Source organism: Brucella daejeonensis (genome assembly GCF_014199265.1).
GTDB lineage: Bacteria > Pseudomonadota > Alphaproteobacteria > Rhizobiales > Rhizobiaceae > Brucella > Brucella daejeonensis.
On the sequence record NZ_JACIJG010000011.1, the window covers coordinates 112013 to 169683 of the forward strand.

The window sequence follows — 57671 nt, forward strand, 5'->3', positions numbered from 1 at the left end:
ACCCGGAACTGGTGCCGGTATTGCCGCGCGAGATGCACCTTTTGCGCGAATACTGGATGAATTGCCATATCGATGTGATGGCGGCGCCGCGTATCCGTGTGCTGAGCGATTTCATGATGCGCGCCGTGCGCGAAGCCTCGGCGAGCTTTCTGGGCGAACCCCTTTTGCGGACTTGAGCGGCCCGCCGGTATGCAGGATCAGATGCTGACGCCGCCAAGCGCAAAAACGCAGGCCATCACGAGCGCGGTGAAGCCAAAGCCGATGATGAACAGGTTGAGCGATTTCATATTCTCCCCCTTTTTCCCCGGCGCGTTATGTTGAACTTCAGAGTGAATGTCTACCTAAAATTGTATGCACCACAACTAAAGTTGTAGATAAGGCTCTCAGAGCCTGTTCCAAAAGTCGCCATGAGTGGCTGCAAATGGCAATTTATCTGCGTTCTGGTGCTCATGTAGCTTTCTCTTGCGCATAATCTTATCCGAAAAGTCTGCAACTTTTTGGGATCATGCTCGGAAGTACACTCCGCTCCGGTGCTCGAAAATCACCATTTTCGCACACACATGCCGCTTTTTGAATCAGGCTCTCAGGCCGTCTCACGTTCGATGTCGCGGCGCAGAACGATTGCCGTCGTGAGGTCTTCCACGGTTTCGTGGGTGGCGATGAGGTCGCGTAACTGGTTGAGCCGGTCGATGGAGGGGACTTCCAGCTCGACGACGAGATCGAGCTGTCCACTCACCGACGATACGCGACGCACTTCCGCATGGCGCGCCAGCTCATCGAGAAGCCCAAGTGCGGGCGTGCGCTTGAGACTGACGAGGATCATGGCGCGGATGATATTGCTGTCGATCTGGCCGATATCGGCGCGATAGCCCCGAATGATGCCGCTTCTTTCGAGATTGACGACACGCTCGCCGGTCGCACTGCGGGAGAGGCCGATGCGTCCCGCGAGCGTTTTCAGCGGTATGCGCGCTTCCCTGGAGAGAATGGCCAGTATCTCCCGATCCTTCGCATCCAGTTCCCGCATGGTCCGTTCTTCCGTGCTGCCGTAAATGTGCCGGCCGATTCCGGCAAAGTGCCGGTCGGACCGGCGCCTTGTCTGATGCCTGAAATTCGTCGCCGTGCCAAGCTCCGTCTGTACCCCAACAGATAAAGCGCCCTTCATGACCGATATTTCGCATCCCGCTCCCGATTTCTCGCCGCAAGAAGCCGAAGTGCTCGCCCAGCTCCATTTCGGGGTAACGGCAACGGCTTCGCCGCTCGATAGCGAACGCGACCGCAATTTCCGCCTGAAAACCGGCAACGGATCGACGGACTGGATTCTGAAGATCGTCAATGCCAGCGAACCGCGTGTGGAAAGCGAGTTCCAGACCGCGCTTTTGCAGCATCTGGCGAAGGCCGACCCCGCTCTTGCCGTACCGCGCCTGAAGGCGAGCCTGTCCGGTGAAATCCTGGCCCTGGCCGAAAAGGGAGAAAGCGCGCGCCATGCGCTGCGTGTGGCGAGCTGGCTGCCGGGCACACCGCTTGCCGAGGTTACGCGCACCAAGGTTCTGATGGGAAATCTGGGCGGGGCGCTGGGCGAACTCGACCGTGCCTTGCAGGGTTTTATCCATCCCGGCGCCCTGCGCGATTTCGACTGGGACCTGCGCCATGCGGGCCGCGCCCGCGACCGGCTGCATTTTATCGACAAGCCCGAAGATCGCGCCGTCGTGGAGCGCTTCCTTACCCGTTTCGAGCGCGATGTGGCGCCGAGACTGCCGCTCCTGCGCGCGCAGGTGATTCACAACGACGCCAACGACTGGAACGTGCTGGTCGAGGGCCAGGACAATGAGCGCATTGCCGGGCTGATCGATTTCGGCGATGCCGTTCACACCGTGCTGATCGCCGAAGTGGCGATTGCCTGCGCCTATTCCATTCTCGACATGGAAGATCCGATCGGGGCGGCTGCCGCCCTTGCTGCCGGTTTCCATGCGAAATATCCGCTTCAGCCGCAGGAAATCGACCTGCTGTTCGATCTCATCGCCATGCGGCTTGTGACGAGCGTGACGCTGTCGGCCTCGCGCCGCGAAAAGACCGACGACAATCCCTATCTGGCGATCAGTGAAGCGCCCGCATGGCGGTTACTGCACAGGCTCGATGCGATGAATCCGCGTTTTGCCACCGCAATCCTGCGCAAGGCCTGCGGTTTCGACGCCGTTGAGGGCGCCGGCGCCGTGCGCCGCTGGATCGACGCCAATCGCAACAACTTTGCTCCCGTTGTTCGTCCCCACCCGGCGACCATGGCCAAGGCGCTGGTTCCCTATGGCGACCCGGCGCATGTGATGACGGTCGATTCCGCCGGGCAGCGCCCGCAGGAAGCAACGGCCTGGTGGGACGATTTCTGCGCCCGCAACCGCATCGAGCTTGGCATCGGGCCGTGGGGGGAAAAGCGTACCGTCTATACCGATGAAGCGTTCCGTTCCCGCTTCGTCGAAGGCGAGCGGCGTGTCCATCATCTGGGGCTAGACCTGTTCCTGCCCGCAGGTACGCCGGTTTACACGCCGCTCGCGGCGACCGTCAAAAGCGTGGAGATCGAGACAGCGCCGCTCGGCTATGGCGGTCTGATCGCACTGGAACATGAGCCGGAAGGCTGCCCGCCCTTCATCACGCTCTGGGGCCATATGGCGCATGAGGCCATGTCGCGCCTGAAGCCCGGCCAGAAGCTCGCCGCCGGTGAACTGGTCGGCCATATGGGCGACATACACCAGAATGGCGGCTGGACACCGCATCTCCACTTCCAGATTTCCACCGATACGGGCCTTACGGCGGCGGAAATTCTGGGCGTCGGCGAAAACGCCTATCTCGACGTGTGGGCCGATATTTTCCCCGATGCCGCCACGCTTGCCGATATTCCGGCGGAAGCCTTCCACCAGACCGGACGCACGCGGGCGGAGATCGTCAGCGCGCGCAAGGACATGCTGCTGCCCAACCTTTCGATTTCCTATTCCGAGCCGATCAAGTTCGTGCGCGGCGAGGGGGCGTGGCTGATCGACAATCGCGGCCGCGCTTATCTCGATTGTTTCAACAATGTCTGCCATCTCGGTCATGCGCACGCGGAAGTCGTCGAGGCGATTGCCCGACAGGCCGCGATCCTCAACACCAATACACGCTATCTGCACGACAATATCGTTTCCTATGCCGAGCGCCTGACCGCAACCCTGCCGGAAGGGCTGAGCGTGGCGTCGTTTGCCTGTTCGGGCAGCGAGGCCAACAGCCTCGCGCTTCGCATGGCGCGCGCCCGTTCCGGCCGGCACGATGCGCTGGTGCTCGACTGGGCCTATCACGGCACGACGCAGGAGCTGATCGATCTCAGCCCCTATAAATACAAGCGCAAGGGCGGCAAGGGCAGGCCGGACCATGTGTTCGAAGCCGCCATTCCCGACAGCTATCGCGCGCCGGAGGACTGGCCGCTGGAAGAACACGGCAAGCGCTTTGCCGAAAGCGTCGCCCAACAGATCGAGGCGATGAAAGCGCAGGGCCGCGCCCCGGCCTTCTTCATCGCCGAATCCATTCCGAGCGTCGCCGGGCAGGTCTTCCTGCCGGAAGGCTATCTCAAGGAAGTTTATGCCATGGTGCGCGCCGCAGGCGGCGTCTGCATCGCGGATGAGGTGCAGGTCGGGTTCGGCCGTGTCGGCAGCCACTGGTGGGCGTTCGAGATGCAGGGCGTGGCGCCCGATATCGTCACCATGGGCAAACCCATCGGCAACGGGCATCCCATGTCGGCGGTCGTGACGACCCGCGAAGTGGCCGACAGTTTCAACAACGGCATGGAATATTTCAACACGTTCGGCGGCAATCCGGTGTCCTGCGCGGCGGGGCTTGCGGTTCTGGACGTGATCGAGCGCGACGGGCTGCGCCGGAACGCGCTGGAGGTCGGCAATTATCTCATCGACGGGTTCCGCTCGATGCAGGAGCGCTTCGACATTATCGGCGATGTGCGCGGGCAGGGGCTGTTCCTCGGCATCGAGCTGGTCACGGATCGCAAGACGAAGGAACCGGCAACGGCAATCGCCAGGAAGATAAACGACGGCGCGCGCGAACGCGGCATTCTGATGGGAACCGAAGGTCCGTTCGACAATGTGCTGAAGATGCGCCCGCCAATGATCTTCAGCCGCGCCAATGCCGATCATCTGCTGAGCGTTCTGGAGGATAGCTTCGCGGCTGCTTTGAAGTAGTGCGAATTCGACGGGAATAACAACAAGCCCGGCGGCAGACCCCGCCGGGCAACGGATCGGCTTTGTCCAGGGTCAGGGCCGAAAACATGGGAGGAGGAACAATGAAGAATATTCTTTTGGGTTCGCTGTTGGCGGCTGGCTTTGCGCTGCCTGCTCAAAGCGGCGCATTGGCGGACACGCTTGAGACCGTCAAGGAACGCGGCAAGGTCAATTGCGGCGTCAGCCAGGGTGTCGCGGGATTTTCGTCGCCCGACGATCAGGGCAAGTGGACCGGCTTCGACATCGATTTCTGCCGCGCCGTTTCGGCAGCGGTGTTCGGCGATCCCGACAAGGTGAGCTTCATTCCGCTTTCGACCAAGGAGCGGTTCACCGCGCTGCAATCGGGCACGGTCGACCTGCTGTCGCGCCAGACCACCTGGACGCTTTCGCGTGACGCGGGCATGGGCGTCCATTTCGTCGGCACGGCCTATTATGACGGGCAGGGCTTCATGATCCGCAAGGATCTGGGCGTCGATAGCGCCCTGAAGCTCGACGGCGCATCGGTCTGCACCGAGCAGGGCACGACGACCGAGCAGAACGCCGCCGATTATTTCAGCGCCAACGACATCAAATATGAGCCGGTGGTGATCGATTCCGCCGACGGCATTCTCAAGGCTTTCGAAACGGGACGTTGCGATGTCTATACGACCGATGCGTCCGCACTTTATGCGCAGCGCCTCAAGCTGGCCGAACCGGACGCCTATGCCGTGCTGCCGGAAGTGATTTCCAAGGAGCCGCTCGGCCCCGCGGTCCGGCAAGGCGACGACAAGTGGTTCAACATCGTTCGCTGGTCTTTGTTCGCGCTGCTGGAAGCGGAGGAACTTGGCATCAGTCAGGCATCGGCGAAGGCCGATCTCGATTCGAAAAAGCCGGACGTTCGCCGCTTCCTCGGAGCGGAAGGCGATAGCGGCCAGCAACTCGGCCTTGAGCCGAAATGGGCCTATAACATCGTGACGAACATTGGCAATTACGGCGAGATGTTCGAGCGTACCATCGGCAAGGACAGCCTGCTCAAGATCGACCGGGGCATCAACGCGCTCTGGAACAAGGGCGGGCTGATGTATGCGCCGCCGGTGAAGTAAACACGAACAAGTCTTTGGTGACAGAGCCCCGGTTTGCCGGGGCTCCGTTGTTTTACTTCTGTTTGGCGAGGCCCTGTTCGCGCATCTGGCTGAGGCTCATCTTCGGCGACAGCGCCTCGGGGTCGATGCGAATTTCGATAAGGCCCGGCTTGCCGGACTTTTCGCAAGCCTCGAAGGCAGGCGCGAAGTCGGCGGTTTTCTCCACCACTTCCCCATGCAGGCCATAGGCGCGGGCAAGCGCCGCGAAATCGGGATTGGCAAGGCCGGTGCCCGAGACGCGGCCCGGATAGGTGCGCTCCTGATGCATACGGATCGTGCCGTACATGCCGTTGTTCACCACGATGAAGATCGCATTGGCACCATATTGCGCGGCGGTGGCCAGTTCCTGCCCGTTCATCATGAAGCAGCCGTCACCGGCAAAAGCCACCACCGTGCGTTCGGGCGCTGTGAGCTTGGCTGCAACCGCCGCCGGTACGCCGTAACCCATCGAACCGTTGGTGGGAGCCAACTGGCTGCGATAGGTGCGATACTGGTAGAAGCGATGCGGCCAGGCGGAATAATTGCCTGCGCCATTGGTGATGACAGCATCGGCGGGCAGATGCGCGCGCAACCATTCCATCACTTCACCCATCTGCACATTGCCGGGGATGACGGGCGACTGGATATTGTCGCGATAGTCGGCATTGGCGCTGTCCGTCCATGCCTTCCAGCGCGGATCGGCAATCGGCGCAAGCCTTGCCGCCGCCGCGCAAAAAGCGGGCATACTGGCATTGACCGGGATGTCGGCATGATAGACGCGGCCAAGCTCTTCCGCGCCGGGATGAATATGGACGAGTTTCTGCTGCGGCGCCGGGATGCCGACCAGTTCGTAACCCTGCGTCGTCATCTCGCCAAGGCGGGCGCCGACGACGATCAGGAGATCGGATTCCTTCACGCGCTGGGCAAGCGTCGGGCTGATCGAGGTCCCCATTTCGCCCGCATAAAGCGGATGGGTGTTGTCGAACATATCCTGACAGCGGAACGATGCTGCAACAGGCAGGTGCATGTTCTCGGCGAATTTTTGCAGGTCGCCGACGGCTTCCGCATTCCAGCCGCCGCCGCCGACGATGACCAGTGGGCGCTCGGCCTTTTGAAGAAGCGCCTGCATGTCCTGCAACTGGTCGGCGCCGGGATGCATCTGGACCTGCTTATAGGCCGGGGCGTCGCTGACGGCGGCATAGGAGGTCAGCATGTCTTCCGGCAATGCGATCACCACCGGGCCGGGGCGTCCGTTGACGGCGCGGTGAAAGGCCTGGCTGACGAGTTCGGGAATGCGCGCGGCATCGTCGATCTGAACGACCCATTTGGCCATCTGGCCGAACATGCGGCGGTAATCGATTTCCTGAAACGCCTCGCGCTCCACCTGATCGCTGGCGACCTGACCGATGAACAGAAGCATCGGCGTCGAATCCTGAAACGCCGTGTGCACGCCGATGGAGGCGTTTGTCGCGCCGGGGCCGCGCGTGACGAAGCAGATGCCCGGCTTGCCGGTCAGCTTGCCATAGGCTTCCGCCATATAGGCCGCGCCGCCTTCCTGCCGGCAGACGATGAGGTCGATCGCGTCGCTGGCGTCATGGAAGGCGTCGAGCGCGGCGAGATAGCTTTCGCCGGGCACGCAGAAGACCCGGTCCGCGCCATGGATGCGCAGCGTATCCACCAGAATCCGCCCCCCGGTGCGGGCATTGGGTTTGCTCGTCATTTTATGCATTTCCTCAATCTCACCATCTCTGGTCCTCCTGTGCCTACCTCCCGGTCAAGCGGGTCGATATGAACATAGCCAGCGGTCCGAATACAGATTAAACATCATGACTAAACTGTATGAACTCATGATATGCCGGTATGGAGGAAATTGTGATGGCCAGCGAAAAGACGGGCGATATCCGCATCGGTATCGGCGGCTGGGCCTATGAGCCGTGGGACGAGAGCTTTTATCCTGAAAAGCTGGCGAAGAAGCGCCAGCTCGAATATGCGTCGGGCAAGCTTACTTCGATCGAGATCAACTCGACCTATTACGGACCGCAAAAGCCTGCGACATTTGCCAGATGGCGTGACGAAACCCCGGAAGGCTTTGTGTTTTCGCTGAAGGCGCCGCGCTTTTCCACCAATCGCCGTGTTCTGGCGGAAGCCGGTGAAAGCATCGAGCGGTTCATGACCGGCGGCATGATGGAACTGAAGGACAAGCTCGGCGTGGTCAACTGGCAGTTCATGGGAACGAAGAAGTTCGATCCGGTCGATTTCGAGGCTTTCCTGAAGCTTCTGCCGAAACGTGTCGACGGGCGCGATGTCCGCCATGCGGTGGAAGTGCGCCATGACAGTTTCAATTCACCGGAATTCATCGCGCTGTTGCGCGAATACGGCGTGGCGGTGGTGATTGCAGGCGACAGCCATTTTCCGCAATTTGCCGATATGACGGCGCCGTTCACCTATCTGCGCATCATGGGCACGAAGGAAGGCGAGGCGCTCGGCTATAGCGAAAACCAGCTCGATCAATGGGCGGGCCGCGCCGGGGCGATCGCTGCGGGACAGCTTCCCGAAGGGCTGAAGACGGTTACGCCGCCTGTGGCCGACAATGTGGCGCGCGATGTCTATCTCTATGTCATCAGCGGCTATAAGGCGCATAATCCGCACGCGGCCATGGCCTTGATCGAACGGACAAAATGATGCCTCGTGGCGGCTCCTGATTTCATCTGAGTCGCCTGAGCCATCATGTCAAAATTCGATCTTTCCGCCGCCGAAGCCTTCGTTGCCACCATTCCGCACAATTATAAAGGTCCGGGCGGCGCGGTTGCCGTGCTGAAAGATGGCGAGGTCGTGCTGCGTCACGCATGGGGCTTTGCCGACCTTGCCGCCCGCAAGACCATGACGCCCGAAACGCGTATGCCGATCTGTTCGGTCAGCAAGCAATTCACCTGCGCCGTGCTTCTCGACAGTGTGGGAGAACCGGAAGTCCTGGACGATGCGCTTGCCGCCTATCTGGACAAGTTTGCGGAAAAGCGCCCCGGCGTGCGCGATCTGTGCAACAACCAGTCGGGCCTGCGCGATTACTGGGCGCTGTCCGTTCTGTGCGGGGCCGACCCGGAAGGCGTCTTTGTGTCCGAACAGGCACAAAGCCTGCTGCGACGGCTGAAGACGACGCATTTTGCGCCGGGTACGCATTATTCCTACTGCAACGGCAATTTCCGCATCCTCGCCGACCTGATCGAAAGCCATACGGGTCGTTCGCTGGTCGAGCTTCTGTCGGAGCGGATTTTCCGGCCAGCGGGCATGAAGACGGCAGAGCTTATCCCCGATACGGCGCTGTTCGACGAATGCACCGGTTATGAGGGCGATACGGTGCGCGGCTTCCTGCCTGCCGTCAACCGTATCCACTGGATGGGCGATGCGGGCATTTGCGCCTCGCTTGACGACATGATCGCCTGGGAGCAGTTCATCGATGCGACGCGTGACGACGAGAACGGTCTTTATCGTCGTCTGAGCGGCAAGCAGACATTCAGCGACGGCGCGCCCGCGCCGTACGGGCTGGGGCTGAAATTCGAGGAAGCGGGCGGCAAGCGGCTGACCGGCCATGGCGGCGCGCTGCGCGGCTGGCGCTGCCAGCGCTGGCATTGCGCCGACGAACGTGTCTCGACAATCGTCATGTTCAATTTCGAGGGCGGCGCTTCCGATGCCGCCTTCAAGCTGATGAATCTGGCGCTGGGTGTTCCGCAGCCGGCGGAACGGGCGCGTGTCGAAGCGGATGCCGGCTGGTTCGGCTCGTGGCTCGACCATGAAACGGGTCTGGTGCTCAGCCTCGAAGATGCCGGACGCGGGCGCATGAAGGCGCGCTTCGGCACCGGGCCGGAAGTGATGGATGTAGTGAGTGCAAACGAGGCGCGTTCATCCATGACCACGATCCTACGCGACGGCGACACGATCCGTCTCATGCGGGACGATGAAAACCTGCGCCTGACGATGCAGCGCCTCCGCGGCGAGGCGAAACGTGATATCGTCGGCCGTTATCGCAGCGACGAGTTGGAGGCCGACCTGCTGCTCGTTTCCGAGGGCGGGGCGATGTACGGCGCCTTCGAGGGTTTCCTTGGCAAGAGCGATATGTATCCGCTCTATGCGGCAGGCCCCGATGTCTGGCTGTTGCCGGTGCAGCGCTCGATGGATGCGCCGTCGCCGGGCGAGTGGAAACTTGTCTTCCACCGCGACGCCGACGGCGAAATCGCGGGCGTGACGGTCGGCTGCTGGCTGGCGCGGCATGTGGACTACAGGAGAATTCGGGAATGAGCGAACTGAAAGTCAGAACCCGCGAAACCGGCGCCGTTGCGAAAATGGCGGCGGGAAAATTGCCTGTCATCACCACGCCGACCGGCGGGACGGTCGAGATCGTCACCAGCGTCAGCCAGCCGGGCTTCAATCCGCTCGACCTCATCTATTCGTCGGTCGCGGCCTGCATGGCATTGAGCGCCCGCATTGCGGCAGGAAAACTCGAATTGCGCGACAGGCTCTCCGATCTTCGGGTCGAAGTGAAAGGCGAGAAGGCGCATGAAGAACCGTCCCGCATCGAGCGGTTCGATATTGCTTTTCATTTCGAAGGCGATCTGACCGACGACGAGAAACACCGCATCGCAAAAATGGCCAAGCAGATTTGCACGATCAGCAACACATTGCGCGGCGATCCGCAGTTTACTCTGACCGTACGGTAATGGTCAGATCACCTCCCGGATACGCTCGACGCCGATCTTGATGACGGCTTCCATCGCCGCGCGCGCCTTTTGCGGATCGCGCGATGCGATGGCGTGCGCAATGCGCAGATGATTGGCGGCGCATTCGGCGATGCCTTCATGCGAGGTGGCGGGCGAGGAAAGCTGGAACGAGATCGCAAGCGCGGCTTCGATCAGGCCGCTCACCGAGCGCATGAACGGGTTGCCGGACATGCGCGCCACGGCAAGATGGAATTCCAGATCGACCTTGGCAATGGATTCCGGCGTGTGGGCAGGATCGTCGAATTTGGCTGCGAGCGCATAAAGCTCCACGATTTCGTCGCTGGTGGCGCGCTCGGCCGCCGCCGCTGCGGCCGCGGGCTCCAGCGCCATGCGCATTTCCGCCAGATGATCGACGAAAACTTCATCGAACCCGGCCTCGAAACGCCATGTCAGCACGTCGGAGTCGAAGAAGTTCCAGCTTGCATGTCCCAGAACGCGGGTGCCGACCTTTGCCTTGGGTTCGATCAGGCGCTTGGCGGCGAGCGTCTTCATCGCCTCACGCAAAACGGTGCGGGAGACGCCGAAGCGCAGCGACAATTCGTGGTCGCCCGGAAGGATCGAGCCTTCGGGGATCGTTCCCGCGACGATGCCGCGTCCAAGTTCACCCACGACGACCGCGTGGCTGTTATGCCGCTTTCGCCCGGTTATGGCCGTTTCGAGCAGTCCCAATTCAGGTCTCCTTCATGCGTTGCCTGGCCAGGGGCCTGACCCTGGACATTTGTTTCAACGCCCATCTTGTCCGAAAACCGGCTCTCCGCTTTTCGGGATGCGCTTTGGATCGGAGAACCATACAAGCCCGCGCTGTAGAGCAATGAACAGGAACAGCAATATACCGATTGCAATTTTCGTCCACCACGAAGACAGCGTACCGTCAAAAACAATGTAGGTCTGGATCAGCCCCTGTATGAGAATGCCGACGAATGTTCCGGCCACAAGGCCCGCGCCGCCTGTCAGAAGCGTTCCGCCGATCACGACCGAGGCGATGGCATCCAGTTCCACCCCCACCGTCGCCAGCGAATAGCCGGACGAGGTGTAGAGCGTATAGACGATCCCGGCGAGGCCCGAAAGGAGACCGGACATCGTATAGATGCCGATGGTCGTGCGGCCGATGGGAACGCCCATCAGTTCCGCCGATTGCTGGTTGCCGCCAAGCGCATAGATATTGGCGCCGAAGCGCGTGCGGTGGGCGACGATGCCGCCGACGATGAAGACGGCCAGCATCAGCATGGCGATGAATGACAGCCTGCCGCCGCCGGGAAGCCGGAAATAAAGCCCCTGCAACGTGTCGAGAAAGGGGTGGGAGATCGGTACGGATTGCGTCGAGATGAGAAAGGCCGCGCCGCGCGCCAGAAACATGCCCGCGAGCGTGGCTACGAAGGGCGGAATGTTGAGGAAATGGATCATCATGCCCATCCATGCCCCAAACAGGGCGGCGATGGCCAGAATGAGTCCGAAAGCGACGAGCGGGTGCACTCCGAGTTGGCCGACGAGGACGGCCACGAAGACGCTGGTGAAAGCGATGACCGAACCGACCGAAAGGTCGATGCCGCCGGAGAGAATGACGAATGTCATGCCGACGGCGGCGATGCCGAGAAAGGCGTTGTCGGTCAGGAGATTGCCGATCACCCGCGTCGAAAGCATGTTCGGAAACTGGGCGACGCAGATCGCATAGGCGAGCAGGAAGATTGCGACCGTGGTCAGGAACGGGAGATTGCGAAGCGCTCTCATTGCTGTGCTCCCTGTTGCGTGCGGCCTGCTCCGGCAGTTCTCGTTTCATTGCGTTCGGAACGCAGGAAGGCAAGAAGCTGGATAATCGCGGGCGACTGGAAGGTGAGCACGATCACGATGATCACCGCCTTGATGATGAGGTTGAATTCCGGCGGAAAGCCCGCCATCAGGATGCCGGTATTGATTGCCTGGATGATGAGCGCGCCCAGCAGCGAAGCCATGATGGAAAACCGCCCGCCATTGAGCGAGGTGCCGCCGATGACGACCGCCAGAATGGCGTCGAGTTCCAGCCACAGGCCGGCATTGTTGGCATCCGCGCCGCGAATGTCGGCGGCGGCGATCAGACCGGCAAGGGCAGCGCCAACGCCCGACACGGCATAGACGCTGAAAAGCAGGAAGCGCGCCTTCACGCCCGCCAGCATCGCCGCGCGGCGGTTGATGCCGGTCGCTTCGATCAGAAAGCCAAGCGCGCTGGAGCGGACGGCAAGACCCACCGCAAGACCGGCGGCAAGCCAGATCAACACCGGAACGGGTATGCCGAAGAAGGAACCGGAGCCGAGGGCAGCAAAGGAATCGCTGTTGAAGGTGAGGATTGCGCCTTCGGTTACAAGCTGGGCGATGCCGCGTCCGGCGACCATCAGGATCAGTGTCGCGATGATCGGCTGAATGTCGAAGACGGCGACCAGAAAGCCGTTCCAGAGGCCGCAGAGAAGGCCAATGCCGAGCGCTGCCGGGATGACGATGGCAAGCGGGTATCCTGCGACGATGAGCGATGCGGCGAAAGCGCCGCTGATCGCCATGACCGCGCCGACGGAAAGGTCGATGCCGCGGGTCGCGATGACCAGCGTCATGCCAACGGCCAGAATGGCGACGGGCGCGGCCCGCACCAGAATGTCGATCAGGCTGCCATAGAGCCGTCCGTTCTGGAACGAGATGTCGAGAAAACCGGGCGAGATGACGGTATTTGCAATCAGAATGAGAGCGAGAGCGGCCAGTTGCGGCGCCAGTCTTTTGAATTTCCGTGCGATACGGGCGATCATGCTGCGGCTTCCTTTTCGCTTCCCGTCTCCGCGATTGCGCGCACGATATTGTCGGCGGTGATTTCCTCGCCCTTCAGTTCCGCCACATGGCGGCGGTCGGACAGGACGATGACGCGATTGGCAACCGCCGCCAGTTCCTCGAATTCGGACGAGATGATTACCAGCGACAAGCCTTCGGCGCAGAGTTCGCCGATCAGCTTCAGGATTTCGGCGTGGGCGCCGATATCGATGCCGCGTGTCGGCTCGTCGAGGATGAGCAGGCGCGGATCGGTGGCGAGCCAGCGCGCCAGGATCGCCTTCTGCTGATTGCCGCCGGACAGGAACTTGATCGGCCTGTCGGGATCGGGCGGGCGGATGTCGAGCGCCTTGATGTAACGTTGCGCGAGGGCCGTCTTGTCGCGCGACGAGAGCGGCCTCGACCAGCCGCGCTTGGCCTGAACGGCAAGCGCGATGTTTTCCGCCACCGAGAAATCCCCGATGATGCCATCGGTCTTGCGTTCCTCCGGGCAGAAGGCGAAGCGTTCGGTAATTGCCGCCACGGGCGAGGGCAGCCGCTTTTCCTCTCCGTCGACGGTGAGCCTGCCGCTATCGGCTTCATCGACGCCGAACATCAAAAGCGCGGTTTCGGTACGACCCGAGCCGAGCAGCCCCGCAATGCCGACGGCTTCGCCGGGCCTGATCGAAAGATCGAACGGCGCGACGCTGCCTTTTTTTCCGAAGCTGGAAAAGCTGATCGGCGCGGTCGTGTCGTCACCGACTTCCTCGGTCAGCGGGCGGCGCACGGTTTCCTGCAACTGGTGGCCGAGCATCATGGAAATGAGGTCGGCGCGCGGCAGTTGCGACAGTGTGCGGGCGCCGACCAGCCGTCCGTTGCGCAGCACGGTGGCGCTGTCGGCAATGGCGTAGACCTGATCGAGAAAATGCGTGATGACGATGATGCCGAGACCTTCGGCCTTCAACTGGCGCAGGACTTCGAACAGCATCTCCACTTCGCGCGCGTCGAGACTGGCGGTGGGTTCGTCCAGCACCAGCACCTTGCCGGAAAGATCGACGGCACGCGCAATCGCGATGATCTGGCGGATGGCGACCGAATAGGCCGACAGCGGAGCGCCGACATCGATGGCAAGGCCATAGCGGGCGAGCAGGCTTGCCGCGTCCTTTTCCATCCGGCCCCGATCGACCAGCCCGAAACGTTTCGGCTGGCGTCCCAGAAACAGGTTTTCGGCAACTGTCAGATTTTCGAGCAGGTTGACTTCCTGATAGACGGTGCCGATGCCGAGCGTCTGCGCCTCCGCCACGGAAGCGGGCGCAATCGGCTGGCCTTCGAGCAGGATCGACCCGTCGAAGCCGTGATAGGCGCCGGTCAGTATCTTGATGAGCGTGGATTTTCCCGCGCCGTTTTCGCCGAGAAGGGCGTGAATCTCTCCGCACTGGAGCGTGAAGTCGACACGGTCGAGCGCGGTTACGCCCAGAAAGGATTTGGTGATCGAACGGGCTTCAAGAAGCGGCGTCGCGGCCGCCGATGGAGCTTCATTTGCAGCCATGGCAGTCTTCCATTGCGGTGCAAGGGGCTTTCCGGGCCGCGATAAACGCGGCCCGAGGAGGAGATGATCAGTAGCCGAGGCCCTTCTTGGCTTCGTAGACGGCTTTCGGATCGTCTGCCTGTGTGTAGAGCTTCGATTCCGTCTGGATCCATTTCGGCGGAACGGTGCCCTTGTCCTTGAAGGCTTCGATGGCGTCGAAGGCCGGGCCTGCCATGTTCGGCGTCAGCTCGACGGTTGCATTGGCTTCGCCGTTCGCCATGGCCTGGAAAATATCCGGCACGGAATCAATGGAGACGATCTTGATGTCGGTGCCCGGCTTCAGTCCCGCTTCCTTGATGGCCTGAATGGCGCCGACCGCCATGTCGTCGTTATGCGCATAGACGGCGCAGATATCCTTGCCGCCGCCTTCCGCCTTGATGAAGCTTTCCATGACTTCCTTGCCCTTGGTTCGGGTGAAGTCGCCGGTCTGCGAGCGGGAAATCTTGATGCCGTCATGGCCCTCGATCGCTTCCTCGAAGCCCTTCTTGCGGTTGATCGCGGGCGAAGAACCGGTGGTGCCCTGAAGCTCGACCACATTGCAGGGCTTGTCGCCGATGTCCTTCACCAGCCACTCACCGGCCACCTTGCCCTCATGCACCTGATCGGAGGTGACGGCGGTCAGATAGAGGTCTTCCGGCGAATCGATCTGGCGGTCGAGCAGAACGACGGGAATTTCCGCCTCCTTGGCTTCCTTGAGGACCTGGTCCCAGCCGGTGGAGACGACGGGCGCGATCAGGATCGCATCGACCCCCTGCGCGATGAAGCCGCGAACGGCCTTGATCTGGTTTTCCTGCTTCTGCTGGGCGTCGGCGAATTTAAGCGTGTAGCCGCGTTTTTCGGCTTCCTGCTTGGTCAGGGCCGTTTCCGCGGCGCGCCAGCCCGATTCCGAACCGATCTGCGAAAAGCCGACCGTCAGCGATGCTGCCGATGCACTCGAAATCAGGGCAAGCGACGATACCGAGATCAGGGCGGCCGTCAGGGCCGTCATACTGCGTTTCATGATTGTTCCTCCCAAAAAGGCCCTCCCGGCCTCTCGTTTATGAAGCATATAATATTACTTTATGGCAAGCGCCTTTCATCGATTTCAGGCAAAATGGCGGTGCGACAACCGTGCATTCTTTTAAATTATATAATTAGAACAATCTGTTGTAATAGGCTTGCGGTCATTGGATCGTGGGCGCGGGCCAAGGCGCGAAGCGGTTTGCTTGACAAAGCGGGTCGCGGCAAAATAGTCATATTAATAACGCGAATAGCAGTTCAGTGGCGGGCGAGATATTCAGGCTGCCGGAGTGAGTTCCGCAAAGGATTTTGCGGAAAATGGGAGGTTTAATGTTACGTCTGGTCCAGTTCCGCGACGAACGCGGAGAAATGCGTGTGGCTGCTTGCGATGACGAAGGGCTGGCGCATGTCGTCAAGGGGGCGGCGACGACCTACGAGCTGGCCTGGAAAGCGATTGCCGCCGGTATGACGCTTGACGAACAGGTGGAGCGCAACGGAAAGGGCGAAGCCGTCGATATCGATGCGGCACTGGCTGCGGGGCGCGTCGGCCTGCCCATCACCCACGCCGATCCGGCGCATCTCATCGTTGCCGGGACCGGCCTGACGCATCTTGGCTCTGCCGATGGTCGCGACAAGATGCACAAGGCGGCGCAGGCCGCCGAAAAGCCGACCGATTCCATGCGGATGTTCCTGATGGGGGTCGAGGGCGGCAAGCCGAAGCCCGGCGAAACCGGCGTGCAGCCGGAATGGTTCTACAAGGGCGACGGTTCGGCTCTGGTCGCAACGGGCGGCGATCTCATCTCGCCGTCTTTTGCGGAAGATGGCGGTGAGGAACCGGAACTGGCAGGTATTTATCTGATCGGGCCGGACGGAACACCGTTTCGCCTCGGCTTCTGTCTCGCCAACGAGTTTTCCGACCATGTGACCGAGAAACAGAATTATCTCTGGCTTGCCCATTCCAAGCTGCGCCAGGCATCGCTTGGGCCGGAGCTTTACGTGGGTGCGCTGCCGGATCATGTGGAGGGCGTCTCGCGCATCCTCCGTGGTCATGACGTGATCTTCGAAAAGCCGTTCCTGTCGGGCGAAGCGAACATGTCGCACGCAATAGCCAATCTGGAGCATCATCATTTCAAATATGGGCTGTTCCGCCGCCCAGGCGACATTCATGTGCATTTCTTCGGCACGGCGACCCTGTCTTTCTCCGAGGGCGTGAAGACCGAGGCGGGGGACCGGTTCGAGATTTCCGCGAAGCCGTTCCGCTATCCGCTGGTCAATAGACTGGGGCAAGCGGCGGCGGAAAAGATCGCCGTAAAGGCGCTTTGAAAATGGTAGCTTCGTCAAACATCGCGCTTGCAATCATCGGCCTTGGCAAGATTGCGCGCGACCAGCATCTGCCGTCCATTGAGGCCGTCGACGGCATCGAGCTGAAAGCCATTGCAAGCCGCAATGCGGGGCTGGACGGCCTGCCGTCCTTTCACGATATCGACGAATTGCTGGCCTCCGATGTCGCCGTCGATGCCGTATCGCTGTGCACGCCGCCGCAGGGACGTTTTCAACAGGCTTACGCCGCTTTGAAAGCCCGCAAGCATGTGATGCTGGAAAAACCTCCGGGCGCCACACTTTCGGAAGTGCAGGCGCTTGAACGGCTGGCGGGAGCGGAAGGGGTGACACTTTACGCGACATGGCATTCGCGCGAGGCCGCAGCCGTCGAGCCGGCGCGGGAGTTTCTGAAGGAAGCGGAAATCCGTTCGGTTTCGGTCACCTGGAAGGAAGATGTGCGCCACTGGCATCCCGGCCAGCAATGGATATGGGAGCCGGGTGGGCTTGGCGTGTTCGATCCCGGCATCAATGCGCTGTCCATCGTGACGCATATCTTGCCGGAACGCTTTTTCCTGACGCAGTCCGATCTCTATTTTCCACGGAACCGTGCGGCCCCCATTGCCGCCGACCTCAAATTCCAGACCGAGAGCGGCAAGCCGGTCGCGTTCGAACTCGACTGGCGTCAGACCGGCCCGCAGACATGGGACATTCGTGTCGAAACCGACAAGGGCCTGCTTCTGCTCAGTCATGGCGGCAGCCGCCTGGCGATTGCAGGAACCGGGAAGATGGCCGAACCCGACCGGGAATATCAACGACTTTACAAGCGTTTCGTGCAATTGATCGGTGCGGGGCGTTCGGATGTCGATCTCGCTCCGCTGACCCATGTGGCCGATGCCTTCCTGTTCGGAAAGCGGCACGCGGTCGAAGCATTCGAAGATTGAGCATTCCGGGGAGAGGCCCGGAATGGTAAAGGCAGATCAGGAACCGGGACCGCGAGGCGGTCTCTCACCCATGCAGGACAATGAAATGAACAAGCCCGTTTCTCCCAAAATGCCAAAGCTCCGCTCGCGCGCATGGTTCGACAATCCGGACAATGTCGACATGACCGCGCTCTATCTGGAGCGTTACATGAATTACGGCCTGAGCCAGGAGGAACTGCAATCGGGCCGTCCGATCATCGGCATCGCGCAGACCGGCTCGGACCTTTCGCCCTGCAACCGTCACCATCTGGAGCTGGCAAAGCGGGTCCGCGAAGGCATTCGCGAAGCGGGCGGCATCGTGATCGAGTTTCCGGTTCATCCGATTCAGGAAACCGGCAAGCGCCCGACAGCGGGTCTCGACCGCAACCTTGCCTATCTTGGCCTTGTGGAAGTCCTCTACGGTTATCCGCTCGATGGCGTCGTGCTGACGATCGGCTGCGACAAGACCACGCCGGCCTGCCTCATGGCTGCGGCAACGGTCAATATCCCGGCGATTGCATTGTCGGTCGGTCCGATGCTCAATGGCTGGTTCCGGGGCGAGCGCACGGGTTCGGGCACGATCGTCTGGAAAGCGCGTGAATTGCTCGCCAAGGGCGAGATCGACTATCAGGGTTTTGTGAAGCTGGTGGCTTCCTCGGCTCCATCGACCGGCTATTGCAACACCATGGGCACGGCGACGACCATGAATTCGCTGGCCGAAGCGCTCGGTATGCAGCTTCCCGGTTCGGCGGCCATTCCCGCGCCTTACCGCGACCGTCAGGAAGTGGCTTATCTGACGGGCCGCCGCATCGTTGAAATGGTGCATGAAGACCTGAAGCCTTCGGACATTTTGACCAAGGATGCCTTCGTCAACGCAATCCGCGTCAATTCCGCCATCGGCGGTTCGACCAATGCGCCGATCCATCTCAACGCTTTGGCGCGCCATGTCGGCGTGGAACTGACCGTCGATGACTGGCAGAAATACGGTGAGGAAATCCCGCTTCTGGTCAATCTCCAGCCCGCCGGCGAATATCTCGGTGAAGACTACTATCATGCGGGCGGCGTGCCTGCGGTGGTCAATCAGCTGATGGGGCAGGGCCTCATCAACGAGGATGCGCTGACCGTCAATGGCAGGACGATGGGTGAAAACTGCAAGGGTGCTGCCATCGAAGACGACAAGGTCATCAAGCCGTTCGATGCGCCGCTCAAGAAACATGCGGGTTTCCGGGTGCTGCGCGGCAATCTGTTTTCATCGGCCATCATGAAGCTGAGCGTCATTTCGGAAGAATTCCGCAACCGCTATCTTGCTGATGACAAGGATCCGAACGCCTTCGAAGGCAAGGCGGTCGTTTTCGACGGACCGGAGGATTATCATCATCGCATCGACGATCCTTCGCTGGAAATCGACGAGCATACGGTGCTGTTCATGCGCGGCGCAGGCCCCATCGGCTATCCGGGTGCCGCCGAAGTCGTCAATATGCGCGCGCCGGACTATCTCCTGAAGAAGGGCATCACCTCGCTGCCATGCATCGGCGATGGTCGCCAGTCGGGCACGTCGGGTTCGCCGTCGATCCTCAACGCCTCGCCGGAAGCCGCCGCAGGCGGCGGTCTGGCGCTGCTGAAGACCGGCGACCGCGTGCGTATCGATCTGGGTCGCGGCACGGCGGATATCATGATTTCAGATGAGGAACTGGCGGAACGCCGCAAGGCGCTGGAGGCCGCAGGCGGCTACAAATATCCGGAAAGCCAGACCCCGTGGCAGGAAATCCAGCGCGCTGTCGTTGGCCAGATGGAAACCGGCGCGGTTCTGGAAAACGCGGTCAAATATCAGGATATCGCGCATACGCGCGGCCTGCCGCGAGATAACCACTAGAATTTATATTGACCCGAAAGCCATTCCGTTTTCGGGTCAATGTTTTGGCGTCAGATCGCCGTGCGGCGCGCGTGGTCGAGATAGATTTCGCGCAGGCGCTGGGCAATCGGACCGGGCTTGCCGCCGCCGATGGTTTTCTCATCGATCACCGTGATCGGGGTGATGAAGGTTCCGGCGCTGGTGAGAAAGGCTTCCTTCGCCGCATAGGCTTCATCGATGGTGAAGAGGCGCTCCTCCAGTTTCATGCCGGTTTCGGCGATCAGTTGCAGAAGCGACAGGCGTGTGCAGCCGGGTAGGATGGCGTTGCTGTTGGGGCGTGTAACGACGACATCGTCCTGCGTCACGATATAGGCGGTGGAAGAAGCGCCTTCGGTCACATAGCCGTCCTCGATCATCCATGCCTCGTCGCAACCGGCATTCTTGGCGATTTCCTTGGCGAGCGCCTGCGGCAGCAGGCAGACCGTCTTGATGTCGCGGCGCTTCCAGCGCAGATCGTCCAGAGACAGTACATGCGCACCGGTCTTGAGAACGGGCTTGTCGAGAAGCGATGTCGCCTGCGTGAACAGGACTACCGATGGTTTCACACCCTTTGCAGGCACGAAGTCGCGGTCGCGCCCGTCGCCCCGCGTGACTTGCAGGTAGACAAGTCCTTCGGTCAGTTTGTTGCGGCGTACCAGTTCGCGCTCGATCTCCACGATCTCGTCTTCATTCATCGGCATCGGAATGCCGATTTCGCCGGTCGAACGGCGCAGGCGGCGCATATGCGGCTCGCTGTCGACGAGCTTGCCTTCCAGCACGGCGGTTACTTCATAAATGCCGTCGCCGAACAGGAAACCCCGGTCGAAGATGGAAATGCGGGCATCGCGGGCGGAGACATATTCGCCGTTGACATAAACGATACGGTTTTCAAGTTCTTCGGAAGATACGGCCATGATGGATGAGTCCTGAAACGAAAGGGGCGTGACAAATGTCGCCCCTTTCATAAGCCACCGGACTGCGACGGGAAACAGCTATTTTGAAACGGTTTTCACCGGGTCGCCGCAAGGGAGATCAGAAATGCGGTTCCGTTGCCCCCGATTTCGATGGGCATTGCGTCAATGTCGGTGAGCACCGCGCAGTCGTATTTATCCAGACGGGTCGTGTCCGGGGCGACCGCAAGATCGACCTGGCCTTCCGCGCAGAAAAGGAGGGCAGGATTGCCGTCAGCGACTGCCCGCACGGCGCCGTTGACCGTCAGCCGCTGTACGCTGTGGGTGAACCGGTCGCGCCGCGTCATGACATTGAGATCGGTAATGGCCGAGCCTGTCAGGCGCGCACCGCAGCGCGCATCGGCAGGGAAAGAGAGCGGTGCACTCTGGCGGGTGAGGGTCGTTTCCTGTCCTTCGACATCGAGCACGATGCCGTCACCTTCCAGCACCGACAGCGTACGGTCGATGCCGGAGAAGATGGAGAAGGGACCGTCGCTTGCGACGGTCGCCATGGAAACGCGCCAGTCGAAATCATCGACTGACGCGCCTGCCGGATGGATGGCGATTTCGACCGTAACGCCGCCGCCGTTTTTCCACGGCATACGGCGATGGGTCTGCGCTTTCAGGACTGCGATCATCAGCCGAGCCATCCCTGCGATGCCGCCCAGAGCGCAATCGGTGCGGCGAGCAGGATGCTGAGCGCCGTGCGAATGTACCAGATCACGATCAGGTCGCGGAACTTCAACGGGATCGATGTTGCCAGCACGCAGGGAATCGAGGCCGAGAGGAACAGGACCTGACTGACCGAAACCACCGCCGCCACGAATTTCAGGACAACATCCCCGTCCTTCAACAGAATGGCGGGCAGGAACATTTCAGCAAGGCCCGAGGCGATCGATTTGGCGGCGAGCATCGGATCGGCCAGTTGCGCGATCCAGGTGAAGGGATAGAGCGCGAGGCCGAGAATGTCGAAGATCGGCGTGTATTTGGAGGCAAGCAGACCGAGAAGGCCGACGGCCATGATGCTTGGCAGGATCATTGCGGCCATGCGTAGGCCGTCGAGGAAAGTCGTCCATAACAGCGGCAGAAGCTTCGGTGCGCTCTGCGCCTGCCTGATGCCGGTATCGATTGCGGTTTCGATACGGCCCTTGCCTGCGGGCAGCGGCGTGTCGCGATCGCCCGGATGGTTCATGCGGGCGAGCGGCCAGAGACGCGCCGTGATGGCCGACACGATGAAGGTAACGAAGAAGGTGGACCAGAAATAAAGGTTCCAGCTATCCATCAGGCCAAGTGTCTTGGCGACGATGATCATGAAGGTGGCGGAAACGGTGGAGAAGCCGGTGGCGATGGTCGCCGCTTCGCGCGCGCTATATTTGCCTTCCTTGTAGACGCGATCCGTGATCAGGAGCGCGAGCGAATAGCTGCCGACGAAAGAGGCGACGGCATCGATGGCCGACCAGCCCGGCGTGCGCCAGACCGGACGCATGACCGGCTGGACGATGACACCGGTAAACTCGAGCAGGCCGTAGCCGATGAGAAAGGCGAGCGCCAGCGCGCCGATCGGAACGATCAGCCCGACCGACAGGACGAGCTTGTCGAACAGGAACGGCAGCATGTCGGGCGTGAAGAACGCGGCCGGGCCGACGCCTGCCAGATACATGCAGGCCAGCACGAAGCCGACGACGCGCAGGACCGAGAAGATCGTTTCCGTGAGATTGGTCTTCCATTTGCCGGTGATGAAGGGCGCAAATGCACCATAGGCGATCAGCAGGCAGACGAAGGCCAGCGCAAAGGGACGAAGCTGCGTCGCGATCGCGGTTGCGGCATGGTCGAGCAGGATCGTCGATTTTCCGCCGATGGTGACGGGTACGAAAAAGAAGAAGATGCCTATGAAACTGTATAGGATCAGTTTCAGCGCGGCGGAGCCGCGTGAGCTTTCCTTGCGGTCAAGAGTAGTGTCTGTCATTGATATTCCCCTGTATATATGTGTTTTTACAATGAAAAAAGGCGGCCCCGCGAAAGGGTCGCCTTTGATGTCGAGACTTAGTTGCCGAGGATGCCGGGCAGGCGCAGACCCTGCTGCTTCGCCCAGTCGAGCGCTATGTCGTAGCCCGCATCGGCATGGCGCATCACGCCGGTTGCCGGGTCGTTCCAGAGGACCCGCTCGATGCGCCGCGCCGCATCGTCGGTGCCGTCGCAGCAGATGACCATGCCCGAATGCTGGGAGAAGCCCATGCCGACGCCGCCGCCGTGATGGAGCGATACCCAGGTTGCGCCCGATGCCGTGTTGAGCAGGGCGTTGAGCAGCGGCCAGTCGGACACTGCGTCCGAGCCGTCCTTCATGGCTTCGGTTTCGCGGTTCGGCGAGGCGACGGAGCCGCTATCGAGATGGTCGCGACCGATCACGATGGGCGCTTTCAGTTCGCCATTCCTGACCATTTCGTTGAAGGCGAGGCCGAGGCGGTGACGGTCGCCGAGGCCGACCCAGCAAATGCGCGCGGGCAGGCCCTGGAACTCGATGCGTTCCTTCGCCATGTCGAGCCAGTTGTGCAGGTGCTTGTTGTCCGGCAGCAGTTCTTTCACCTTGGCATCGGTCTTTGCGATATCTTCCGGGTCGCCCGAAAGGGCAGCCCAGCGGAACGGGCCGATGCCGCGACAAAACAGCGGACGGATATAGGCAGGCACGAAGCCGGGGAAGGCGAACGCGTCTTCCAGCCCTTCTTCGAGCGCCATCTGGCGAATATTGTTGCCGTAATCGACAGTCGGTATACCGGCGTTCCAGAAATCGAGCATGGCCTGAACCTGCACCTTCATCGAGGCGCGAGCGGCTTTTGCAACGCCTTTCGGATCGCTTTCCTGTCTGGTGCGCCATTCGGCGACCGTCCAGCCGATCGGCAGATAGCCATGCACCGGATCGTGCGCGGAGGTCTGGTCGGTGACGATGTCGGGCCGCACGCCGCGCTTGACGAGTTCCGGGAAGATTTCCGCAGCATTGCCGATAAAGGCGATGGACTTGGCTTCGCCTGCCTTGGTCCATGCGTCGATCCTGGCCAGCGCTTCATCGAGGCTGTGGGTTTTCTCGTCGACATAACGGGTGCGCAGGCGAAAGTCGGCGCGGGTTTCGTCGCATTCGACGGCAAGGCAGCAGGCGCCCGCCATGACGGCCGCGAGAGGCTGTGCGCCGCCCATGCCGCCAAGGCCACCGGTCAGAATCCACTTGCCCTTGAGGTTGCCGTCATAATGCTGGCGACCGGCCTCGACAAAGGTTTCGTAGGTGCCCTGAACGATGCCCTGCGCGCCGATATAGATCCACGAACCGGCGGTCATCTGGCCGTACATGGCGAGACCCTTCTTATCCAGTTCGTTGAAATGATCCCAGGTCGCCCAGTGTGGCACGAGATTGGAATTGGCGATCAGAACACGCGGAGCGTCCTTGTGGGTGCGGAACACGCCGACCGGCTTGCCCGACTGCACCAGCAGGGTTTCGTCGTCGTTGAGCGTCTTCAGCGTCGCCACGATGCGGTCGAAATCGTCCCATGTGCGCGCCGCGCGTCCGATGCCGCCATAGACCACCAGTTCATGCGGGCGCTCGGCCACGTCCGGGTCGAGATTGTTCATCAGCATTCTGAGCGGCGCTTCGGTCAGCCAGCTTTTCGCATTCAGTTCGTCGCCGCGGGGCGCGCGGACTTCGCGTTCGTTATGACGGGGATTGGACATGGTGTTCTCCTCAGGATTCGAGTTCGGCGGCAATCGATTCCAGCCGCTGCAATAGGGTTTTGAGAGGCGCGCGAAGCTTGTCCGCTTTGGCTTCGTCATAGGCGAAGGGAACGGCTTCGGTCGCCAAATGGGTGGATTGGGCAAGCTCCATCTGGATGGCGTGGACGCCCGTTTCCGGTCTGCCGTAATGGCGCGTCGTCCAGCCGCCCTTGAAACGGCCGTTGAGGATCGACGTGAAGCCTTCGGCCTTGCCGGTGATTTCGACCGCCGCCGCTTCGAATTTCGGATCGCAGGTCCTGCCCATGTCGGTGCCGATGTTGAAATCCGGCAACCTGCCTTCGAACAGGAACGGGATATGCGAGCGGATCGAATGGCAGTCATAGAGGATCGCGACGCCGTGGATCGCCTTCACGCGCTCGATCTCGGCGGCGAGCGCCTTGTGATAGGGCGTGTGGAAGCGCGTCATGCGCTCGGCGACGTCAGCTTGCGTCGGTGCCTCGCCATCCCTCCAGATCGCCACGCCGTCGAAATCGGTTTCCGGTATCAGCGTGGTCGTATTCTGGCCGGGGTAGAGGCTGACGCCCGCCGGATCGCGATTGGCATCGATGCAATAACGATGGAAGGTGGCGCGCACAGCCGTGGCATCGTCGAGCAGGCCATCGTAAAGCCGGTGGATGTGCCAGTCGGTATCGGCAAGGATTTTGCCGTTGTCGTTGAGACGCGCAAAAATATCCTCGGGCACGTCCGTACCCGTATGCGGCAGTCCCAGAATGACGGGTGAGGTTCCCTGACGAATTTCGAAAGCGCTCATGATCATGCCTCCAGCGATGGCAGAATGCCGTCCGAAACGACGCCCGCGAGCGTACCGTCGACGACCAGTTCGGCGGCGGCCTTCAGGTCGTCGGCCATGTAACGGTCTTCTTCCAGCGTCTGCACCTTCGCACGCAGGGCTGCGATGGCCCCGGCAAGTTCGGGGCTGGTGGTCAGCGGCTCGCGCAGTTCGACGCCAAGCGCTCCGGTTAGCGCCTCGATGCCGATAATGGCGTTGAGATTGGCGGTCATCTGCAAAAGACGGCGTGCGCCATGGCAAGCCATGGAGACATGGTCTTCCTGATTGGCGGAGGTGGGCGTGGAATCGACCGAGGCCGGATGTGCCATCTGCTTGTTTTCGCTCATCAGAGCGGCGGACGTGACTTCCGCGATCATCAGGCCGGAATTGAGGCCCGGTTTACGGGCGAGAAACGCCGGTAGGCCGAAGGAGAGCGCGGGATCGACCAGAAGCGCGATGCGGCGCTGGGCGATGGCCCCGATTTCGCAGATCGCAAGCGCAATCTGGTCTGCGGCGAAGGCAACCGGTTCGGCATGGAAATTACCGCCCGAAACGGCCCGCCCGTCGGAGAGAACCAGCGGATTGTCGGTGACGGCATTGGCCTCGATTTCCAGAGTGCGCGCGGCCTGTCGCAGAATGTCGAGGCAGGCACCGTCGACCTGCGGCTGGCAGCGGATGCAGTAGGGGTCCTGTACGCGCTGGTCGCCTTCGAGGTGGCTCCGGCGGATGACGGAACCTTCGAGCAAACAGCGCAATGCCCGGCCAGCGTCGATCTGGCCCTTATGGCCGCGCAGCGTATGGATTTCCTCATGGAACGGTGCATCCGAGCCCATGGCGGCGTCGGTGGACAATGCGCCGGTAATCAGAGCCGTCTGCGCAGCGCGGTGCGCGCGGAAAAGACCGGCCAGCGCCAGCGCTGTCGAGGTCTGTGTGCCGTTGATGAGTGCAAGCCCTTCCTTGGCGGCGAGCACGACCGGCTTGAGACCGGCCCTTGACAGAGCTGTTGCGCCGGGCAGGCGCTCGCCCTGATAGAAGGCTTCGCCTTCGCCGATCATGGCGGCCGCCATGTGAGCGAGCGGCGCGAGATCGCCGGATGCGCCGACCGAGCCTTTTTCCGGGATCATCGGGATCACGCCTTTGGCCAGCATATCCTCGATGAGGGTGACGACTTCAAGCCGCACGCCGGAAGCGCCGCGCCCGAGCGAGATCAGCTTGAGCGCCATGACAAGGCGCACGATGTCTTTCGACAACGGTTCGCCGACGCCGCAGCAATGCGACAGGATGAGGTTGCGTTGCAGGGTGGCCACATCGCCTGCCGCAATACGGATCGAGGCGAGTTTTCCAAAGCCGGTGTTGATGCCATAGACCGGCTCGTCGCCCGCCGCGATTTCCGCGATGCGGGCTGCGGCCTTCTCGACGCCCGCATGGAACGAAGGATCGATGCGGACCGCAAGATTGCCGCGATAAATCTGTTCCAGCGTTGCGAGCGGGACAGAACCGGGCTTGAGGATGATGGTCATGGCAGGCTCCGTTGCGGATGGTTAGATTCGGCCTTTGAAAACCCGCTTCCACAGCGGGTTGAAGCCGATGCGATAGACGAGTTCGGCGGGCCGCTCGACGTCCCAGATGGCGAGATCGGCATCCTTGCCGATGGCAAGCGTTCCGGTCTGGTCGAGAATGCCCAGTGCGCGCGCGGCTTCGCGGGTAACGCCGGCAAGGCATTCATCGACTGTCATGCGGAACAGCGTTGCGCCCATATTCATGGTGAGCAGCAGCGATGTCAGCGGCGAAGTGCCCGGATTATTGTCCGTGGCAAGCGCCATTTTGGTGCCCGCGGTGCGGAAAGCCTCGACCGGGGGCTTCTGCGTTTCGCGGATGAAATAATAGGCGCCCGGAAGAAGCACGGCGACGGTTCCGGCGCGGGCCATGGCCGCCGCGCCTTCCGCGTCCGTATATTCCAGATGATCTGCCGAAAGCGCGCCATAGGATGCGGCGAGCGCGGCGCCGTGCAGGTTGGAAAGCTGGTCGGCATGGAGCTTGACCGGCAGGCCGTGCGCCTTTGCGGCATCGAAAACGCGAGCGATTTCGTCGGGCAGGAATGCGATGCCCTCGCAGAAGCCATCTACGGCATCGGCAAGCTTTTCCTTCGCGATTGCCGGAAGCATTTCACTGACGATCTTGTCTATGAAGGCCGTCTTGTCGCCGTTCATTTCGGGCGGCAGGGCATGTGCGCCAAGGAAGGTGGCGCGGACCGCGACATCGCGCTCCTGCGCCAGACGGCGCGCGGCGCGCAGTGATTTCATCTCGCTTTCCGTATCCAGACCGTAGCCGGATTTCACCTCGACGGTGGTGACGCCCTCGGCAATCAGCGCGTCGAGGCGCGGAAGCGTCTCGCGCACCAGATCGTCCTCGCTGGCCGCGCGCAGGTTGCGGACGGAAGAGACGATGCCGCCGCCCGCCCGCGCAACCTCTTCATAGGTCGCGCCGTTCAGCCGCAGTTCGAATTCATGAGCGCGATTGCCCGCATGAACCAGATGCGTATGGCAATCGATCAGGCCCGGCGTGATTAACCTGCCTCCGCAGTCAAGTTTTTCATAGGAGGAATAACCGGCGGGAAGGTCGGCTTCAGGGCCGACATAGGCGATGCGACCATCACGGATGGCAAGTGCTGCCCCTGCGGTCGGGGTGCCGATCAGGCCGATGCCCTGTGCCTTCTCGTCCAGCGTGGCGATACGGGCATTGGTAAAAATATAGCTCGTTTTGTCCGACATGAGCGTTTTCTCGCTTCCCCTGTTTTTTTATAATGTATATACATATTACAGAAACAGCCAAGAAAAAAATGCGCGAGGGAGCGAGCTGTTGAAAGATTGCGCCGCGCATGAACGAAATTGAGGAGAGGTCCAGAATGTCGGAAGCATCGTCCAGGGCGCATTTTATCCATGCCGGTCAGGCACTTCTGGAAACTGGCTGGGCGGAGGACGTTCGCATCGGCATCGACGGCGGAAAGATCGTTTCGCTCGAAACGGGCGCTGCCGCCGGGGCAGACGATGAGCGCCATGCGGCGATCGTAAGCGGTATGCCGAACCTGCACAGCCATGCTTTCCAGTATGGGATGGCGGGGCTGACCGAGCGGCGCGGCCCGTCGGCCGATTCATTCTGGAGCTGGCGCGATGTCATGTATAAATTCGCGCTGACCATGTCGCCCGAACAGGCCGAGGCCGTGGCGCTCAGGCTTTATGTCGACATGCTGGAAGCGGGCTTTACCCGTGTGGGCGAGTTCCATTATCTTCACCACGACCGGGACGGCGCGCCCTATGCGAATATTTCGGAAATGGCGGACCGGATCGTCTCGGCTGCGGCCAGGGCCGGAATGGGGCTGACCCTGCTGCCGGTTTTCTATGCGCATTCCACCTTCGGCGGCGCGGCACCCAATGAGGGCCAGCGGCGCTTCATCAACGATCCCGAACGTTTTGCGCGGCTGGTCGAAGGTTGCCAGAAGGCGCTTGCCGGTTTCGATGGGGCTGTGCTGGGCGTTGCGCCGCACAGCCTGCGCGCCGTTACGCCGGAGGAACTTGCCGTCGTGACAAAGCTCTTGCCCGCGGCGCCGGTGCATATTCACGTTGCCGAGCAGGTGAAGGAAGTCGAGGACTGCATCGCATGGTCGGGCAAGCGCCCGGTGGAATGGCTTCTGGACAATCAGGAGCTATCCGCGCGCTGGTGCCTGATCCACGCCACCCACATGACGGATGCCGAAACGGTCGACATGGCCGGAACAGGCGCGATTGCCGGGCTTTGCCCGGTGACGGAAGCCAATCTGGGGGATGGCGCTTTCAATGCCACGGTTTTCGCTTCTGCCGGGGGCAGGTTCGGCGTCGGTTCGGATTCGAATGTCCTGATCGGCATTGGCGACGAGTTGCGCCAGCTTGAATATTCGCTGCGCCTGCGGCACCGCGCGCGCAATGTGCTGGCCGAGAACGCGGGTTCGACAGGCCGCGCCGTGTTCGGCGGCGCGCTCACCGGCGGTCATATCGCGATGGGACGCGCGGAAGATGGATTGAAGCCGGGCGCATCGGCCGATCTTGTCTCGCTCGATGTGGAACGTCTGCCCCATGCGAGGGGCGATCCCATTCTGGATGGCTGGATTTTCGCAGGCCGGGGCAAGGTCGGTGACGTCTGGGTGCGCGGGGTCAAACAGGTGGAAGGCGGGCGTCACCGCTTGCGCGATGAAGCGGAGCGTGCTTTCCAGAAGGCAATCGGCGAATTGCTCGCCTGACAGGAGACTTCATGGCTGGCGGAGAGGCTATTGCGGGAGACGAACCGGTTCTTTCGCTGCATCAGCGAATACTGGACGATATCGAATCGCGCATTCTGTCGGGCGAATGGGCGCCAGGCCATCGCATTCCGTTCGAGCATGAACTGACCGAATATTACAATTGTTCGCGCATGACCGTAAACAAGGCCCTGACGCAGCTTGCCAAGGCAGGGCTGATCGAGCGGAAGCGCAAGTCCGGCAGCTTCGTTTCGTTTCCGCAGTCGCAGGCGGCCATCCTGGAAATCCACGACATCAAGGAGGAAGTTGCCGCGCTTGGGCTGCCCTACCGTTTCGAACTCATGAAACGCTGGGACAGGCTGAGCGGTCCTGCCGATGCGAAGCTGCTCGATATTCCGCGACACACGCCGATAGTCGAGCTTCTGTGCCGTCACCATGCGGGCAAGCGCGTCTTTGCGCTGGAAGAACGCATCATTAGCCTCACTGCCGTGCCCACGGCGGCGGAGACCGATTTTGCCGAGAACTCGCCCGGCCCGTGGCTGGTCGCCTGTGTGCCGTGGAGCAATGCGCAGCATTCCATCCGCGCCGTAGCGCCCACGCCGGACAAGGCCGAGATGCTGGGCATCGCGGTCGGGGCCCCGTGTCTGGTGATCGAGCGCCAGACGTGGAATACGGGTCAGCCGGTGACGCATGTGCGCTTCACCTATCCGGGCGACAGTCATGCGCTGGTGGCGAAATTCACACCATCGCAAGGGTGAGTGGCGCAAGAGGCGAAAGAAGAAAAAAGCCGCCGCGTGGTACAGCGGCGGCCAAATACAGCATGACCCGGGTGTCGGTCAGGCTGCGCGTTTGATTGCATCGCCCAGAACGGAAACGATGGTGTCGATCTGTTCCTTCTCCACGATCAGCGGCGGTGACAATGCAATCACATCGCCGGTTACGCGGATCAGAAGACCCTTCTTGAAGCAATCCACGAAGACGTCATAGGCGCGGGCGCCCGGCGCATCCTTGCGGGACGAAAGTTCGATTGCGCCAACGAGCCCGAGATTGCGGATGTCAATGACATTCGGTGCGTCTTTCAGCGAATGGAGCGCTTCCTGCCAGTGATCGGCAAGGTCGGCGCCGCGCGTCAGAAGCCCTTCCTCGGCGTAGATTTCCAGCGTGGCAAGACCGGCGGCGGAAGCGACCGGATGGCCGGAATAGGTGTAGCCGTGGAACAGTTCGATGGCGTTTTCCGGCCCTGTCATCAGGCCATCATGCACCTTGCGGCTTGCAAAGACCGCGCCCATCGGGATCGCGCCATTGGTCAGGCCCTTGGCGGTGGTAACGAGATCGGGAACGACCCCGAAATAATCGACAGCAAAGGGCGTGCCGAGACGACCGAAACCGGTGATGACTTCATCGAAAATCAGGAGAATGCCGTGCTTGTCGGCGGTGGCGCGGATGCGCTCCAGATAGCCCTTGGGCGGCAGGATGACACCAGCCGAACCGGACATCGGTTCCACGATGACGGCGGCGATCTTTTCGGCGCCATGAAGCTGGACCAGACGTTCGAGATCGTCGGCCAGTTCGATGCCATGCGCGGGCAGCCCCTTGGAGAAGGCGTTGCGCTCGATATCGAGCGTATGGCGCAGATGATCGGCCGGAATTTGCGGGAAGACGCGGCGGTTATTGACCAGGCCGCCGACCGAAATGCCGCCGAAGCCGACGCCGTGATAGCCTTTCTCGCGGCCCAGAACCATGGTGCGGGTGCCCTGACCGATGGCGCGCTGATAGGCAATGGCGATTTTCAGCGCCGTATCGACCGATTCCGAACCGGAATTGGTGAAGAATACGCGGTCGAGCTTTGCGTCCGGTCCACCCGGCGCTATGGCGGCGAGCTTTTCGGCGAAGTCGAAGGCCACGTTATGGCCCATCTGGAAGGTGGGCGCGAAATCCATGGTGGAAATCTGACGTTCGACGGCCTGCGTGATCTGCTTGCGGCCATGGCCTGCATTGCAGCACCAAAGACCCGCCGTACCGTCGAGCACCTGATTGCCATCGACATCGGTGTAATACATGCCCGAAGCGCTTGCGAGCAGGCGGGGAGCCGCCTTGAACTGCCGGTTCGCCGTGAACGGCATCCAGAAATTCTCAAGGCTTGGCGCGTTGGTTTTGGTGAGCATCGTATCCTCCTGTTTGCCGCAGCAGGCCACGCTTTGCGACAGGCAACAAGTCCTTTTCTTGAAAAGTTCAAGCTATTGAAATCATATGGTTGCAAATGCATAATTGCTTTATATCGAACATCATAAACAGCAAGGGAACGTTCGATGAGCATCGATATCGGCGGGAGACTGCGCTATGTGCGCATGAGACAGAATCTGTCGCAGCGCGAGCTTGCCAAAAGGGCGGGTGTGACCAACTCCACCATATCCTTGATCGAAGCCAACCAGTCCAATCCGTCGGTGGGGGCGCTCAAGCGCATTCTCGACGGCATACCCATCGGCATGGCCGAGTTTTTCGCTTTGGAGCCGGATGCGCCGCACAAGGTATTCTATCAGGCCGAGGATCTGGTGGAAATCGGCAAGGGACCGATTTCCTATCGCCAGGTGGGCGACCATCTGTTTTCGCGTTCCCTGCAAATATTGAAGGAGCGCTACGAGCCCGGTTCCGATACGGGAAAAGTGCTTCTCATGCATGAGGGCGAGGAGGGCGGCATCGTCATTTCGGGGCGTATCGAAGTGACGGTCGGTGCCGACCGCCGTATTCTGGGGCCGGGCGACGCCTATTACTTTTCCAGCAAGCTGCCACACCGGTTCCGTTGCGTCGGACCGTTGCCCTGCGAAGTCGTCAGCGCCTGCACGCCGCCAAGCTTTTGACGGCGCGCAGGGATAGCGGTTTAGCTATAACGCGAAATGCCGAGATCGTCGGCACGGATATCCGGCTTGTTGCCGGAAATCAGGTCGGCAAGCAACTTGCCGGAGCCGCAGGACATGGTCCAACCGAGCGTGCCGTGACCGGCATTGATGAAGACATTGTCGTAGCGCGTCGCGCCGATGATCGGCGTGGAATCCGGCGTCATCGGACGCAGGCCCGACCAGAAGGTCGCAGCTTTCAGATCTCCGCCGGGGAACAGGTCGGTGACCGACAGATCGAGCGTCGCACGGCGGGCGGCGGGCAGGTTGTCGGTGAAACCGGAGACTTCGGCCATGCCGCCGACGCGAATGCGGTCACCGAGACGGGTGATGGCGATCTTGTAGCTTTCGTCCAGCACGGTCGAGACCGGAGCTCGATCTTCATCGATAATCGGCGCGGTGATCGAATAGCCCTTGACCGGATAGATCGGCGCATTGAGGCCAAGCGATTTGACGAGCGCGGGCGTGTAGCTGCCAAGTGCCACGACATAGCGGTCGGCGGTGAGAATGCCTTCGGACGTTTCCACACCAGATACCTTGCCGCCGGACATGAGCAGGGACTTGATGGTGACGCCGAAGCGGAATTTCACGCCCAACCCCTCGGCAATTTTTGCCAGCGCATTGGTGAATTTGAAGCAGTCGCCGGTTTCATCATTGGGCAGGCGCAGGCCGCCGACGAACTTGTCCTTCACATGAGCAAGCGCGGGTTCCGCTTTGGCGCAATCGTCGCGGTCGAGCACTTCGAACGGTACGCCGTCCTGACGCAGCACTTCGATATCCTTGCCGATGCCGTCGAACTGGTACTGCTCGCGAAAGAGCTGAAGCGTGCCCTGCGACCGCTGGTCGTATTCGATGCCGGTATCCTTGCGCAGATCGATGAGGCACTCACGGGCATATTCGGCAACGCGCACCATGCGGGTCTTGTTGACCTTGTAGCGGCTGTCCGTGCAATTGGCGAGCATTTGCAGGAGCCAGATATACTGAGCCGGATCGCGGGTCAGGCGCAGGACGAGCGGCGCATGTTTCTGGAACAGCCATTTTGCCGCCTTGAACGGAATGCCGGGCGCAGCCCAAGGCGAAGCGTAGCCGGGCGAAACCTGACCGGCATTGGCGAAGCTGGTTTCCAGCGCCGGACCTTCTTCGCGATCGACGACAGTTACCTCGTGGCCGAGCTTGGCCAGATAATAGGCCGTCGTGACGCCGATGACGCCGCTGCCGAGGATGATGATCTGCATGTTCGCCTCTTGTCTTATGCTTTTGCGCCGCCCGTACCGCGTTCCACGTAAACACGTGCATAACGGTTGCCGAGCGCGGTCAGGATTTCATAGGGGATCGTGTCGCAGTCGCGGGCTACATCTTCCAGACGCTGATGCGGGCCAATCAGTTCAACGAGGCTACCAAGCCTGAGCGTGTCCGCAGGCAATGCGCTGACGTCGAGCGTGATGGAATCCATCGACACCCGACCGATGACCGGCAGGCGCGTTTCGCCGTAAAAGGCCGAACCCTTGTTGCTGAGAGAGCGGAACCAGCCATCGGCATAACCGACCGCGATGGTGGCAACCCGCATCGGTCCCCGGGCGATATAGGTGCCGCCATAGCCGATGGCTGCGCCCTTATCGACGTCGCGGACCTGAATGACCCGCGCCGAAAGGGTGAGCACCGGTAGAATCGGGTTGTCGCCGGTATTGGGCCCGACGCCGTAAAGCGCGACGCCGGGGCGAGCGAGATCGAAGTGATAGGATTTATCGAGAAAACTGCCGCCCGAATTGGCGAAAGCCACGGGAAGTTTCGGCAGGCGCGCCAATGCTGCGCGCATGGCAGCAAGCTGGCGGGCATTGGCCGGATTTTCCGGTTCGTCGCCGCTCGCCAGATGGCTCATGATAAAGCGCACGTCGATGCCATCGAGCAGCGAAAGATTGTCTGCGAGTTGGTCGAGTTCCTGCACCGAGAGGCCAAGGCGCGACATGCCGGTATCGACCTGCAGAAGCGCGGGCAGCTTTTTGCCGTTGGCGGCGGCGAGCGCGGCCCAGTTTTCGACCTGTTCCAGCGAATTGAGAACCGGTACGATACTTTCACGGGCGCAGGCAGCTTCCGTGCCGGGCTGGAGGCCGTTCAGCACATAAAGCGTGGCGTCGGGCTTCAATGCTGGCTTCAGAACGATGGCCTCACCCAGATGCGCGACGAAGAAATCGCGGCAACCCGCTTCATAGAAGGCTGGAGCAACACGATTGGCGCCAAGACCATAGGCGTCGGCCTTGACCACCGCCGCCGCACGGGTTGGCGCGATGCGCCGCGCAACCGCGGTATAATTGTGCCGCAAAGCCGCAAGGTCGATGGTCAATACGCCACCGGCTGCGAGGTCGCTCTGCTCTTTGGAAAAATGCATCGACATAGTTGCCATATCCAATGCGTGACGCCTGTTGTTCTCGTCCTTCGAGGCTGGTCATCCGGGCCTCGGGGAGGAGCGCCCATGATAGTCGAAGACTATTCGAATATCTTTGCTATTTGTCGTAGATTATGCGAATTTCTGCATATCCTGCGCATGTTTTAGCTTAATCTTCGTGGAATCTGCATGGCAACGCTTGACAATATAGATCGCAATATCATTCGCTGCCTGCGCCGTGACGGTCGCATGACCAACAGCCAGCTTGCGGCCGAAGTCGGGCTTTCGCAATCGGCGTGTTTGCGTCGGGTGCAGATATTGGAAGAGAGCGGCGTCATTCGCGGCTACACGGCCATAGTCGGCTCGTCGGGCGGCGACGAAAAGCTGGTCGCCATCGTGCGTATCACGCTCGACCGGCAGACGGAGGAATATCTCAATCGCTTCGAGGAGGCGATGCGTCGCCACCCGGAAGTGCAGGAATGTTATCTGATGACGGGCGATGCCGACTATATCCTGCGCGTCGAAGCTGAAAACGCCGCGGCTTACGAGATCATCCATAAGGAAATATTGTCACGCCTGCCGGGCGTGGCACGTATCCATTCCAGCTTCGCCATCCGGACGGTGCTATTGTCCAAAGCACCGTCCACACGATAGTGTCTGACCCAAAAGCCGCCATGCCGGGCTGCAAATGGCAATTTCTGCGCTTGCCTAGGCTCACGTACCTTTAAGTAAGTTGCGCTCCGGTTCTCGAAGTCACCATTTTCGCCGCGGCCTGCCGCTTTTTGATTCAGACACTTAAAGCTCGACCGAGTGTAGCACGGAAGCGTCGATGTCCTCGATGTCGCGCTTGCCGCAGAGCGCCATGGTGATATCCAGTTCCTTGCGGATGATCTCCAGCGCCAGCGACACGCCTTCCTTGCCCATGGCGCCGAGGCCGTAGAGGAACGGACGCCCGATGAACACGCCCTGTGCGCCGAGCGCGCGGGCCTTCAATACGTCCTGCCCGGAGCGAATGCCGCCATCGACATGGACCTCGATCTTGTCGCCGACTGCATCGACAATCGGTTTCAGCATGGAGATGGACGAAGGCGCACCGTCAAGCTGGCGACCGCCATGGTTCGACACGATGATCGCGTCGGCCCCGGTTTTTGCGGCCATTTTTGCGTCTTCGACGTCAAGAATGCCCTTGAGGATCAGCTTGCCGCCCCATTGCTCCTTGATCCACTCCACATCGCTCCAGTTGAGCTGCGGGTCGAACTGTTCGGCGGTCCATGAAGACAGCGACGACAGGTCCGTCACGTTCTTGGCGTGACCGGCGATGTTGCGGAAGGTGCGGCGCTGCGTCCCCAGCATACCAAGGCACCATGCCGGGCGGGTCGCCATCTGCCAGATATGCTTCGGCGTGAATTTCGGCGGAGCGGACAGGCCGTTTCGAATATCCTTATGGCGCTGGCCGAGGATTTGCAGGTCAAGCGTCAGCACCAATGCCGAGCAGCCCGCGGCCCTGGCGCGACCGATCAGGTTCTTCACGAAGTCCCGATCCTTCATCACATAGAGCTGGAACCAGAACGGCTTTTTCGTCACCGAGGCGACATCCTCGATCGAGCAGATGCTCATCGTGGACAAGGTGAAGGGAACGCCGAAAGCCTCCGCAGCCTGCGCCGCCAGCATTTCACCGTCGGCATGTTGCATACCGGTGAGGCCGGTCGGCGCAAGCGCAACGGGCATCGCCACCTTTTCGCCGATCATCGTCGTTTCGAGCGAACGGTTCGTCATATCGACAAGAACGCGCTGGCGCAGCTTGATCTTGCCGAAATCGCTTTCATTGGCGCGATAGGTCGACTCGGTCCAGGCACCAGAATCCGCATAGTCGAAGAACATTTTCGGAACCCGGCGCCGGGCAAGCCGCTTCAGATCGGCGATTTCAACGATGTTGGACATCTGTGCTGCCTCATGTGGTAAGTTTTGTTGACCATTGGCATGATGGATCGCGGGGATGAAATCAAGAGCCAAGACAGGTTAACCAAGAGATGGTTTCGCGATGGGATCCGATGCCATTTGTGCAATCGTTAAATTAAGAGCTTCTTGGATAACAAAGCTGTGTCGCTAATTGAAGGGCGATACGGGTTTTCATATGCTATGGGCCCTGTCGATGCGCCTCAGCCGTCTCACGGACGGCGGCTTCTCGAAGAGGTGCAAGGATAATATTGTCTGCTATAAAAGATGCATGGTTATTATTTATATTACTTTATTGAAAGGTGTTTTCTGAGCATTTTTTGTAGAGGCGAAATTAACCTGAAATTTTATTTTGTCTTGTTGTGACTTGAAATTTTTCAAGTCAGTCGCGATGATTTGTACTATTCGTAAGAACGCTTTCCCTGCATTGTTTCAGTTACATTCTCAATAGAACCGAACCAGCGAGAATCGTATAGATGGCGGTAATGGCAATTAACCACGGCTTGAGAGTCTTTTCCAAAAGTCGTCAGATGTGGCTGAAAATGGCGATTTGTCTGCGTTCCGGCGCATTATTTGCAAGCGCTGCAATATTGTTCCCCTGCATGACCGCCAGTTCGGGTCATGCGGATTCCCTGAATATCGTGCCGGTGGCGGTCACTCGTGCTGTGGTGAGCGATTACCAGCCCCAACTGACGCTTTCCGGGGCGGTTGCAGCGCGGTCGTTGATCAATGTGTCGTTTCGCCTGAACGGACAGGTCGTGGAGCGCCTCGTGGATGTTGGCCAGCATGTCCCGAAAGGGCAAATCCTTGCCCGGATCGACAATGTCGAGCAGCAGGCCAATCTGCGTGTGGCGCAGGCGTCGAAGGATGCCGCGCAGGCGCAGCTTGTTCAGGCCAAGGCAAATTTCTTGCGCCAGAAGGCATTGTTGGCGCAGGGGTTCACGACGCGCAGCACTTACGATCTGGCCAATCAGAATCTTCAAACCGCCGAGAGCGCTCTGGCCAGTGCCGAAAGCCAGCTCAACGATGCGCGCGACCAGCTTTCCTATACGGAGCTGTCAGCGCCGGTTTCAGGCGTTGTGACTGCGCGCAGCGTTGAGACGGGGCAGGTGGTCCAGGCTGCGCAAACAGCATTCTCGATTGCCGAAGACGGGCCGCGCGATGCCGTTTTCGACGTGCAGGAAACGCTGGTCAACCATGCCAGCATCGGGATGGCGGTCACGATAGCGCTTCTGTCCGACGGTTCGGTGACTGCGCAAGGCAGGATTCGTGAAATATCGCCCGTCGTCGATGCGCAGACGGGAACCGTGCGGGTGAAGGTCGGCATCGCGGAGACGCCGCCCCTGATGGCTCTGGGCGCGACCGTTACCGGCACGGTTCACATGGAGAGCCGACAGGTCGTCATCCTGCCGTGGAGCGCCATGACTTCCGATGGAGGCCGTACCGCTGTCTGGCGGGTCGCCAGGGACAATCCCGTGGCGACGCTGGTTCCGGTCAAGGTCCTTTCTTACGAAAAGGAACGCCTGATCATCGAGGGCGGCATTCAGGACGGCGAGCTGATCGTGACCAGGGGCGCGCAGATGTTGCGCTCCGGCGAACCGGCGGAGATCGTGCAAGCACCGGAAGGAGCCGTGGCGCAATGAGGTCAATCGTTCAGTTTCCCGCGATCCGCTCACTCGGGTGTGTCGTCGTGCTCGGTGCAGTCGTTGCGCTCGGCGCTTGCGGCAAGAAAGACGAGCAGCAGGCTGAAGCCGAAACCGTTCGGTCGGTGCTCTACACGGTTGTCGAGCCGAAGCCGGTCACGCAGACGGGCTTTGCCGGGACAATCGAGCCGCGTTATTCGACCGATCTCGCGTTCCGTGTCCTCGGACGCGTCGTCGACCGCCCCGTTCAGGTGGGCGATCTGGTTGGCAAAGACCAGATGGTCGCGATGCTCGACCCGTCCAATCTCGATCTTGCCGTCCAGTCGGCAAGGGCCGATCTTGCAAGCGCGGAGGCGCAATATGCCAATGCCTCGGCAAGTGAAGAGCGCCAGCGCATTCTCCTCAAGGGCAATAATGTTTCGCAGGCGGATTACGACTCTGCAAAACAGGCGAACGACAGCGCTCAGGCAGAATTGCAAAAGGCGCAAGCCGGTCTGAGAAAAGCGCAGGACCAGCGCAGCTATGCCGTGCTGCGTCCTGATTTCGACGGCGTGGTTTCCGCCACCGATGTCGAAGTAGGGCAGGTGGTCGCCGCCGGGCAGACGGTGATGACCGTTGCACGGCCCGATATTCGTGAGGCCGTCGTCGATATTCCCGACAGCATGACGCAGTATTTCGATCCCGGCACGCCATTCAATGTCCAGCTACAGGCCGATCCCGACGTGGCCGGCAAGGGGACCGTGCGTGAAGTTGCGCCCCAGGCCGACGCGCAGACGCGAACGCGCCGGGTGCGGATTTCGCTCGATAATCCGCCAGAAGCCTTTCGCCTCGGTGCGACGATCCGGGCTGCCATGGTCCTGCCCGAACAGAAAGTCGTGACCCTGCCGATCCAGGCGCTTCTAGATGAGAACGGCCGGACGAGTATCTGGATCATCGATCCTCAAAAACAGACAGTTTCCCTTCATGATGTGCAGGTGACCGACAGGCGCGGCAACAGTTTCGTTGCCGGTGGCGTCGATATCGGCAGTTATGTCGCCATCGCCGGTGTGCATGAGTTGAAAGAAGGGCAGAAAGTCCGCCTGAACGAGAAAGGAACTGGCCTGTGAAGAAGGGATTCAATCTGTCTGACTGGGCGCTGAATCACCGGTCCCTGGTCTGGTATTTCATGCTCGTCTTTCTGGTGGCCGGCCTGATTTCCTATCTCGACCTCGGTCGTGAGGAAGACCCGGAGTTCACGGTCAAGACCATGGTGGTGCAGGCCAACTGGCCCGGCGCATCCGTGGAGGAAACGCTCAATCAGGTTACGGACCGGCTGGAAAAGAAGCTGGAGGAACTGGATACGCTCGACTACACCCGCAGTATCACCACGGCGGGCAAGTCGGTCGTGTTCGTATTCCTGAAGGACACGACGCGGGCCGAAAAGGTCAAGAAATCCTGGACCGAGGTGCGTCACTTCCTCAACGATATCCAGAACACGCTGCCGCAAGGCGTTCTGGGGCCTTATTTCAACGATCAGTTCGGCGATGTTTACGGGAATGTCTATGCGTTCACATCGGATGGGCTGTCGATGCGACAGTTGCGCGACTACGCCGAGAGCACGCGGTCGAAAATCCTGACCTTGCCGAATGCCGGCAAGGTGGAACTGATCGGCGCGCAGGATGAAGCGATCTATCTCGAATTCTCCACGCGACGGGTCGCGGCGCTCGGTCTTGACGAGCAGGCGATCATGAAAGCCTTGCAGGACCAGAACGCCATCACTCCGTCTGGTGTGGTCGAGGCCGGGCCGGAGCGCATCAGCGTGCGTGTCAGCGGGCAGTTCACTTCGGAAGCGGATCTGCGCGCCGTCAATCTTCGTGTCAATGACCGCTTCTTTCGCCTTTCGGACGTGGCGACGATCACACGCGGCTATGTGGACCCGCCAACGTCGATTTTCCGCGTGAACGGCCAGGACGCCATCGGGTTGGGGATCGGCATGAAACCCAATGGCAACCTGCTGGAATTCGGCAAGGCGCTCGACGCGATGATGGAGCATGTTACCGCCGAACTTCCGGTCGGGGTCAAGGTCTTCAAGGTCGCCGACCAGCCGCAGGTGGTCACCGAAGCCGTTTCCGGCTTCACCGAAGCGCTGTTCGAGGCGGTTGTCATCGTTCTGGCGGTGAGCTTTGTGAGCCTCGGTATGCGTGCGGGCTTCGTCGTTTCGCTGTCGATTCCGCTCGTGCTGGCGATAACCTTCCTGGCCATGTCGCTGATGGATATTTCGCTGCAACGCGTGTCGCTGGGCGCGCTCATCATTGCACTTGGCCTTCTGGTCGATGATGCGATGATCGCGGTGGAAATGATGGTGGCGCGGCTGGAACATGGCGATCCGATCAACAAGGCCGCGACCTATGTCTATTCGCATACGGCCTTTCCCATGCTGACCGGCACGCTTGTCACCATTGCCGGGTTCATCCCGATCGGACTCAACAGCAGTCAGGCTGGCGAATACACGTTCACGCTGTTCGTGGTGATTGCCGTCTCGCTGCTTGTATCGTGGATCGTGGCGGTTCTCTTCGCGCCTTTGCTGGGGGTGACCTTCCTGCCGAAAAAGATGAAGGCGCATGAGGAAAAGCATAGCCGCCTGTTCGATATGTTCTCGCGAACCCTGCTTGCGGCCATGCGGCACAAATGGATCACGATCATTACGACGATTGCGCTTTTCGCCGTATCCATAGTCGGCGTAGGTCTTATCGAACGGCAGTTCTTCCCCGAATCCGACCGCCCCGAACTGGTGCTCGACTGGACCTTGCCGCAGAACAGTTCCATCACCGACACAAGGGCGCAGATGGAAAAGTTCGAAGAAACGATGCTCAAGGGCAATCCCGACATCGACCATTGGAGCACCTATATCGGGCAGGGCGCGATCCGTTTTATCCTTTCCTACGATGTTCAACCGGCTAATCCATATTTCGGGCAGATGGTGGTGGTCGCGAAAGATCTTGAGGCGCGTGACAGGCTGAGGGCCAGGTTCAACGAGGTTCTGCGCAAGGACTATGTCGGCACGGATGTCTATGTGAAATATCTGGAACTGGGACCGCCGGTCGGCCGTCCGGTACAGTATCGCATTTCCGGGCCGGATATCCAGAAGCTGCGCGGCATAACGCAGGACTTCGCAGGAATCCTGAGCGCGGACAAGCGGCTTGGCGTGATCAACTATAACTGGAACGAGCCGGGGCGTGTCATCCGTGTCGATGTGATGCAGGACAAGGCGCGCAAGCTCGGCATTTCCTCGAAGGATATTGCAACGACCCTCAACGGTGTCGTCGGCGGGATCACGATCACGCAGGTGCGGGATTCGATCTATCTGATCGATGTCATTGCCCGCGCGCAAAAGCGTGAGCGCGATTCCATCGATACGCTGCAAAGCCTGCAAATCGCGACAGGCAACGGCACTTCCGTGCCGCTGGCGGCAATTGCCAACTTCCGTTACGAACTGGAACAGCCGGTCATCTACCGTCGCTCGCGCATCCCGACGATCACGGTTGCTGCGGGTATCATCGACAAGACGATGCCGGATACCATCGTCAAGGATCTCGCGCCTGCGATCAAGGCTTTCGCCGACAAGCTTCCGTCTGGATATTATATCCAGACCGCAGGCACGGTCGAGGAAAGCGGCAAGAGCCAGGGACCGATTGCAGCCGTGGTGCCGTTGATGCTGTTCGTCATGGCCACGGTGCTGATGATCCAGTTGCAAAGCTTCCAGCGCCTGTTCCTCGTGGTGGCGGTTGCGCCCCTTGGTCTGATCGGCGTCGTGGCGGCTCTGCTGCCAAGCGGCAAGCCGCTCGGTTTCGTTGCGATCCTCGGCGTGCTGGCGCTGATCGGCATCTTGATCCGTAACTCGGTCATCCTGATCGTTCAGGTCGAGGAGGACATCATCGAGGGGCTGCACCCCTGGGATGCCGTGATGAAGGCGAGCCAGCACAGAATGCGCCCGATCGCACTGACAGCCGCCGCGGCAAGTCTGGCGCTGATCCCGATCGCACGCGAAGTGTTCTGGGGGCCGATGGCCTACGCAATGATGGGCGGCATCATTGCCGGTACGGCAATCACGCTTCTGTTCCTGCCGGCGCTCTACGTCGCGTGGTTTCGGATCAAGGAGCCGGAACATGGCGGCGACGAACCGCCTGCGGAAGCGCATCCGGCGCCGCAGCCGCACTGACCGGAAAAGGCCCGCCTCGCGTGGGCCTTTTTCATGAAAACGTCACTTGCCATTGGTTCTATATAGGTTCTATTATACCAAGCATGAATAGAACCACATTGATCACAACGATAGAGGAGCGGGGGTTGCACGATCCGCAGCTTGCGGGTCCGCTATATCGCAATCTTGCCCGCATTCTGGGGGAGATGATCAGTGAAGGGCAGCTTGCGCCTGCCATGGGCCTGCCGCCCGAGCGCGACCTTGCCGAACAGTTGGGTATCGGTCGCATCACGGTGCGCAATGCCTATAAGGAACTTCTCACGCAAGGCTTTGTGGAAGCGCGACGCGGTAGCGGCACCTTTGTCGCCGAGCGCCCGGCACGCATCAGCCAGCATCTATGGCGGCTGACTTCCTTTTCCGAGGACATGATTTCGCGCGGCAAGGAACCGGGCGCACGTGTTATAGTCAACAAGGCGGACAAGCCTTCGCCGGACGAAGCGTTCCGGCTGGGCGTTGGGGTGGATACGCCGATTTTGCGCCTCGACCGTTTGCGTCTGGCCGACGGTGTGCCGATGGCTTTCGAGCGCGCCGTGGTGCCGCGCCATTTCCTCGATGCGGATCGCGTCGCGGAAAATTCTCTTTATGGCGCGCTGACGCGGCGCGGGCACAAGCCTGTACGCGCCTTGCAGCGTCTGACCGCCGTCACGCTCGATCCTGGCGTCGCCCGTCTGCTCGGCGTGCATCGCGACGCGCCTGCGCTGCTGATCGAGCGCGTTTCCCATCTCGAGGATGACAGGATCGTCGAATATACCCGCTCGCACTATCGCGCCGATACCTATGACTTCGTTGCCGAACTGAAAATTGGAGAATGATATGAGCAGCCCTTCCTCCCTGATGCTGCAGGAAACCGAACAGTCGCCTGCCGTCGTCGCTGAACTTCTCGAGAAGGAGGCAGGGACCCTTGCGGAGATTGCCCGCGTCTTCCGGAAGAACGAGCCTGCGGTCATAACCACTGCCGCACGCGGTTCGTCCGACCATGCCGCGACCTTCTTCAAATATCTCGCCGAAATCACGCTGGGCGTTCCGGTGGCTTCCATCGGTCCTTCGGTGGCATCGGTCTACGGCTCCAGACTGAAGCTGACGAACGGAATGCACTTTACCGTGTCGCAATCGGGTGCAAGCCCGGATATTGTCGCGGTACAGGATGCGGCCAAAAAGGGCGGCGCAACCACGGTTGCCGTCGTCAATGTCATCGATAGCCCGCTCGCCAGGGGCGCCGATATCGTGCTTGCGCTCAATGCGGGCGAAGAAAAAAGCGTCGCTGCGACCAAATCCTTCATAGCGGCGGTCACGGCCCTTTCAGGCGTGGTAGCGTCGGCCAGTGAGGATGCGAGCCTGCGCGCCGGTCTGGCGCGTTTGCCGGAAGCGCTGGCAGCAACAAGGCCCGAAGGTCGAGAAGCGGTTGAAAATCTCCTGTTCAACGCCCGTTCGCTTTATACGGGTGGTCGCGGCACGGCCTACGCCATTGCGCTGGAAGCAGCGCTCAAGGCCAAGGAAACCGCCAATATCCACGCTGAAGCCTTTTCGCTTGCCGAACTGATGCATGGTCCGATGCGTCTGGTGGAGGAGGGTTTCCCCATCGTCTCCTTCCTCCCGCGCGACGAAGCTTTCGACACGAATATGCAGGCGCTGAAACGTCTTCATTCCTTTGGAGCGAGCATTGTCACCCTGTCCGATGCCGAAACGCCGGGTTTCCGCCTGCCATCGGCGAGCACGGGGAATGCGCATCTCGATCCGCTGGTTTCGCTCATCAACTATTACCGCGTCATTGAAGCGGTCACGCGCCGCAAGGGCTTCGACCCCGACAAGCCGCGCAATCTCAACAAGGTCACGGTGACGATATGACAAGGAAAACGGCAATTGCGGGTGCGCGGATTTTCGATGGCGAGCGTTTTCACGATCAAAGCGCGCTGGTGTTCGGTGACGGCAAGATCGAGGCCATCGTACCGGAGGCCTCGCTGGGCGAAGGCCATGAAATCGAACGGCTGAAGGGCGGCGTGCTTGCGCCCGGCTTCATCGATGCTCAGGTGAATGGCGGCGGCGGGCAAATGCTCAATGACGAGCCGACACCCGAAACCATGTTCGTGATTGCCGGTGGGCACCGCAAATACGGAACCACGAGCCTTCTGCCGACACTTATTACCGATGCGATGCCCGTGCGTGACCGCGCCATCGAAGCGGCCATCGAGGCGGTCAGGGCTGACAAGGGCGTGGCGGGGCTGCACCTCGAAGGACCGCATCTGGCCCCGGCCCGCAAGGGCGCGCATCTGGCCGAATTGATGCGCCCGGTCGATGACGCCGATATTGCGCTTTATATCCGCACCGCCGGGCAGATCGGCACGCTTCTCGTGACGCTCGCCGCCGAGCAGGTCACCCCGGAACAAGTGCGGCGCTTAAGCGATGCCGGGGTGATCGTCAGCATCGGGCATAGCGACACGACGGCGGAAGAAGCCTTCCAACGCTTCGATGCGGGCGCGCGCAGCGTCACGCATCTTTATAATGCCATGAGCCAGATCGGTCATCGAGCACCGGGCCTTGCAGGTGCTGCACTGGATCATCCCGATATCTGGTGCGGCATCGTTGCCGATGGTCACCATGTCGATCCAATGGCGCTGCGGCTTGCGCTGCGGGCCAAGCGCGGTGACGCGCATCTGTTCTTCGTCACGGACGCCATGGCGCTGGTCGGTTCCAATTCCGAGAGCTTCGAGATCAACGGGCGTTCGGTGCGGCGTGTGCCGGGCGGTATCTGCTCCAAGCTGGTGCTGGCCGATGGTACCATTGCCGGGTCCGACCTGGACATGGCGTCGGCGGTGCGTTTCGGCGTCGCTGAACTGGAACTGACACTCGCCGAGGCGCTGCGAATGGCAAGCCTTTATCCGGCGCGCTATCTCCGGCTTGCCGATCGCGGCCTGTTCCGGCCGGGCTTGCGGATGGATGCGGTGCATCTCGACGATGGATTGTTCGCCAAAGCCACGTGGCTTTCGGGCGAAAAGCAGGACGCGGGTTGAAGGAGCGGGCGATGAGCGAGATTACGGACCGTTATTTCAATGACCTGATCGCCCGGCTTTCTGGGCTCCGGGACCGGCTGGCCGATCCGATGGCGAAAGCTGCCGACCTTATCACCGCCGCAGCCAGGGCTGACCGCCGCGTCTATGTGTTCGGGACCGGTCATTCGCACATGATGGCCGAGGAATTGCATTATCGCGCGGGTGGCCTTGCCATCACCGTGCCGATCCTGTGCGGGGCGATCATGTTGCAGGACGGGGCTGCGGCAAGTTCGCATTTCGAGCGGATCGAGGGGGCGGTGCTGCCGATCCTCGACCGCTATGGCATTCGCGAAGGCGATGTGCTGATCGTCGTGTCCAATTCCGGCGTCAATGCCGCGCCGGTCGAAGCGGCGCGTTATGCGCGGGAAAAGGGAGCGACGGTTATAGCGGTTACATCGGTTGCCTATTCCAACGCCATCGCCAATGGACGTACGCAGCTTCACGCGCTGGCCGATGTGGTGCTGGACAACGACGCGCCCGCCGGTGACGCCGTGCTGGGCATCGAAGGGACAGAACTCAAGGTCGGTCCGGTGTCGACGGCTCTCGGTGTCACGATTCTCAATGCCGTTTTTGCCGATGTATCGGCCCGGTTGGCGGGCGAGGGCGATGCGCCGATCTATCTGAGCGCCAACATGCCCGGTTCTGCGGATGTGAATCGCGGCCTGGTAAGCCGTTACCGGGATCGCAATCCGCATCTTTGAAACTTCGCAGCTTCCTCTTGATAGCGCAATCCCGTCAGTGCATACCGCATTCTGGCATGGCTGGACGCGTATTGTGAATTAGCTTCGCAATGACATGCTTGCCCGCGCCATCATAATTCGAGGAAGTTTGATGCATAATTTTGTCCTGACCGTCACCTGCAAATCCACCCGCGGCATTGTTGCCGCCATATCGGGTTATCTTGCGGGCAAGGGTTGCAACATCATCGACAGTGCCCAGTTCGACGATCTGGATACCGGTCGGTTCTTCATGCGCGTCAGCTTCATTTCGGAGGAAGGGGTAGCGCTCGACGTGCTGCGCGAAGGCTTTGCGCCGGTGGCCGCGCCGTTCGAGATGGATTTCGATTTCCACGACAGTGCACATCGCACCAAGACCCTTCTGATGGTGTCGCGCTTTGGTCATTGCCTGAACGATCTTCTTTATCGCTGGAAGATCGGCGCGCTGCCGATCGACATCGTCGGCGTGGTGTCGAACCATTTCGACTATCAGAAAGTGGTGGTGAATCACGACATTCCCTTCCACCACATCGCCGTCACCAAGGCCAACAAGCCGGAAGCCGAGCGCCGTCTCATGGATATCGTGGAAGATACCGGCACGGAACTGGTCGTGCTGGCGCGCTACATGCAGGTGCTCTCCGACGAGCTTTGCAGGAAGATGTCGGGCCGCATCATCAATATTCACCACTCCTTCCTGCCGTCCTTCAAGGGGGCGAACCCTTACAAGCAGGCCTATGAGCGCGGCGTGAAGCTGATTGGCGCGACGGCGCATTACGTCACCGCCGATCTCGACGAAGGCCCGATCGTCGAACAGGATGTGGCGCGTATCACCCATGCGCAAAGCGCCGCCGATTACGTGTCCATCGGGCGCGATGTGGAAGCGCAGGTTCTGGCGCGCGCCGTCCATGCGCATATCCACCACCGCTCGTTCCTTAACGGCAATCGCACGGTCGTCTTCCCGGCGAGTCCTAACTCGTTCGCATCGGAGCGCATGGGTTAACGGCAGACGTGGCAATAAAAAACCCCGCTTGAAGCGGGGTTTTTCTTGAGGGCTTTTGAGCGATCAGTCGATGTCGAAGGACACGCCCTGAGCGAGCGGCAGAGCCTTCGAATAGTTGACCGTGTTGGTTGCGCGGCGCATGTAACCCTTCCATGCATCCGAACCGGATTCGCGACCGCCGCCGGTTTCCTTCTCGCCGCCGAACGCGCCGCCGATTTCGGCACCCGACGTGCCGATATTGACATTGGCGATGCCGCAATCCGAACCCTCGACCGAGAGGAAACGTTCGGCTTCCTGAAGATCGAGCGTGAAGATAGAGGACGACAGGCCTGCGCCGACTGCATTATGCTGTACCAGCACGTCGTCGAAGTCGGAATATTTCATCACGTAAAGGATTGGCGCGAAGGTCTCTTCCAGAACCGGGCCTTCCTGTTTCGGCATTTCAATGATGGCCGGGCGCACATAATAGGCGTTTTCATAGCCGGTATCGACGCGTTCGCCTCCCTGCACCTTGCCGCCGTGCGTGGCCGCTTCCTTGAGCGCCTTCTGCATGTTGTCGAAGGCAGCCTTGTCGATCAGCGGGCCGACCAGGGCGCTGGTTTCGAGCGGCGAGCCGATGGAAACGCTGGCATAGGCCTTCTGGAGGCGCGGAACGAGCGCATCGTAGACGCTTTCATGCACGAACAGGCGGCGCAGTGTGGTGCAGCGCTGGCCAGCCGTGCCCATGGCGCCGAATGCGATGGCGCGCAGCGCCATGTCGAGATCGGCGGACGGGCAGACGATACCGGCATTGTTGCCGCCCAGTTCAAGGATCGAGCGGGCAAAACGCTTGGCTAGGCGCGGGCCCACTTCGCGACCCATGCGGGTGGAGCCGGTAGCGGAAACAAGCGGCACCTTCGGGCTGTCGACGAGAACTTCGCCGATTTCACGATTGCCGAGCAGAAGCTGTGAAACGCCTTCCGGCGCATCGCCGAAACGCTTGAGCGCGCGCTTGAAGATCGCATCGCAGGCAAGCGCGGTGAGAAGCGTCTTTTCGGACGGTTTCCATACGACCGCGTTGCCGCAGACGATTGCCAAAGCGGTATTCCACGACCAGACGGCGACGGGGAAGTTGAAGGCCGAAATCACGCCGACAACGCCCAGCGGATGCCAGGTTTCCATCATGCGATGGCCTGCGCGTTCGGTGGCGATGGTGAGGCCGTAAAGCTGACGCGAGAGACCGACCGCGAAATCGCAGATGTCGATCATTTCCTGCACTTCGCCAAGACCTTCCGACGGGATCTTACCCGCTTCGAGCGAAACGAGACGACCCAGATCTTCCTTGGAAGCGCGCAGTTCTTCACCGAGCAGGCGGATCAGTTCACCGCGCTTGGGAGCCGGGACGGTACGCCATGCGCGGAAAGCCTCGTCGGCCTTTGCGATGATCTTTTCGGCGTCCGCCTTGCTGTGGGTCTTGATCGCGGCGATCTGCTCGCCGGAGACCGGGCTGAAACCAGCGAGGTCGCCGCCCGTATAGGCGCTTGCGTCAACGCCGAGCCTGGAAAGCAGCTCCGAGGCTTCCTTCTTTACGTCGATCTTTCTAACAGCGGTGTTCATGGCTTTCCTCTCTGTATCAATAGTTTATTCGGCGGCCTGAAGGCCGCTCAGACCGGCCAGTACGGCTTCGATGGATTCGTGTTCGAGGCGGGCATAATGCTCGAATTCATTGAGCACCTTCGCACCCAGATCCTCCTCGAAACGCTTCTGGTTAGGGCTTTCGACGAATTCCTGTGTGTTGTCGTCACCCAGATTGGACTGGAATATACCGGCGGCGCTGACCGGCAGGAAGTCTTCATAAGTGATCGGATCGAACTGAACCGCGCCGGCTTCCACCAGAACCTCAATATCGGTGCCCGCGCTGAAGCCTGCAAGTGTTGCCGCATCCTTGACCGAACATGCGAAGTAGCCGAGGCCCTCTTCACGAATAGCTGCCCAAGTATCAGGGAAAGCGCCGAAAGCGTCGTCCAGCGCCTTCATGTAAGCCGCCGCGTTGGAGCCGTCCGGGGCGGGACGCACAATGGCGCGCGCGTCGCTCAGAAGCCTGTCATAAAGTGCGCGGCCTTTTGGCGTCAGCGCAATGCCGCGTTGTTCGATCTCGCCGAACCGGGCGGTATGCGAACCCGGCGTCCACGTTCCATCTGCGTCGATGAATGAAACCGCCTCTTCCAGCGCTTTGAACGAGGTCTGGCGCAGGAGGATCGGGCAGTTGCGCGTCGGCGGGCCTTCGACGACCGCCTTCGGATTGATGCCGCGTTCCGGCATCTGATCCTGTACGGCGTCGATATCGAGCGTGCGCGGCGTCAGGTGGTTGATATGCGGTCCCTTGAAGGAGACGACATCGGCGATCAGGCGATGCGCATCATGCAGGCGATGGTAGAGATCGGCGCTGACATTGGCGCGGTCATGCCAGCGGAAGGTTTCCAGCACTTCATCAACAAAGATCTTGGCGTCTTCCGCGCCAAGACCGCCTTCGGCTTCCGCTTTCTCGACCAATGCTATTGCGCCGGTCGTGAAAATCTGACGCTTCGACAGAACCTCTTCGGCTTCTGCGCGCAGCTTCTCATCGGCAATCAGATCGAGACGAAGCAGCGAGGTGAAGACGCGAAACGGATTGCGCTTCAGGGCGGCATCGTCTACCGGGCGGAAGGCGGTGGAATGAACCGGCACGGCTGCGGCGCTCAGGTCGTAATAGCCGACCGGGAACATGCCCATCACGGCGAATACGCGGCGCATCATGGAAAGCTCGGCGGCGGTGCCAAGCCGAATCGCGCCGTGGCGTTCTTCGGAAATGCGTTCGAGCGAATCTGTTTCGGCCAGCCTTTCGTGCAGATGGGGGTCCTCGCGGAGTACCCTGGCGTTCACGTCGGCAACCAGTTCCATCAGCGTGCCATAGGCAGGCACTTCTTCCTTGTACATGGCCGACATCGCAGCCGAAAAAGCGGAGCGGATAGCATCCGGCGAGACGAACTTCTGGTCTTTCATTGCGAAATTTCCGTCGAAAGGGGCATCTTCGGGCAAGGCATGTCCTCTTGGGGGCAGACATGCCTGGATTATGATGAAAATGTATCATATCAGCCGTTTTGCGGTTATGATCGCGACGAAAGCAACTATGTTAATGCGAGAATGGAATGAAGCTGAGCAGGAGACTGATCCCGGACATCACCACGCTGCAAGCCTTCGAATGCGCCGCGCGCCATGGCAGTTTTACACAGGCTGCAAATGAACTGAACCTTACGCAAAGCGCGGTAAGCCGCCAGATCAAGGATCTTGAAAGCCAGCTTGGCGTCCTGCTTTTCGAACGTATCCGCCAGCGCATTCTTCTCTCCGATGCAGGGCGCAAGTTTCTGCCGGAAGTGCGGCGTCTCCTCAACCAGACCGAGGACACGATGCTGCGCGCCATGGCGTCGGCGCAATCCACGTCTTCCTTCAGTGTTGCGACCCTGCCCACCTTCGGTACGCGCTGGCTGATGCCCCGTATTCCTGATTTTATTGAAAAGCATCCGGGTATTGCCATCAATGTCGCGTCGCGCTCCGGCGTGTTCGATTTCGAGGAACAGCCTTTCGACCTCGCCATCCACTATGGCCAGCCGGTCTGGGCGCACGCGACCTGCACATTCCTGTGCAGCGAGGTGATCGTTCCCGTAGCAAGCCCCAACCTGCTGAAAGCGCGCCATCCCGCAGCGCCGGAAGATCTGGAGCATGAACCGCTCCTGCATCTGGCGACGCGCCCCAAAATGTGGGCGCAATGGTTCGAAAGCTGTGGCGTCGAAGGACAATCGGCCTATCGGGGACATCGCTTCGACCAGTTCTCCATGGTGATCGGGGCTGCTCTGGCCGGGCTGGGATTCGCGCTCCTGCCGCTCTATCTGATCGAGCAGGAGTTGCGGAATGGCGAACTGGTGCTGCTTTTCGAGAAACCCATGCGTACCGAGAATGACTATTATCTCGTCGTGCCGGAAGGGAAGCTCGAAAATCCCCTGACACAGGTGTTCTGCCAGTGGATTTCGGGTCAGGTCGGAAATACAGACTATTCGTCGCTGGTTCATTCCAAACCGGAATGAATTGTTGCGTAAATATCGCTGTCGCCGGAGCTTCCGTAGCGTGAAATAGAGATAGTCGGGCAGATAGCCCGTTTTCCACGATATGAAATGGTTGCATCCGATGTTGAACGATCCCCGCTCGCATGGTCTTTGGGAAAAGACCGCTCCAGCCGCACCGAAGACGATTTCGCTGAAAGGCGATCTGACTGCGGATGTCGTGATTGTGGGTGGGGGCTTCACCGGCCTCTCCACCGCCCTGCATCTGGCTGAAAAGGGCGTCAACGCCGTGGTGCTGGAAGGCGTGGAGATCGGCTATGGCGGATCCGGCCGCAATGTCGGTCTGGTCAATGCGGGCATGTGGGTCATGCCGGACGATCTTCCCGGTGTACTCGGCCAGAAATATGGCGATCGTCTGCTGGACGTGCTCGGCAATGCGCCCAAGCTTGTTTTCGAGATCATCGAAAAACACAAGATCGCCTGCGAGGTCGAAAAGCAAGGGACGCTGCATTGTGCTGTCGGCGCAAAGGGTTTCAAGGAACTTGAAGACCGTTACGAGCAGTGGGCTCGCCGTGGCGCAGATGTGAAGCTGCTCGACGCGAGGGAGACCGAGGCCAAGGTCGGCACGAAAGCCTATGCGGGGTCGCTTCTCGACCTGCGCGCGGGCACGATCCAACCGCTTGCCTATGTGCGCGGGCTGGCTGGTGCGGCCGTTGCTGCGGGCGCGAGAATATTCACGGCAAGCCCGGTGACGGGTGCGGAAGAAAACAACGGCAAATGGGTCGTCAGGACCGCATCCGGTTCGGTGACGGCGGATTGGGTCGTGGTCGCGACAAATGCCTACACGAATACGCCATGGGCGGAAGTGCGCGCCGAACTGGTGCACCTGCCTTATTTCAACATGGCGACCAGGCCTCTGTCCGACAATCTGAGGAAGAGCATTCTGCCGGAACGTCAGGGCGTATGGGATACGAAGGAAGTCCTGTCGTCTTTCCGCTTCGACCAGCAGGGCCGTCTTGTGTTCGGTAGCGTCGGTGCGTTGCGCAATACGGGCGCAAGCGTGCACAGGGCATGGGCGAAGAAGTCGCTCAAGCGTCTTTTCCCCCAGATCGGCCCCCAGATCGACAATGTCGAATTCGAAGCCGAATGGTATGGCAAGATCGGCATGACCAATGACAACCTGCCGAAGTTCCACCGCCTTGCGCGCAATGTGGTCGGCTTTTCCGGCTATAACGGACGCGGAATCGCACCCGGTACGGTGTTCGGCAAGCATCTTGCGCAACTCGTTTCAGGCGAAATAACCGAGGATGATCTTCCGCTGCCGGTCAGCGATCCGAAGGCGCAGAATTTCCGTGGGATTCGCGAAGCCTATTACGAGGCGGGCGCGCAGATTGCCCATGTTGGCGAAATCGTTATCTGATTTTCCATTGTTATTGCCGGGCTGCTGCATCTGTCATAAAACCGCAGTGCAATTCCTCTAATGCCAACCGCGTCCTCCCTCGCCGGGAGATGCGGATGGCTGGCCGGTAAATCGTTCGATGTCTTGAAAGCCTTCCGATGGACGTAGCGCCGCCGGGAGGCTTTCCGCTTTTCGGCTTCAGATTGCAGGATATTTGACAGGTCCGCCATGAATGGAAATGATCGTGCCTATCGCCATGATACCGTCTGTGCGCTATCAGTTCGCACGCGGCGGGATTGTGCTGGCATTGCCGGCCATGCTGGCGAACATTACACCGAAATTCGAGGAGCAAACCCCATGAACAAGATGCTGAAGCGGGCGGTTGTCGTACCTGCGCTTCTCGCTCTTTCCATTGCCGTCGCGCAGGCCGATACGCTGACGCTTTATACGTCGCAGCCGGAAGCCGATGCGGCAAAGACCGTGGAAGCCTTCCGCAAGGCAAACCCGGATACGGATGTGCAGATTTTCCGTTCGGGAACAAGCGAGCTCCTCACCAAGCTTGCCGCCGAGTTTTCGGCTGGCGCGCCACAGCCGGACGTTCTTCTCATCGCCGATGCGGTGACGATGGAAGGCTTGAAGAAGGACAAGCGACTGCTTGCCTATCCGGAAGCCAAGGTCGACGGTTTTTCCGCCGACGCCTACGATGCCGACAAGACCTATTTCGGTTCCAAGCTGATCACCACCGGTATTGCCTATAATACCGGTGCGTCGCAGAAACCGCAGCACTGGGCCGATCTCGCCAAGGCCGATTACAAGGGCCAGGTCGTCATGCCGAGCCCGCTCTATTCCGGCGCCGCCGCCTATCTGCTCAGCGGTTTTGCGCTCAACAAGGACATCGGCTGGGATTATTTCAAGAATCTCAAGGCCAACGAACTGGCGAGCGTGAAGGGCAACGGCGCCGTGCTGAAGTCCGTTGCCAGCGGTGAGAAGCCTTACGGCATTCTCGTCGATTTCATGGCGCTCAATGCCAAGGCCAAGGGATCGCCGGTCGAATTCGTCTTCCCATCGGAAGGCGTGCCCGCCGTGACCGAGCCTGTCGCCATCATGGCGACCGCCAAGAATGTCGAAGGCGCGAAGAAATTCGTGGATTTCATCCTTTCCGACGACGGCCAGAAGCTGGCGCTGGAACAGGGCTATCTGCCCGCCAAGGAAGGCGTGGGCCGTCCGGCCTGGCTGCCTGAAGGCGTCAAGGTCAACATCATGTCCATCGACACCCAGAAGGTTCTCGGTCAGACTGATGCCGACAAGAAGCAGTTTTCCGAACTGTTCGGCGGATAATATATCCTGATGCGCATGTTTCGAGATTTTCAGGGCCGTGACGCGGCCCTGATCGTTGGTGTAACCCTGATCGTCGCGGTCCTTTCGCTTCTGCCGATGCTGCGCCTGTTCGTCGAGCTTGTTGTGCCTCAGGGGCAGTTCTCGACATCGGTTCTTTCCGAAACACTGACCAGCCGTTCCACATGGATCGCCACATGGCATTCCTTGCAAATCGGCATAGGCGGGACGCTGCTGGCGCTGGTCTTCGGCATTGCCGCGGCACTGCTCGTCGGTCTCACGGACATGCGCGGGCGCAATGTTTTTGTGCTGTTCTATGTGACGCCGCTTCTGATCGCGCCGCAGGTGACGGCGCTGGCCTGGCTGCAATTGTTCGGGCCGTCGAGCCAGTTTCTCAAACTCATCGGCATGGCCCCGCCGCTCGGTAGCCGTAATCCGCTCTATTCGGTCTGGGGCATCATTCTGCTTCTCGGCGTGCAATATGGGCCGCTGGTTTTCCTGATTGTGCGGGCGGGATTGCGCAAGCTGCCGCGCGAACTGGTGGAGGCCGCCTTGAGCGCCGGGGCCAGTAAATGGACCGTGCTGCGCACGATCATCCTGCCGCTGATGACGCCGTCGATCATCGGCGCTGCGGCGCTGGCCTTCGTTTCCTGCGTCGGTAATTTCGGTATTCCCGCTTTCCTCGGTATTCCGTCCAATTATCTGGTGCTGCCGACGCTGATTTATCAGCGCCTTGCGGGCGGTGGCCCCGCCATGCTGTCGAGTGTCGCCGTCCTGTCCGTCCTGATCGGTCTGATTGCTGTTGCCGGTATTGCGGCACAGGATTACGCGTCGCGCCGACGTGACTTTCGCATTGTCTCGACCTCGCTGCCTGCCGCACCCTTCGTGCTTGGCGGCTTACGTCCGGTGGCGGAAGCGGGGGCATGGCTGCTCATTGTGATCGTGCTGTTTTTGCCGCTCATCGGGCTGACTCTTTCCGCGCTCGTGCCCGCCTATGGCGTGCCGCTGACACTGAAGACCGCTACGTTTGAAAATTTCCGTTTCGTGCTCATTGAACATGGCGGTGCGGCTCGCGCCTTCGGCAACAGCATAGTGCTGTCACTTATTGCCGCTTTCTTTGCGGTGCTGATCGCCGTGCCTCTTGCCTATATGCTGGCATGGCGCAAACGGCGCTGGACGCCGATCCTCAATTTCGCAGCCGAACTGCCCTATGCGCTTCCGGGCGTGGTGCTGGCCATTGCCTGCCTGCTGATGTTCCTGAAACCGCTGCCGGTGCTGGGCGTCAGCCTCTACAACACGTTGTGGATCATCCTGTTTGCCTATCTGGCGCGTTTCTTCGTGCTGGCGCTGAGGCCAACCGTCGCCGGTCTGCACCAGATCGACCGTGCCATGGAGGAAGCGGCGCAGATTGCAGGCGCAGGGCTTTTCTATCGGCTGCGGACCATTATATTTCCCCTTGTCGCCCCGGCGACGCTTGCGGGCGGCGTGCTCATTTTCATGACCGCATTTTGCGAGCTGACCGTTTCGGCGCTGCTCTGGGCGTCGGGCTCGGAAACGCTGGGCGTGGTGATGTTTTCTTTTGAACAGGGCGGTGATTCCGCCTATGCGGCGGCCATATCCATTCTGGCGGTTGCTGTGACTTTCATGCTGATGCTTGCGACAAATCTGTTTGCGCGGCGTCTTCCAAGCGGGGTGCTGCCATGGCGCGACTGAAAATCGACCGGGTTTCCAAGACGTTCAACGGCTTTCAGGCGCTGTCTGACGTGTCGCTGGACGTGAAGGACGGCGAATTCGTTGCGATTCTGGGACCTTCCGGCTGTGGCAAGACCACGCTTTTGCGTATGATTGCGGGTTTCGAGGATATTGACGGCGGCGAAGTCCATATTGGCGATGCGCTTGTTTCTCATGCAAAGGGGCATGTGCCGCCGGAAAAGCGCCATGTCGGCATCGTCTTCCAGAATTATGCGCTCTGGCCGCATATGACGGTGGCGGAAAATGTCGGCTATAGCTTGCGCGTGGCCAAGGTCGCAAAGGCCGAGCGCGAAGCGCGTGTACGCGACGCATTGACGCTGGTCGATCTGGAAGGGTTCGGTGACCGCCGTCCGGCCAATCTGTCCGGCGGGCAGCGTCAGCGCGTGGCGCTTGCGCGCTGTCTGGTTGCCGCGCCCTCGCTGGTGCTGTTCGATGAACCGCTCGCCAATCTTGACGTGCATCTGCGCGCCTCGATGGAAGACGAGTTTGCAGCCTTTCACAAGCGCACCGGCACGACGATCATCTACATCACCCACGATCAGGCAGAAGCCATGGCGCTGGCCGACCGTATTGCAGTGCTTGATCACGGCAAGCTTCAGCAGTTCGATACGCCGCGCAAGCTCTATGAAGAACCGGCCAGCGAAATGGTCGCGTCCTTTATCGCGCATGGCATGGTTCTGCCTGCCGAGATTTTGTCTTTTGCTGAACGTGGGGCTTGCGAAGCACTGGTGCTGGGCAGTCGTGCGCCGGTGCGCTGTTCCGGCGTTGAGATGCCGCGCGCAAATGCAAAACTCTGCGTTCGGGCAGAAGATTTGCAACTGACCGAAACCGGCGGCATTCCGGTGCGCGTGATGCGCTCCGTCTATCGCGGCGGCGGTTCGCGGATTGAAGCCGTATCAATCGCCAAGCCGGATATTCACCTGCATTTCGAGCTGCGCGATCCGGTGCAACTGCAAGAAGGTGACGAAGTGCGGGTCGCCATTCGCGATGGCTGGATCATTCCGACCGATGACATGCCGGTGAGAAAGACTCCCACCGGCTTTCCGATCGGCAACAAGATTTAGCTATTTCTTCTTCATCGCCTCCAGCAGCGCGGCGCCGAAACCTCCGGTCGAGGGCTGTTCCGGTTTGCGTTGCGACGTGAAGTTTTTTGCCCCATTCTGAGCTTGTCGCTGATCGCGGGGGGCGGAACCGCGCGGGGCAGGGGCTTCGCTGGCGTCCTTGCGCATTGTGAGGCCGATGCGTTTGCGCGGCACATCCACTTCCGTCACGCGCACTTTCACCACATCGCCAGCCTTGACCACCTCATGCGGGTCTTTGACAAAGCGGTCGGCAAGCTGTGAGACATGAACCAGCCCGTCCTGATGCACGCCGATATCCACGAAAGCGCCGAAGGCGGCGACATTCGTGACGGTGCCTTCCAGCATCATGCCGGGCTTCAGGTCCTTGATGTCGTCAATGCCATCGGCAAAGGTCGCGGTCTTGAAACCCGGTCGCGGGTCCCGGCCCGGCTTGTCGAGTTCGGCGATAATGTCGCGCACGGTCGGAAGACCAAAACGCTCATCGACAAAAACACGTGGATCAAGCGCCTTGAGAGCCGCGCTATCGCCCATCAGGCTGCGCACATCGCGCCCGCAGGCGGCGACGATCTTTTTCGCCACGCCATAGGCTTCCGGGTGAACGGAAGAGGCATCAAGCGGTTCGGTGCCGTTGGCAATGCGCAAAAAGCCCGCGCATTGCTCGAAAGTGCGATTGCCGAGGCGGGCGACTTTCAACAGTTCCTTGCGGTTCTTGAAAGCGCCAGCCGCATCGCGATGCGCGACAA

General features: G+C 60.5%; 48 protein-coding genes (2 of these 48 running past the window's edge). 27 read left to right on the forward strand and 21 right to left on the reverse strand.

Features of this window, described 5'->3' with window-relative positions; all coding sequences use genetic code 11:
• Positions 1–176, forward strand: partial view of a LysR family transcriptional regulator gene (locus FHS76_RS15010; protein WP_183654293.1) — the 3' portion only. Its footprint begins 739 nt before the window's first position; the window shows 176 of its 915 coding nt (coding positions 740–915); its start codon lies beyond the left edge, outside the window; the stop codon is at positions 174–176.
• A gap of 407 nt (positions 177–583) precedes the next feature.
• Here the strand turns inward: FHS76_RS15010 and FHS76_RS15015 are convergent, their stop codons facing one another.
• Entirely contained in the window at positions 584–1024 is a 441-nt protein-coding gene (locus FHS76_RS15015; protein WP_183654295.1) for an Lrp/AsnC family transcriptional regulator, read from the reverse strand.
• A 136-nt stretch (positions 1025–1160) separates the two neighbouring features.
• Between FHS76_RS15015 and FHS76_RS15020 the strand changes: the two genes are divergently transcribed.
• On the forward strand, positions 1161–4211 hold the full coding sequence (locus FHS76_RS15020) for an aminotransferase class III-fold pyridoxal phosphate-dependent enzyme (RefSeq protein ID WP_183654298.1): 3051 nt from the start codon (positions 1161–1163) through the stop codon (positions 4209–4211).
• A gap of 101 nt (positions 4212–4312) precedes the next feature.
• Positions 4313–5332 (forward strand): amino acid ABC transporter substrate-binding protein, encoded by a 1020-nt coding sequence (locus tag FHS76_RS15025; protein WP_183654301.1) that lies wholly within the window; start codon positions 4313–4315, stop codon positions 5330–5332.
• 52 nt (positions 5333–5384) lie between these two features.
• Here the strand turns inward: FHS76_RS15025 and FHS76_RS15030 are convergent, their stop codons facing one another.
• The gene (locus tag FHS76_RS15030) at positions 5385–7070 is read right to left on the reverse strand and encodes a thiamine pyrophosphate-binding protein (protein WP_183654304.1); all 1686 of its coding nucleotides are present in this window, start codon (positions 7068–7070) and stop codon (positions 5385–5387) included.
• A gap of 155 nt (positions 7071–7225) precedes the next feature.
• Between FHS76_RS15030 and FHS76_RS15035 the strand changes: the two genes are divergently transcribed.
• Genes FHS76_RS15035 through FHS76_RS15045 form a run of 3 tightly spaced genes read left to right on the forward strand, consistent with a single transcriptional unit; the run spans position 7226 to position 10062 of the window.
• Complete coding sequence (locus tag FHS76_RS15035; RefSeq protein WP_183654307.1) at positions 7226–8032, forward strand: DUF72 domain-containing protein; 807 nt, start codon at positions 7226–7228, stop codon at positions 8030–8032.
• Between the two features lie 45 nt (positions 8033–8077).
• On the forward strand, positions 8078–9643 hold the full coding sequence (locus tag FHS76_RS15040; protein WP_183654310.1) for a D-aminopeptidase: 1566 nt from the start codon (positions 8078–8080) through the stop codon (positions 9641–9643).
• Positions 9640–10062, forward strand: a complete 423-nt coding sequence (locus tag FHS76_RS15045; protein ID WP_183654313.1) for an OsmC family protein — start codon at positions 9640–9642, stop codon at positions 10060–10062. The genes FHS76_RS15040 and FHS76_RS15045 overlap by 4 nt, the downstream gene beginning before the upstream one ends.
• Positions 10063–10065: 3 nt before the next feature.
• Here FHS76_RS15045 and FHS76_RS15050 read toward each other — a convergent pair whose 3' ends face one another.
• From FHS76_RS15050 to ytfQ, 5 genes are all read right to left on the reverse strand, one after another.
• Positions 10066–10791: a FadR/GntR family transcriptional regulator gene (locus FHS76_RS15050; protein ID WP_183654316.1), complete on the reverse strand. Its 726-nt coding sequence runs from the start codon at positions 10789–10791 to the stop codon at positions 10066–10068.
• Between the two features lie 54 nt (positions 10792–10845).
• Entirely contained in the window at positions 10846–11850 is a 1005-nt protein-coding gene (gene yjfF, locus FHS76_RS15055) for a galactofuranose ABC transporter, permease protein YjfF (protein WP_183654319.1), read from the reverse strand.
• Entirely contained in the window at positions 11847–12890 is a 1044-nt protein-coding gene (locus FHS76_RS15060) for an ABC transporter permease (RefSeq protein WP_183654322.1), read from the reverse strand. Before FHS76_RS15060 ends, yjfF begins: the two co-directional genes overlap by 4 nt.
• Positions 12887–14434: a sugar ABC transporter ATP-binding protein gene (locus FHS76_RS15065; RefSeq protein ID WP_183654324.1), complete on the reverse strand. Its 1548-nt coding sequence runs from the start codon at positions 14432–14434 to the stop codon at positions 12887–12889. Before FHS76_RS15065 ends, FHS76_RS15060 begins: the two co-directional genes overlap by 4 nt.
• 67 nt (positions 14435–14501) lie before the next feature.
• A complete protein-coding gene (gene ytfQ / locus FHS76_RS15070; RefSeq protein ID WP_183654326.1) occupies positions 14502–15473 on the reverse strand; it encodes a galactofuranose ABC transporter, galactofuranose-binding protein YtfQ in 972 nt (323 codons plus the stop codon).
• A 329-nt stretch (positions 15474–15802) separates the two neighbouring features.
• On the opposite strand from ytfQ, the gene araD1 reads away from it, so the two are divergent.
• The 3 genes from araD1 (at position 15803) to FHS76_RS15085 (ending at position 19624) form a co-directional block, all read left to right on the forward strand.
• Positions 15803–16795 (forward strand): AraD1 family protein, encoded by a 993-nt coding sequence (gene araD1, locus FHS76_RS15075; RefSeq protein WP_183654329.1) that lies wholly within the window; start codon positions 15803–15805, stop codon positions 16793–16795.
• Positions 16796–16797: 2 nt separating this feature from the next.
• Positions 16798–17733, forward strand: a complete 936-nt coding sequence (locus FHS76_RS15080) for a Gfo/Idh/MocA family protein (protein ID WP_183654332.1) — start codon at positions 16798–16800, stop codon at positions 17731–17733.
• Between the two features lie 85 nt (positions 17734–17818).
• Positions 17819–19624 (forward strand): IlvD/Edd family dehydratase, encoded by a 1806-nt coding sequence (locus tag FHS76_RS15085; RefSeq protein ID WP_183654430.1) that lies wholly within the window; start codon positions 17819–17821, stop codon positions 19622–19624.
• Positions 19625–19674: 50 nt separating this feature from the next.
• On the opposite strand, the gene FHS76_RS15090 is transcribed toward FHS76_RS15085, so the two are convergent.
• From FHS76_RS15090 to hutI, 7 genes are all read right to left on the reverse strand, one after another.
• A complete protein-coding gene (locus tag FHS76_RS15090) occupies positions 19675–20556 on the reverse strand; it encodes a D-amino-acid transaminase (protein ID WP_183654335.1) in 882 nt (293 codons plus the stop codon).
• Positions 20557–20651: 95 nt separating this feature from the next.
• Positions 20652–21233, reverse strand: coding sequence for a HutD/Ves family protein (locus FHS76_RS15095; protein ID WP_183654433.1), 582 nt, complete (start codon positions 21231–21233; stop codon positions 20652–20654).
• Positions 21230–22558, reverse strand: coding sequence for a YjiH family protein (locus FHS76_RS15100; protein ID WP_183654338.1), 1329 nt, complete (start codon positions 22556–22558; stop codon positions 21230–21232). Before FHS76_RS15100 ends, FHS76_RS15095 begins: the two co-directional genes overlap by 4 nt.
• 77 nt (positions 22559–22635) lie before the next feature.
• Entirely contained in the window at positions 22636–24309 is a 1674-nt protein-coding gene (gene hutU, locus FHS76_RS15105; RefSeq protein WP_183654341.1) for a urocanate hydratase, read from the reverse strand.
• A 10-nt stretch (positions 24310–24319) separates the two neighbouring features.
• On the reverse strand, positions 24320–25120 hold the full coding sequence (gene hutG / locus FHS76_RS15110) for an N-formylglutamate deformylase (protein ID WP_183654345.1): 801 nt from the start codon (positions 25118–25120) through the stop codon (positions 24320–24322).
• Between the two features lie 2 nt (positions 25121–25122).
• The gene (hutH, locus tag FHS76_RS15115; protein WP_183654348.1) at positions 25123–26658 is read right to left on the reverse strand and encodes a histidine ammonia-lyase; all 1536 of its coding nucleotides are present in this window, start codon (positions 26656–26658) and stop codon (positions 25123–25125) included.
• 21 nt (positions 26659–26679) lie between these two features.
• Entirely contained in the window at positions 26680–27909 is a 1230-nt protein-coding gene (gene hutI, locus FHS76_RS15120) for an imidazolonepropionase (protein ID WP_183654351.1), read from the reverse strand.
• A 134-nt stretch (positions 27910–28043) separates the two neighbouring features.
• Here hutI and FHS76_RS15125 point away from each other — a divergent pair, with 134 nt between their 5' ends.
• Both FHS76_RS15125 and hutC read left to right on the forward strand, forming a co-directional pair.
• The gene (locus tag FHS76_RS15125) at positions 28044–29411 is read left to right on the forward strand and encodes a formimidoylglutamate deiminase (RefSeq protein ID WP_183654354.1); all 1368 of its coding nucleotides are present in this window, start codon (positions 28044–28046) and stop codon (positions 29409–29411) included.
• An 11-nt stretch (positions 29412–29422) separates the two neighbouring features.
• On the forward strand, positions 29423–30166 hold the full coding sequence (gene hutC / locus FHS76_RS15130; RefSeq protein ID WP_183654356.1) for a histidine utilization repressor: 744 nt from the start codon (positions 29423–29425) through the stop codon (positions 30164–30166).
• A 78-nt stretch (positions 30167–30244) separates the two neighbouring features.
• Here hutC and FHS76_RS15135 read toward each other — a convergent pair whose 3' ends face one another.
• Complete coding sequence (locus FHS76_RS15135; RefSeq protein WP_183654359.1) at positions 30245–31573, reverse strand: aspartate aminotransferase family protein; 1329 nt, start codon at positions 31571–31573, stop codon at positions 30245–30247.
• Between the two features lie 144 nt (positions 31574–31717).
• Between FHS76_RS15135 and FHS76_RS15140 the strand changes: the two genes are divergently transcribed.
• Positions 31718–32266: a cupin domain-containing protein gene (locus FHS76_RS15140; RefSeq protein ID WP_183654362.1), complete on the forward strand. Its 549-nt coding sequence runs from the start codon at positions 31718–31720 to the stop codon at positions 32264–32266.
• 20 nt (positions 32267–32286) lie between these two features.
• Here FHS76_RS15140 and FHS76_RS15145 read toward each other — a convergent pair whose 3' ends face one another.
• Both FHS76_RS15145 and alr read right to left on the reverse strand, forming a co-directional pair.
• Complete coding sequence (locus tag FHS76_RS15145) at positions 32287–33537, reverse strand: D-amino acid dehydrogenase (RefSeq protein ID WP_183654365.1); 1251 nt, start codon at positions 33535–33537, stop codon at positions 32287–32289.
• Positions 33538–33551: 14 nt separating this feature from the next.
• The gene (alr, locus tag FHS76_RS15150) at positions 33552–34703 is read right to left on the reverse strand and encodes an alanine racemase (RefSeq protein ID WP_183654436.1); all 1152 of its coding nucleotides are present in this window, start codon (positions 34701–34703) and stop codon (positions 33552–33554) included.
• Positions 34704–34874: 171 nt separating this feature from the next.
• On the opposite strand from alr, the gene FHS76_RS15155 reads away from it, so the two are divergent.
• Positions 34875–35339 carry an Lrp/AsnC family transcriptional regulator gene (locus tag FHS76_RS15155; protein ID WP_183654367.1) on the forward strand — a complete coding sequence of 155 codons (465 nt, stop codon included), beginning with the start codon at positions 34875–34877 and terminating at the stop codon, positions 35337–35339.
• A 141-nt stretch (positions 35340–35480) separates the two neighbouring features.
• Here FHS76_RS15155 and FHS76_RS15160 read toward each other — a convergent pair whose 3' ends face one another.
• Complete coding sequence (locus FHS76_RS15160) at positions 35481–36626, reverse strand: alpha-hydroxy acid oxidase (protein WP_183654371.1); 1146 nt, start codon at positions 36624–36626, stop codon at positions 35481–35483.
• 617 nt (positions 36627–37243) lie between these two features.
• Between FHS76_RS15160 and FHS76_RS15165 the strand changes: the two genes are divergently transcribed.
• The 8 genes from FHS76_RS15165 (at position 37244) to purU (ending at position 47284) form a co-directional block, all read left to right on the forward strand.
• Positions 37244–38284, forward strand: coding sequence for an efflux RND transporter periplasmic adaptor subunit (locus tag FHS76_RS15165; protein ID WP_374828641.1), 1041 nt, complete (start codon positions 37244–37246; stop codon positions 38282–38284).
• Complete coding sequence (locus FHS76_RS15170; RefSeq protein ID WP_183654374.1) at positions 38281–39390, forward strand: efflux RND transporter periplasmic adaptor subunit; 1110 nt, start codon at positions 38281–38283, stop codon at positions 39388–39390. The genes FHS76_RS15165 and FHS76_RS15170 overlap by 4 nt, the downstream gene beginning before the upstream one ends.
• On the forward strand, positions 39387–42482 hold the full coding sequence (locus FHS76_RS15175) for an efflux RND transporter permease subunit (RefSeq protein ID WP_183654377.1): 3096 nt from the start codon (positions 39387–39389) through the stop codon (positions 42480–42482). The genes FHS76_RS15170 and FHS76_RS15175 overlap by 4 nt, the downstream gene beginning before the upstream one ends.
• Before the next feature lie 83 nt (positions 42483–42565).
• A complete protein-coding gene (locus FHS76_RS15180; protein WP_183654380.1) occupies positions 42566–43333 on the forward strand; it encodes a GntR family transcriptional regulator in 768 nt (255 codons plus the stop codon).
• A gap of 1 nt (position 43334) precedes the next feature.
• Positions 43335–44366, forward strand: a complete 1032-nt coding sequence (locus tag FHS76_RS15185) for an SIS domain-containing protein (RefSeq protein WP_183654383.1) — start codon at positions 43335–43337, stop codon at positions 44364–44366.
• Positions 44363–45529 carry an N-acetylglucosamine-6-phosphate deacetylase gene (nagA, locus tag FHS76_RS15190; protein WP_183654386.1) on the forward strand — a complete coding sequence of 389 codons (1167 nt, stop codon included), beginning with the start codon at positions 44363–44365 and terminating at the stop codon, positions 45527–45529. Before FHS76_RS15185 ends, nagA begins: the two co-directional genes overlap by 4 nt.
• A gap of 11 nt (positions 45530–45540) precedes the next feature.
• The gene (locus FHS76_RS15195; protein ID WP_183654389.1) at positions 45541–46269 is read left to right on the forward strand and encodes an SIS domain-containing protein; all 729 of its coding nucleotides are present in this window, start codon (positions 45541–45543) and stop codon (positions 46267–46269) included.
• Between the two features lie 130 nt (positions 46270–46399).
• Entirely contained in the window at positions 46400–47284 is an 885-nt protein-coding gene (gene purU, locus FHS76_RS15200) for a formyltetrahydrofolate deformylase (protein ID WP_183654392.1), read from the forward strand.
• A 63-nt stretch (positions 47285–47347) separates the two neighbouring features.
• Here the strand turns inward: purU and amaB are convergent, their stop codons facing one another.
• Entirely contained in the window at positions 47348–48880 is a 1533-nt protein-coding gene (gene amaB / locus FHS76_RS15205) for an L-piperidine-6-carboxylate dehydrogenase (protein WP_183654395.1), read from the reverse strand.
• Between the two features lie 24 nt (positions 48881–48904).
• Entirely contained in the window at positions 48905–50305 is a 1401-nt protein-coding gene (gene hglS, locus FHS76_RS15210) for a 2-oxoadipate dioxygenase/decarboxylase HglS (RefSeq protein ID WP_183654398.1), read from the reverse strand.
• Between the two features lie 146 nt (positions 50306–50451).
• On the opposite strand from hglS, the gene FHS76_RS15215 reads away from it, so the two are divergent.
• The 6 genes from FHS76_RS15215 (at position 50452) to FHS76_RS15235 (ending at position 56910) form a co-directional block, all read left to right on the forward strand.
• Positions 50452–51384 (forward strand): LysR family transcriptional regulator, encoded by a 933-nt coding sequence (locus tag FHS76_RS15215; RefSeq protein WP_183654399.1) that lies wholly within the window; start codon positions 50452–50454, stop codon positions 51382–51384.
• Positions 51385–51484: 100 nt separating this feature from the next.
• Entirely contained in the window at positions 51485–52780 is a 1296-nt protein-coding gene (locus FHS76_RS15220) for an NAD(P)/FAD-dependent oxidoreductase (protein WP_183654401.1), read from the forward strand.
• A 211-nt stretch (positions 52781–52991) separates the two neighbouring features.
• Positions 52992–53120 (forward strand): hypothetical protein, encoded by a 129-nt coding sequence (locus tag FHS76_RS22730; protein ID WP_268902718.1) that lies wholly within the window; start codon positions 52992–52994, stop codon positions 53118–53120.
• Positions 53117–54097: an ABC transporter substrate-binding protein gene (locus tag FHS76_RS15225; protein WP_183654403.1), complete on the forward strand. Its 981-nt coding sequence runs from the start codon at positions 53117–53119 to the stop codon at positions 54095–54097. The genes FHS76_RS22730 and FHS76_RS15225 overlap by 4 nt, the downstream gene beginning before the upstream one ends.
• 9 nt (positions 54098–54106) lie before the next feature.
• A complete protein-coding gene (locus FHS76_RS15230; protein ID WP_183654405.1) occupies positions 54107–55807 on the forward strand; it encodes an ABC transporter permease in 1701 nt (566 codons plus the stop codon).
• Entirely contained in the window at positions 55795–56910 is a 1116-nt protein-coding gene (locus tag FHS76_RS15235) for an ABC transporter ATP-binding protein (protein ID WP_183654407.1), read from the forward strand. Before FHS76_RS15230 ends, FHS76_RS15235 begins: the two co-directional genes overlap by 13 nt.
• Here FHS76_RS15235 and FHS76_RS15240 read toward each other — a convergent pair whose 3' ends face one another.
• Positions 56911–57671, reverse strand: partial view of a Tex family protein gene (locus tag FHS76_RS15240; protein ID WP_183654409.1) — the end only. 1555 nt of this gene lie beyond the right edge of the window; the window shows 761 of its 2316 coding nt (coding positions 1556–2316); the start codon falls outside the window, past its right edge; its stop codon occupies positions 56911–56913.

Excerpts from the sequence above, each read along its gene's own strand:
- hutU (WP_183654341.1), bottom strand. The coding sequence starts at position 24,309 with ATGTCCAATCCCCGTCATAACGAACGCGAAGTCCGCGCGCCCCGCGGC.
- FHS76_RS15030 (WP_183654304.1), bottom strand. The coding sequence starts at position 7,070 with ATGACGAGCAAACCCAATGCCCGCACCGGGGGGCGGATTCTGGTGGAT.
- FHS76_RS15145 (WP_183654365.1), bottom strand. The coding sequence starts at position 33,537 with ATGCAGATCATCATCCTCGGCAGCGGCGTCATCGGCGTCACGACGGCC.
- araD1 (WP_183654329.1), top strand. The coding sequence starts at position 15,803 with ATGTTACGTCTGGTCCAGTTCCGCGACGAACGCGGAGAAATGCGTGTG.
- FHS76_RS15090 (WP_183654335.1), bottom strand. The coding sequence starts at position 20,556 with ATGGCCGTATCTTCCGAAGAACTTGAAAACCGTATCGTTTATGTCAAC.
- FHS76_RS15160 (WP_183654371.1), bottom strand. The coding sequence starts at position 36,626 with ATGTCCAACATCGTTGAAATCGCCGATCTGAAGCGGCTTGCCCGGCGC.
- FHS76_RS15085 (WP_183654430.1), top strand. The coding sequence starts at position 17,819 with ATGAACAAGCCCGTTTCTCCCAAAATGCCAAAGCTCCGCTCGCGCGCA.
- amaB (WP_183654395.1), bottom strand. The coding sequence starts at position 48,880 with ATGAACACCGCTGTTAGAAAGATCGACGTAAAGAAGGAAGCCTCGGAG.
- FHS76_RS15220 (WP_183654401.1), top strand. The coding sequence starts at position 51,485 with ATGTTGAACGATCCCCGCTCGCATGGTCTTTGGGAAAAGACCGCTCCA.
- FHS76_RS15215 (WP_183654399.1), top strand. The coding sequence starts at position 50,452 with ATGAAGCTGAGCAGGAGACTGATCCCGGACATCACCACGCTGCAAGCC.
- FHS76_RS15080 (WP_183654332.1), top strand. The coding sequence starts at position 16,798 with ATGGTAGCTTCGTCAAACATCGCGCTTGCAATCATCGGCCTTGGCAAG.
- hutG (WP_183654345.1), bottom strand. The coding sequence starts at position 25,120 with ATGAGCGCTTTCGAAATTCGTCAGGGAACCTCACCCGTCATTCTGGGA.
- FHS76_RS15100 (WP_183654338.1), bottom strand. The coding sequence starts at position 22,558 with ATGACAGACACTACTCTTGACCGCAAGGAAAGCTCACGCGGCTCCGCC.
- yjfF (WP_183654319.1), bottom strand. The coding sequence starts at position 11,850 with ATGAGAGCGCTTCGCAATCTCCCGTTCCTGACCACGGTCGCAATCTTC.
- FHS76_RS15045 (WP_183654313.1), top strand. The coding sequence starts at position 9,640 with ATGAGCGAACTGAAAGTCAGAACCCGCGAAACCGGCGCCGTTGCGAAA.
- FHS76_RS15170 (WP_183654374.1), top strand. The coding sequence starts at position 38,281 with ATGAGGTCAATCGTTCAGTTTCCCGCGATCCGCTCACTCGGGTGTGTC.
- hutC (WP_183654356.1), top strand. The coding sequence starts at position 29,423 with ATGGCTGGCGGAGAGGCTATTGCGGGAGACGAACCGGTTCTTTCGCTG.
- FHS76_RS15155 (WP_183654367.1), top strand. The coding sequence starts at position 34,875 with ATGGCAACGCTTGACAATATAGATCGCAATATCATTCGCTGCCTGCGC.
- hutH (WP_183654348.1), bottom strand. The coding sequence starts at position 26,658 with ATGACCATCATCCTCAAGCCCGGTTCTGTCCCGCTCGCAACGCTGGAA.
- ytfQ (WP_183654326.1), bottom strand. The coding sequence starts at position 15,473 with ATGAAACGCAGTATGACGGCCCTGACGGCCGCCCTGATCTCGGTATCG.
- hglS (WP_183654398.1), bottom strand. The coding sequence starts at position 50,305 with ATGAAAGACCAGAAGTTCGTCTCGCCGGATGCTATCCGCTCCGCTTTT.
- FHS76_RS15135 (WP_183654359.1), bottom strand. The coding sequence starts at position 31,573 with ATGCTCACCAAAACCAACGCGCCAAGCCTTGAGAATTTCTGGATGCCG.
- FHS76_RS15185 (WP_183654383.1), top strand. The coding sequence starts at position 43,335 with ATGAGCAGCCCTTCCTCCCTGATGCTGCAGGAAACCGAACAGTCGCCT.
- nagA (WP_183654386.1), top strand. The coding sequence starts at position 44,363 with ATGACAAGGAAAACGGCAATTGCGGGTGCGCGGATTTTCGATGGCGAG.
- FHS76_RS15035 (WP_183654307.1), top strand. The coding sequence starts at position 7,226 with ATGGCCAGCGAAAAGACGGGCGATATCCGCATCGGTATCGGCGGCTGG.
- FHS76_RS15140 (WP_183654362.1), top strand. The coding sequence starts at position 31,718 with ATGAGCATCGATATCGGCGGGAGACTGCGCTATGTGCGCATGAGACAG.
- FHS76_RS15015 (WP_183654295.1), bottom strand. The coding sequence starts at position 1,024 with ATGCGGGAACTGGATGCGAAGGATCGGGAGATACTGGCCATTCTCTCC.
- FHS76_RS15025 (WP_183654301.1), top strand. The coding sequence starts at position 4,313 with ATGAAGAATATTCTTTTGGGTTCGCTGTTGGCGGCTGGCTTTGCGCTG.
- FHS76_RS15020 (WP_183654298.1), top strand. The coding sequence starts at position 1,161 with ATGACCGATATTTCGCATCCCGCTCCCGATTTCTCGCCGCAAGAAGCC.
- FHS76_RS15195 (WP_183654389.1), top strand. The coding sequence starts at position 45,541 with ATGAGCGAGATTACGGACCGTTATTTCAATGACCTGATCGCCCGGCTT.
- FHS76_RS15165 (WP_374828641.1), top strand. The coding sequence starts at position 37,244 with ATGACCGCCAGTTCGGGTCATGCGGATTCCCTGAATATCGTGCCGGTG.
- alr (WP_183654436.1), bottom strand. The coding sequence starts at position 34,703 with ATGGCAACTATGTCGATGCATTTTTCCAAAGAGCAGAGCGACCTCGCA.
- FHS76_RS15225 (WP_183654403.1), top strand. The coding sequence starts at position 53,117 with ATGAACAAGATGCTGAAGCGGGCGGTTGTCGTACCTGCGCTTCTCGCT.
- hutI (WP_183654351.1), bottom strand. The coding sequence starts at position 27,909 with ATGTCGGACAAAACGAGCTATATTTTTACCAATGCCCGTATCGCCACG.
- FHS76_RS15065 (WP_183654324.1), bottom strand. The coding sequence starts at position 14,434 with ATGGCTGCAAATGAAGCTCCATCGGCGGCCGCGACGCCGCTTCTTGAA.
- FHS76_RS15040 (WP_183654310.1), top strand. The coding sequence starts at position 8,078 with ATGTCAAAATTCGATCTTTCCGCCGCCGAAGCCTTCGTTGCCACCATT.
- FHS76_RS15060 (WP_183654322.1), bottom strand. The coding sequence starts at position 12,890 with ATGATCGCCCGTATCGCACGGAAATTCAAAAGACTGGCGCCGCAACTG.
- FHS76_RS15180 (WP_183654380.1), top strand. The coding sequence starts at position 42,566 with ATGAATAGAACCACATTGATCACAACGATAGAGGAGCGGGGGTTGCAC.
- purU (WP_183654392.1), top strand. The coding sequence starts at position 46,400 with ATGCATAATTTTGTCCTGACCGTCACCTGCAAATCCACCCGCGGCATT.
- FHS76_RS15235 (WP_183654407.1), top strand. The coding sequence starts at position 55,795 with ATGGCGCGACTGAAAATCGACCGGGTTTCCAAGACGTTCAACGGCTTT.
- FHS76_RS15125 (WP_183654354.1), top strand. The coding sequence starts at position 28,044 with ATGTCGGAAGCATCGTCCAGGGCGCATTTTATCCATGCCGGTCAGGCA.
- FHS76_RS15230 (WP_183654405.1), top strand. The coding sequence starts at position 54,107 with ATGCGCATGTTTCGAGATTTTCAGGGCCGTGACGCGGCCCTGATCGTT.
- FHS76_RS22730 (WP_268902718.1), top strand. The coding sequence starts at position 52,992 with ATGGAAATGATCGTGCCTATCGCCATGATACCGTCTGTGCGCTATCAG.